We start from the raw sequence: 57671 nt of genomic DNA, 5'->3' as shown, positions 1-57671 counted from the left end.
CGGATGTTTCTGGTTACTATTTTGGAATCGAAGATTTCCCTAAACTCATTAATGGTGGTAATGTAGGTTATGGTTATGATTACAGTGTTTTTGAAGATTTCAGACGTGGTTACCTCATCATTCAAACCGAAAAATATGGCAAAGTGGCCATGATTCCGGTAGGATTAAACACCATTGCTTCTGTAATTTTTAAAGAGAAATTCAGAGCAATAACTGCAGAAAACCCAGTACCAATAACTAAAGGTGAAGAAGTGGGTTATTTTCAATATGGAGGTTCACTAAATATCTTATTATTTGAAAAAGGCTGCTTCCCTGCGGTTAGGATTCCGCAAGGGCAAATCATTGGAACACTAGACGCTAAAGAAGCGCCTAAAGCACAATTCTCGTTCTAATTTTAATGACTAACTAGTGACTGAGAATGGAACCCAATGGCATTGCTATTGGGTTTTTGTCTTGAACTAATTATATGGATTACTATAGCCCCAACAACAAATTAGGATCCCAACAATTCTCACTATAAAATTCCAAATCCAACATAGCGCATACACCAGGATAATCGCCTTTATAATCTTGAAGGTCATTAATGATTTGAAAATGTAAATGCGGCGGATAATCACCATTAACACTAGCGTCTCCTAAAGTAGCAATTTGTTGGCCTTGTTCAATGCTTTGTCCTACCCTCAAATTTTGAATAGATGCTATGCTTAAATGCCCATACAATGTATAAAACACTATATCATCTACATAATGCTTTAAAAGTATTGTAGGGCCATAATCTCCAAAATTGGTGTTATTCTTAAAGCTATGTACTTCACCATCTAAAGGCGCATAAATTGGTGTCTCGGCAGCTATCCAAAGATCAAGCCCTAAATGAATATTGCGTTCGGCTTCAGGGTTTGTGTCATTAAAATAAGTACTGCGTTTATAAATGTTTCGAGTTTCTAGATAGCCACCATAAGCCACTTTGGCATTATGAGTTTTAATATGATTATTTACATAAGTTCCTAGGGTTTCCGAAGTGGATACATCAACCTGTTCTAAAGTCTTGTTATGAATTGACAAGTCTAATTTTACGTAGTCCGATTTCGATAACGATGGGTCTAAAACGTAAAGAGATTGCTGATTTAAATGTGCTAGAATTTGAGAAAACGCTTTGGAAGACATGCGCATGATTTTTTCTCAAAAATACATAAATGAAGACGATTTCCGACAGTTAATTTTTACTGTTCCCACTGTCCCGGAACCATTTGTTATAATTACTGCTTCAAAACAATATCGCTAAATTTTGCATTTAACACAATCTGCTTTCCGCCACGATTCCCACTTGGATAATTCTCTATGGTTTTTTGAGTCGTCATTTCATTATTTAATCGCGAGCGATTACCTTTAAAATAGACGCTATAATCTGATTTTGGTAATTTGATAGTAGCATCACTATTTTCTAAAACAACATTAAGATTCGTAAATGTATCTGTAATATTTGATATAGACAAATCTCCAAAACTTCCATCAATAATAGCATTTCCAGTTAAGTCATTAATATACATATCAGACGAATTACTATTAAGTCTTAAAATCCCAACGGTATTTAAGTGTGCATCTTCAACATAATTTAAGTTAAGTTCACCATTGCTCCAAGTCGACACTTGTACAGGAGAATAAGACACACTGATGGAAGTCTCGCTTCCATCAATGTGATTTGCTACTAATGTAGCGTGTGATATATCTGCTTTTAGGTTGTAAATTACTGAAGACATTTTTAATTCACCATGTCTTACATTCATATTCAACTTAGCACCTTTAGGCATTTTAATTTTAATCGTTCTTTTTACCTTATGGCTTCTTAACTCCAAACGTCTTTCTAAATTTTCGCGACGTTTTTCATGAGCTTCTCTTCGCTTTTCATGAGCCTCTTCACGTTTTTCTCGAGCTTCTTCGCGCACTTCCATACGCTTTTCTAAACGTTCTTCAAGTTGCTCTCTGCGCTTATCCATTTCCTTTTCTCTCTTCGCCATACGCTTTTCTAATTCTTTACCGCGCTTCTCCATTTCCTTGCCATACTTCTCTCCCCAAACTTCCATTTCTTTAGCCCATTTTTCGTCAAATTTCTTTTCAAATTCTTCTCCCCATTTTTCCATCTTTTTAGCGTAATCCTCTCCAAACTTTTTTCCAAATTTCTCTCCCCATTCTTCCATACGCATTTCAAACTTAGAAAAGTCAACTTTAGCCATTTCTCTTCCCCAAGCCTTCATTTTCTCACGATCTTTTGCAGGATAATCTTTGCTCCATTTTTCTAAATACGCTTCACCATCTTTTTTATAAGCCTCAGAATCAAAACTTATATTACTGATGCCTTCTGGTAACTCTGGTAATTCTGGCATCTCTGGCATTTCAAGGATTTCTACACGAGCAATCTCTGGCATCTCTGGTAAATCTGGCATAACTGGCATTTCTGGTAAATCACCTAAGTTTAAATCTCCCAAAACTTCCAGAACCTCAAGTGCTTTTAAAGACTCTAGCCCAATTTCTAAATCGCCAAGCCCTTCCCATGAACCATGAGACCCATCTGATGAAATTTTTACTCGGTCTCCAGAGCCTTCTACTTTAAGATTCCAATCTTTTAATGCTTCTTGTAATTCTTCTTTAGACAGTTTTTCACCTTCAATATAGGCTTCTACTTCTAAGGTGTTTTTATTCCATGTATCAATTTCTATTTGTACATAGCTAGTGTTTAAATCGATTGTTACGTCCTTAGCAACATCAATTTTCTTTGACACTTTTGATAACTTTTGCTGCGCTGAAACACTTATTGTGAAACAGAAAAGCAGGAGTCCTAGTATTTTAAATTTTGTTTTCATCGTTTTGTTTTTTATTCTGAAATACGACGTCCATGTACATCTGTGATTGGTATTTCAGCGTATTTGATTTATCCGTGATTTACCACTTCTTCTGAAGTATTTAAATCATTTAATTGTTCTTTTAATCGATACAATAAATTAAGACGTAACTTTAAATTATCTATTAAAGCACTTACCGTTAATTCGTTTGGACCGTTTTCGGTAAGCTCTACCGACAAACGTTTATATTCCTGATTTAACTCGGCAAGTCTCACTACATAACCATCAAACAGTTCCTTGTTTTCTGGCGTTTGCTTTACTTTAGATAATTCTAAACTAATGTTAGCCAAATAATAATCTTCAACCTTTTTTAAATCTGGTGAAATATCACCTAAAGATTTAAGTTGTTCATCGGATGAATCGTCATTGTTTTGTACGACTTCATTATTTACCGATTTTGGCTGTTCGACAAACTTATAAGCAGCAAAGGCTAATCCAATTAGAACTACAATACTCGCTGCAATTTGCAGCATACTGAAACGTTTTTTGATCGATGTTTCTACTGGTAATGCTTCATCTAATTTTTTAAGAAAACGTGCTTCGTGACCTTCGCTCATTTTTAATTGCGATTGTTTTTGCTCTTCTTCAAATAAGTTTCTAAGATCTTGTGCCATTTTTAATAGGTGTTAAAAGTTCTTTTAATTTCGATTTTCCCCTAGATAGTTGTGTTCTTGAGGCTATTTCTGAGATGTTTAATATTTCAGAAATCTCCTGATGATCATAGCCTTCCACCAAATACAACATCACAACATAGCGATATTTATCTGGTAACTTTTGGATGGCTCCTTTGATCTCATCTAAAGTCATTGTATCATCTACTAACCATTCGTTTTCATAACTCGAGTCTACTACTTTTAGGTGCACCTCATCCAATTCTTGCAAATGTTGCTTCTTGGATTTCAAACAGTCAATACTCTTGTTAACAACGATACGTTTTAACCAAGCTCCAAAAGTCACTTCAGCTTTATACTGATTCAATTTTGCAAATGCTTTAATAAAGGCTTCTTGTACGATATCTTCAGCTTCCATAGAATCCTTTACAAATCGCATGGCAACAGTATACATGCCATCACAATACTGATTGTATAGTTTTAATTGCGCAGCTCTATTGTTCTGCTTGCATTGCTCAATGATGTCAACTTGAAATGTATTCAAATCTCTTTTGGTTTGGTTGAGTTCACTTTAAAGACGATACAAAAAAGTGAGTGTTGCAAAATTTATAGCTTTTTTTAAAATTAATAAGAAATTTATACAATTTTACGTTAACTAGTTATATAACACTTCAATTTCAATTATCTTTGAAACCGAAAAGTTTCAATCCAGTTTTGCTATGAATACGTTTTTAAAACGCCTCCTTGTTATACTGTCTATTATTGCAGTTGCTCTTTTTTTATACTCTTATTTTGTAGGAGATATTTTTTCAAAGCGTTTGAGCCCAAAGGATACAGTCGAATTTAGACTAAATGACTTAAAACTAGAAGTGTTCTACAATAGACCTTCTAAAAAAGGTCGAGATGTTTTTGGAGCTCTAGTTCCTTATAATCGCGTATGGCGAACAGGGGCTAACGAAGCCACTACCTTTGAAACAAATAAGGATCTAATGATAAAAGGTATTTATTTACCAAAAGGAAAATATACACTTTGGACGGTTCCAAAAGATTCTGCATGGAATGTGATTTTTAATACCAAACAATATCCTTGGGGTGTTGACGAAGAAATGCAACCTATGTGGGATCCTAATTACGATCGCCTCGAAATTGACGTTCCTGTTGAAAAAATAAATACAACTGTTGAGCAATTTACGATTGCATTTGACAATTCAACAGACAACCTCAAACTCACAATGGCTTGGGATAATACAAAAATAGCAGTACCTTTAAGAGTATTAAACGACAAAAAATAAAGCGTTGTCAAAAAAATCTAAATCGTCTGCGTTACATGAAAAAGAAGGTGTTTCTCAATCTGACATCACTAATACATCTTCTATTAAAACCATTCAAAAGAAAAGACGTTCCCAACCCAGTACTAAAGACTTAGTTTCTGAAATATTAAACGGAAATATTACAGCCTTAAGCAGAGCTATTACCTTAATAGAAAGTTCTAATCCTAAACATTTAGAAAAGGCAAATGCCATTATAAAACTATGCTTACCTCATGCAAATAACTCTGTTCGTGTTGGAATTACAGGAGTTCCAGGTGTTGGAAAAAGCACCTTTATTGAAGCCCTAGGTATGCACCTTACCTCTGTTGGAAAAAAAGTAGCAGTTCTTGCCGTAGATCCAAGTAGCAGTTTAAGTAAAGGGAGCATTTTAGGGGACAAAACTCGTATGGAAGATTTGGTAAAGAATGATAATGCTTTTATTAGACCTTCACCTTCTGGAACATCATTGGGAGGTGTAGCCCGTAAAACACGTGAAACTATAATATTATGTGAAGCTGCTGGATTTGATAGTGTCATTATTGAAACGGTTGGAGTTGGTCAAAGTGAAACTGCCGTTCATAGTATGGTAGACTTTTTTTTATTATTGAAAATTGCTGGAGCTGGAGATGAGTTGCAAGGTATTAAACGTGGTATCATAGAAATGGCAGATGCGATTGCGATAAACAAAGCAGATGGAGAAAATTTAAAAGCAGCCAAATTAGCCAAGGTAGAGTTTGCAAGAGCTCTACATTTGTACCCACAAAAATCTTCAGAATGGCAACCCAAAGTGACACTTTGTAGCGCTTTAAAACGTGAAGGGATTGCAGACTTATGGTCCTTAATATCGCGCTATATTGCACATACAAAATCGAATCACTTTTTTGAAAATAATAGAACAGAGCAGAATAAGTTTTGGTTATTGCAAACCATAGAAGAACGGCTTAAATCTGATTTTTTCAACCAGCCAAAAATTAAAGAAGCCCTTCAGTCTCAGTTGCAACTTATCGAAGATGGAAAAACAACACCATTTGTAGCTGCCGATTTTTTATTACAACTAAAAAAAGACTAAGAGTTTATAACAAAGAAAACAGCAAGATTTCTCTCGCCGTTTTCCCGATTAATAGCATTTAAAACTATTCCAGATATTAAAAACTAATCTTTAATACGCTAATTTTATTCTTTTTCTGATTAGCAACATATAATAAGTTCGCATACGGATTATAGGCTAACCCATCTACACGTCTTGGAGCTGTTCCTGGTACAATAAAGGAATCTACAAATGATAGATTACTTAATTTAAGTATAGTTACTTTTCCGTTGTTTGTATTTCCGAAGAATAAAAACCCATCACCATAAGCTATAGAGTGACATGCGCCTCCAGGAGCAGGAAATGAATGTACAACTTGCCCATTAGACTTTCTAATTTTATATATTCTGCTAATCGTAGAATAGTAAAAATATGATCCAACGGCAACAAGACCTTCTCCTCTACCTGCTGGTACATTTATACTTCCAGCAGCGCTACCACTAAATGATGTGAACTTATTTATTTTTCCTGCACCCGTTGTTACATTGGCTCCATAAATAAATGACCCATCCCAAGTTAATGATCCTAAGGTGTCATTAGCAGGAGGATCAACAGCTTTCATAACACTTCCAGTTATTGGGTTTAAATAGTAAATTTTTTCACTACCCGCTTTTTGTGTTACGAACAATAATGCCGATCGCTTTGGAAACCAAGGAATTGGATGTGTTTGGATTCTTCTTGCATAAGTTAATCCTGTGCTTGAACCTCTATTGTTTTGAGGAAAACTAAATGTCTTTATTAGCTTTCTCGTTACATTATACGGTGTTGCTCTTAAGGCTTTGAATGCGTTTATTCTACCTGTACCTAATTTCCCAACAAATCCAGGGTTTTTAGCATCGATATTATCGGTTGTTTTTTCAATAATTTTACGCACCTGATTATCTGTAAGAGTCATATTTTTAGACCAGATAAGCGCTGCTAATCCCGCTACATGAGGCGCAGCCATAGATGTTCCATTTTTAAATGAATAGTTGCTTCCAGGAACTGTTGAATAAATATTTACACCTGGTGCACTAACATCTACTTTCTTCCCATAGTTTGAAAAACTAGCTTTTCTGTCTTTTTGATCTGTTGCTGCTACAGCAATAACTTCTGTATATACTGCAGGATATTGTGGTGTTACATTGATATCATTTCCTGCGTTTCCAGCAGCAAATACAACAACAACATTATTTCTTACGGCTCTTCTAATCGCCATATATACACCAGAGTGGTGTCCACTCATTCTCCAACTACAATTAATAACGTATCTATTCTTGCTATTTGCTCTGGCTTGATCTGTAACATAATTGATAGCATCGGCTCTATTACTGTTCATACCAGATGTAAGATTAACCCTTAGTGGCATTATAGAACATTTTGGAGCTACACCAATAATACCAATTTGATTGTCTACTCCTGCAGCAGTTCCTGCAACATGTGTTCCATGTGTTCCTCCATCAAAAGGGTCTTTAGATGTAGATGAGGCAAAATTCCAATCTTCTGAGCCTTGAGCTAATATATTATTCTTTAAATCTGGGTGATTGTAGTCTACACCTGTATCAATAACTGCTACAATAACATTTCGTCTTCCTCGTTCGTAATTCCATGCCAATGTTGCGTCAATATCTGCATCATTTGTTCCTGTAACCCCGTCAACAGTCTGACCAATATTTCTAAGTCCCCATAGTTTTGAGAAATCGGTGTCATTTGGAACATACAGCTCATCATTGAGTCCTATTTCAGAGGCTTCAGAAAACAAAACATCTTTATGTTTGTTAAAGGCCGAAATGGTTTCAAATAAGCCCTTATCCTTTGGAACACTTAAGGTATAATACCCTTTAGTTCTTTGTTTCTTAATAATCTCGCATTTAAAGCTTTTAATGATACTTTTTGCTTTAGTTTCAGAAACGTCTTCATCAAACTGAACTGTAAATTCATCTGGCATAAAATAGTGCAGATTACCTTCTTCATCAATCATTGAAGGTAGAGAGTTCGCAGCATAATCACTTTCTAACAAACTATCTCTGTCCATTGCATCACTATCAGCATCAGAATCTCCAGCTTCAACGATAGCGAAACCCATTTCCATATTAACTGATTTACTAGACCTTAATAAGTTTTCTGTTTTGTCGTCCAGAACATCAAGGCTATCCATTTCACTTGCATTAAGACTAACGACCATTTGGTCTCTGTTGGCCTTAAAACTTCTTTTTTTCTTAGTCAGTTTATCGTAAAACTCAAACTCTGACTCATTTTTTACTCGTTTTTTCATAATATTTGGATGTTTAAAATTACGTCACAAATATCATATAAGAGCACGAGTTATCATCAATGCAAAATACTGATTTACATACAGTTACTACACTAAAATTTAAAAAGTATTAATCTGAAATTCAAAGGGGTTTTTCCTGTTACGAATAGAAAAACCACTTATTTAGTTCTAATGAATTAGTAAAAATTTTCTTTATACCACTGCACTTGTTGTTGTACAGACTCTAATAAAGTTGTTTGAGGATTATAATTTAAAAGACGTTTAGCCTTGTCTATATTAGCTTTTGTTCTCGATTGGTCACCCGGTCGTTTAGGTTTTATATCGAGCTTTATAGGTTTTCCCAGAACAGACTCTACTGCTTCTATACCTTCTTGGGTTGTATGTTCAATCTCGGTTCCAAGATTAATAACTTCCCCTTCTACTTTAGCCTCGTTGCCTATAACACTTATAACGCCATCGACAATATCATCGACGTAGGTAAAACTTCTTAAGTGCTTATCACTTCCTTCAAATAATGGAAATGCTTCGTTCTGTAATCCTGAGGCTATCAATTTGGCATACATCTTTTCTGGGCGTTCACGAGGTCCAATAACAGAATATAAACGTAATGAACACGCTAGTAGTTTTTGTTCTCTACTTTTTTGAAGTACTAATTGTTCGGCCGCAAGCTTTGTAACACCGTAATGCGAAGCTGGTTTAGGAGCATGATCTTCGCTACATATCGCTTCTAAACCATAAATGGATGAAGTACCAATATTTACAAATAACTTTAAATTAGAGCAGGTTTCGGCAAAATCAATCAATTGTTTTGTTGCCAAAATATTATTACTAAAATAATCTTGAAAGCTCGATGATTGTGAAATCCCTGGTTGTGCAGCAAAATGAAAAATGTAGTCGATATCTTTTGGCAAAACATCTTGTAAATTATCATCACGTAAATCCTTTTTTAAAATAGTAACACCTTTTGCAGTTAGGGCTTTAGCATTTAAATGCTTTAACTCCAAACTATAGTAATCACTAAAATTATCTAGGCCAATGACATCATGTCCAAGACTTTGTAAACGTTCCGCCGCATGCGAACCAATAAAACCAACAGCTCCTGTAACGAGTATTTTCATGTATACGCTTTGAAGTCACAAAATAACAATTTTTAAATCAAACCAAATCAACCATAAGCAGATTAAAAAGAATATTTTTGTAGGACTAACTTTTCACGCATGGAAGATACTCTTACCATATTAGTCCCTGTTTATAATGAAGAAGACAATATTGCCCGTCTAGAAATTGAACTCTTAGAGTTTTTAAAACAGAGCATTGTAGACGCAAAGGTTCTTTTTATAAACGATTGCTCTACAGATACTAGTCAAGAACTGATTGAAAGCATATGTCTAAAACATACGGCATTTAATTATATACTTTTCTCGGAGAACAAAGGTTTAAGTGCTGCTTTAAAAGCAGGATTTGATAACGTAAACAGTTCTCTGGTTGGATATATTGATGCCGATCTTCAAACCTCGCCTAAGGACTTTAATTTGCTTCTAGAGCATGTTAAAAATCATGAATTGGTTACGGGTATTAGAGTAAATAGAAAAGATGGTATCATTAAAAGATGGTCGTCCAAAATAGCTAATAGAATTAGACGATTGTTTACCAATGACGGCATGCTAGACACAGGTTGTCCCCTAAAAATTATTAAAACTTCCTACGCTAAGAATATTCCTATGTTTAAAGGATTACATCGTTTTCTTCCTGCCCTTATTTTACTTCAAAATGGCACTATAAAACAAGTCCCCGTTAATCATTTCCCAAGGACAGCTGGATACTCAAAGTTTGGCTTACGACAACGACTAGTATCTCCTTTAATAGATTGTTTTGCCTATCTATGGATGAAAAGAAGAGCAATACATTACACTATTGAAAAGAAAAACTTTTAAGATGGCTTAGAATTAAATCGTGCTTGAATAAAATGATTTAGTTTATAAAACAAGAATCCTGAAATAGCGCCAAATAGCATTCCGCAAACTATATCTAAAGGATAGTGTACACCAACGTAAATGCGACTATAGGCTACAATAAAACTCCAAAAAACAAGAATAAAAATAAGGTTTTTATAGTAAGGTCTTAATACTAGACCTCCAAATACTGCCGCAGCCATTGAATTAGATGAATGACCTGAAAAGAATCCATATTTCCCGCAACGTTCTGCTATAAAACGAATATATTCCATAACACCTTCAGCTCTACATGGTCGGGCTCTCATAAAACCATCTTTAAAAACATTTGTTATTTGATCTGTAAACGTAATCATAGCTGCTATAATAAATAGCATCGGCAATACGTACTTTAAGCCAAATTTCTTATAAATTAAAAATAATAGTAAGGCATATAAAGGAATAAATGTAAGTTTATTAGTAATCACCAACCATAGCCCATCCCAAGTTTGAGACCCAAGGTTGTTTAGGTATATTAAGAGTTCTCTATCTAATTCTAATAACTCTTCAATCATTACTCGTCGTATCGTGCTACTTCCCTATCATAAAAATCTGTTGCAGCTTGGATTAAATTTTCAGCTTCACTTTCAATTTCTCGTTGGTCTTGTTCATCAAACTCTTCAAACCATTCCACATCATCATCTTCTAGATTGATAATAAATCGAGGAAACTCTGTATGAATCACGTATATGGCATTTGGGTAGTCTGTATTATCGCCTAATATGAATTTTGGTAATTCCATGCTGTACTTTAATCGTTTGTATTTGACAAAATTAAGGTTTTCGTAAGATAATTAAATCTAATAAATAATAATATTGCAGCCGTTGTTAAACCAGCCAGTAAACCTAACCAAATTCCAAAGCTGCCATAGGCTTCTTCTTTCCCTAGAAAATAGCTAATTGGGAAACCTACCATCCAATATGAAATGAACGTAATAATTGTTGGTATTTTCACATCTTGTAATCCTCTTAAAGCTCCTAAAACAACCACTTGAATACTATCGCTTATCTGAAATATTGCTGCCGCAATCATTAATTTGGCTGCAATTGATACCACCTCTGTATTATCCACTAAATTCTTACCATCATCAAAATCAACATATAATTTTGGTAGTTGGTCATGGAATAAAAAGAATATTGCCCCAAAACACACTGCTAATAAGATAGCGAGTAAGAAAATAGAGAAGGCTATTCGTCGTAATTCAAAATACTTATGTAGCCCTTTCTGATTTCCAACTCTAATCATTGAAGCTACACTCAATCCCATTGCAACCATAAAGGTCATAGAAGATAAGTTAAGTGCAATTTGATTAGCCGCTTGCGGGTTTTTACCTAAAAGTCCGCTTAACCAAATTGCAGCGGTAAAAATTGCCACTTCAAAAAACATCTGCATGGCACTTGGCAACCCTAAATTTATTAATTTCCGAAGCATTAATTTATCGAGAACAAAAAACTTAATTTGAGTGACAAAGGCTTTAGATTTTTCTTTTTTAGTTAGTAGCCACCAAAGATAAACCACCATAATAAATCTAGACGCCAAAGTACCGTATGCCGCTCCAACTATTCCTAATTCTGGGAAACCAAATTTTCCAAAAATGAGTAGGTAATTTAGAATAACGTTTACAATGTTAGCTATGATAGTGGCATACATGGGATATCTAGTCATTGACAATCCATCGCTAAATTGCTTAAACGCTTGAAAAATGATTAAAGGAATTAACGAAAACGCCACTAAATTCAAATAAGGAAGTGCCAATTCTACAACCTCAACGGGTTGTTTCATAAAATACAACAATGGTTTGGCAACAAATACTGATAAAAAAAGGGCAATACCGAGAACTGTACACAGAAACAGACCATGCTTAAATGAAGATTTTCCTTCTGAAAAGTTATTGGCAGCATCGGCTTCTGCCACTAATGGCGTTATAGCTGTTGAAAAACCAATTCCAATAGACATTGCAATGAACATAAAACTGTTTCCAAGCGAAACAGCCGCTAATTCAGCGGTTCCCAGTTGCCCAACCATTATGTTGTCAATAAAACTAACAAATGTATGTCCCAACATCCCTAAAATAACAGGTGCAGCTAACTTGAAGTTGTAATTAAATTCTTTTGTGTATTGAGATAAAACCAAGTAAATATGTTTTGAAACGCCAAAGTTAATGTATTTGCTTTGTGTAAACTCTAAGCAACAATGTTTTTAGGTCCACAAAAATTCAATTGTTTGATTTTTAAAAAGTTATAAACTTAAATTGTTAATAAGTTGACTAGAAAATAGCATTGATAATTAGCATAAACACCTATTTTTATTCCTGACAAATATCTTATTGTAGTAGGTTAGGTATTTGGGGTAGAAACTTTTTTAGCTATTATTTTAGAGGGATTTAAAAATTTATTTGTTAAAAAACGTTTCATGCAAAAAGAGGATTCGTCCTCTTTTTGTTATTTAAAGACTTATCTAGAATTGTCTTCCCAACCATTCTCTAAATTTGTACATTGTAGGTAACGGATCTTTTAAAAATGATTTTGTCTCTGTTTGTTCTAGAAGAAATTTTCTCTTAAACAGAAACAAAGGGTTACGCTTTAAATATTTCAGTACACCTTTTAGGCGCATATAGGGCAAATTATTAAAGGCATGAACCATCACAGGTTGCTTTAAGGCACATTGAATTGCGAGATGAGGAAAGTTTACGCCTGCATGTCGAGAGCCGTCTATACTTCCCCAAAAACGTGCGTTAATTTCAATAAGACAATAACTATTGGTCGCCTTATCGAATCTCATATCTAGATGTGCAACTCCAAACCAATTAAGTAATGACATTACCTCCTTAGCAATATTAACCACTTCCTCATTTTGTAAAAAATCAAAGCCCAACTGAGGAGCAAACTCATTATGTCCTGGCAAATTTCCTTTTTGAACAGTATAGGTTAAAACCTCCCCATCTTGACATAACACACTGCAATCTATATCGTATCCCTCAATGTACTCTTGCACAAAAGCTGGTGATTTAATGTGTTCTAATCGTTCTGGAATTTCAGAAATCGTTTGCACTTTCTCGATACCATCGCCTCCTTTCTGGCTCAAGGGCTTTATTAAAATTGGAAAATGGATCTTAGATAATACATCTTGCTTTTCTTTTTCAGAAGCAATTAAAAACGACCTAGGATGCGAAATGTTATGCGCTTTGCAAAATTCGCTTAATTTGTACTTATTAATAGCTGTCTCAAAATCTCTGAGTTTTGGCAAGGGTATTACTTTTGCCGTCCTAGATATCTTACTTCTATTAGATATAAAAAATAGAACTTCTGCCTCAGCAATCGGTAGTATTACGGAAATTGAATTGGTTTCAACCTCCGAATTAATAATATCTAACCACGACGCTTCATTAGATCTCTCATAAAATTTATAATAAGCTGTGTATTTCGAGTATTTTGTAGCCGTTCGTTTTTCATTAGACAACACGAACAATTTATAGTCCTCAATATGAGATAAGCACTGCAATACAGATAGAGCCCATGTACTGTCTCCATCTGGTATTAAAACGTTTAATCTGGAACTCATTAATTAATAAGGGTCATTATTAATAGTATGTCAAAGATACTATTTTTTTATAGTGCTAAGTTAGACACGGCACTTCTCGCCTTTTCAAATTCGGCCACCATATCGGCAACAATCTGAGCCGTTGGCTTTACATCATGTATCAATCCAGCAATTTGGCCAATTTCCAATTCGCCATCTTCTAAATCACCTTCAAACATACCACGTTTCGCTCGTGCCCGACCTAAAAGAGATTTTAATTCTTCAATGCTTGGGCCTTTTTTGTACAGTTCCTGTACTTCATTGAAAAATTTATTTTTTATGAGTCTAACAGGAGCCAATTCTTTTAAAGTTAATTGAGTATCGCCTTCTTTGGCATTAACAACGACATCCTTAAACGCCTGGTGTGCAGATGATTCAGTACTAGCCACAAATCGACTTCCAACTTGAACAGCATCTGCCCCAAGTATCATAACGGCCAACATAGTTTCTCCATTAGCAATACCGCCAGCAGCAATTAAAGGAATTTTTAATTGTTCTTTCACCATAGGAATTAAAGTTAAGGTCGTCGTTTCTTCTCGCCCATTATGTCCACCAGCTTCAAATCCTTCTGCTACCACAGCATCTACACCAGCCTCTTGTGCCTTTAATGCAAATTTTACACTACTCACCACATGAACTACAGTGATGCCTTTTTCTTTAAGCCAACTGGTCCATGTTTTGGGGTTTCCAGCAGATGTAAATACAATCTTTACGCCTTCTTCAACTATAATATTCATAATTTCCTCAATGTTAGGATATAACATTGGAACATTTACGCCAAAAGGTTTATTAGTAGCATCTTGGCACTTTTTAATATGTTCACGTAACACATCTGGATACATAGAGCCAGCGCCAATTAAACCTAAAGCACCAGCATTGCTTGCAGCAGAAGCCAATCTCCAACCACTATTCCAAATCATTCCTGCTTGAATAATTGGGTATTTAATATTGAAGAGTTCAGTAATTTTATTTGCCATTTAAGATTTTATAAGTTTTACAGTTTTCGATGCGTTTCCAGACTCGAACAGCATCATATATACGCCAGAGGACATTGATGATACATCCAATGGGCTTGATGATTCTGACATTTGTTTCTCTAGTACCTGTTTTCCAAGGATATCATATATCCGAAGTATTGTATTTTCATTTCCAGAAGGAATTTGAATTGTTAAAACATCTGACGCCGGATTTGGAAATACCTTAAATTCAAAAAAATCTTCTTCTTGCAACGACAAGCCTATATCTAATGCTAACTGAAGGTCTGGGATTCCGAAACCTAATAAATAATCTGGCATATCAAATTGAGATGCAGACATTCGTACATACTGTTTAATATCTTCATGAGAAGCATCTGGTAAAGCTTGCCATAATGATGCAATGCCTCCCGCTGTTAATGGCGAACTAAATGAAGTACCATTATTATTTATAATTGTATTGGCATCATTAATCACAAAGGTTCCTGCTCCTTGAGCCGCAACATCTGGTTTTTGTGTTGGTTGAATAGCACTGCCTTGCGAGCTAAAAGCGGCATAGTTTCCATCGGCATCGACAGCTCCAATACTTAAAGCTCCTATGGCATCTGCCGGAGCTCCAACACCGCTCGCACCAGAATTCCCTGAAGATGTTACCACTAATATTCCTTTTTCATTGGCAATATTAGCACCTCTTGTTACATAAGTTGTATTGCCATCTAAATCTTCATTGGCATGCGAATAGTTAGCATTTTGATAGGTTTTATAACCTAAAGAACTATTTATAATATGAACACCTAAACTATCAGAACGTTCTGCAGCCTCAATCCAGTATGCTTCTTCAACAGGAGTTTCGCTTGCTACATCTTCAGTTCTAAATAAATAGTATGACGCATCTGGTCCTGTTCCAACAAACTGATCTTCAACAAAACCAGTCATCACGCTTAAAACCCTTACGCCATGGTCATTACCTGCAAATGCAAAAACATCATCATTTCGATCTACAAAATCATAACCTCCCAGTAAATCACCATTATCTCTCATGCGTTGAAAAGCGCTCATCGTATTTACATTAGGAAAACCAGAATCTAACACCGCTACAATTATACCTTCTCCTGTATAATCATCAAGATGAAGTTCATTCGCATGAATCATTTCCACCTGATTTTGAGTATCTCCATAATTAAAAACCACTGTTTCGTTCTCAATTAAAAATTTATTCGACGTTGCACCAACTCTAGACAAGCTATTTAAACTTTCATCTGCAAAATCAACAGACGATACAAAATCAAAATTAGCAACTAAAGCATTAATATCATTTTCTGTACCGCGAACATAGACAGCATTAAACCATTTTGACTTTGCAAAAACTGTAACACCTGTTTCTGGCGCCTTTAGCATGGTAATATAAGATTCATTAACAGGAACGTCGCGTTCGTCAATAGCAATACCATGTGCACTTTTTCGATTTATGGCCTGTTGAGACAATATGGAGATAGGGTTGTCTATTGACGCCTGAACGTTCTGTTTAGCATTAAAAAACACCCATGCATCCTGAATATCATCTTGTGCAATTGCGTTATATTGAAATAGGAGTATGCAAATAAGTAGGATTCTTTTCATAGCACTAGATATTTCGATTTAAAAACATAGTCGTTTTTAAACAGTAATTATTAAGATTTCTTTATTGCAATTTAAGAAATTACTCCCGAACCTACTAATTCGTCCTCAAGATACCATGCAACGAATTGCCCTTCTGTGATTGCAGATTGTGCATTTTCAAACTCTACAAAAAGTCCGTTATCCACTTTATGTAGCGTTGCTTTCTCTAAGGCTTGGCGATATCTAATTCGCGCCCTGACTTCCATGCTTTGATCTACACCTAAGGCTAAATCCTCTCTAACCCAATGCAGTTCATCATTACTTACAAACAAGGCTCTTTTATATAACCCAGGATGATGTTTCCCTTGACCAGTATAGATCACATTTTCCTCAACATCTGTTTCTATAACAAACAAAGGTTCTACAGTACCACCAACAGCTAAGCCTTTACGCTGACCTTTTGTAAAATAATGCGCGCCTTGATGCTTGCCAACAACTGTTCCGTCTGTTATGGCATAATCTATCTTTTTTGTCAGATAAAGAAGTTCTTTTTCTTTCGAATCAAAAACAGGGTTTACAGATGTATAGATTTCTTTTTCCTTCGGAATTTCAACAATAACACCTTCTTTAGGCTTTAATTTTTGCTGAAGAAACTCTGGCAATCTCACTTTTCCTATGAAACACAACCCTTGTGAATCCTTCTTATTTGCTGTTACTAAATCAAGTTTTGTAGCAATATCTCTAACCTGAGGTTTTGTTAATTCACCAATAGGGAATAAGGCTTTTGACAGTTGTTCTTGTGATAACTGACACAAAAAATAAGACTGATCTTTATTATTGTCAACACCTGCTAATAACTGATAGATGTCTTCACCATCCTCTTTTATAGTTCCCTTACGACAATAGTGGCCTGTTGCTACATAATCTGCTCCAAGTTCTAGTGCAATTTTCATGAAGACGTCAAACTTAATCTCTCGATTACAAAGTACATCAGGGTTTGGGGTTCTACCTTTTTGATATTCATCAAACATATAATCAACGATGCGTTCTTTATATTGCTCGCTCAAATCTATCGTTTGAAAGGGTATACCAAGTTTATCAGCCACCAACATAGCGTCATTACTATCATCTAACCAAGGGCATTCATCTGAAATAGTCACGGAATCATCGTGCCAATTTTTCATAAACAGACCAATAACCTCATAACCTTGCTCCTTTAACAAATACGCCGCAACGCTAGAATCTACACCACCTGAAAGTCCTACTATTACTCTTTTCATTTTGCAAAATTAAGAAATAAAAATAGCAACATGTTATCTGTTGCTATTATAATTAACTATGTTATGTATTGGGTTTAGCTATTGTCTATTAGGGTTCTTACTGCGTTTGGTATGGTCTTTACTTTTTACAAGTTTTCCAGCTTCGTAATACTTCCAAACTCCATGTTTCAATCCATCTTTATAAACACCTTCTGCTTTAATATTACCGTCATTATCGTAATATTTAGACAAACCATTAAGTTCATCATTTTTGTATTCAAATACTTTGAGCACATTTCCTTTTTCTGTATACCATGTTGATTTCCCGTTAAGTTTACCATCAGCATAATTAGAGCGTTCGGCGACCTTTCCGTTAGGGTAATAAACAAGTTTTTCACCATGAAGTTCACCTTTATCATTGTAAAGTTCTGTTGACATAACTCCATTGGATTTATTATGGTAAAAAGTCCATTGACCAATATAAAGTTTTCCATCCATTTGACCTTCGCTAATGAGTTTGCCCTTGGAGGACATAAATTTAACAACAGATGTATTATTGGCATCATTAAATTCTTTAGTAGCACTCAACACACTTTTTCCTTTGTTTAGTGTATAAAATTTAAAAAGGCCTACCTCTTTGCCATGATTAAACTGTCCTTCATAACGCAGCTCTTTGGTCTTATCAAAGTACTTTTTCCAAACCCCATGCCTCTTTCCGTTATTATCGTATTGATTTATAATTTGAGCAAAAAGTGAGGTCGTAAAAACTAAAAAAAGTACAGAAATATATGTCTTCATTTGAATATTTAATTTAAATAATGCTTCAACAGCTATTAAACAAAATTATAACGTCTATAATTTCAAAATGTTATCTTACAAAAAAGCTGCCAAAATATGATGACAGCCTTTTTTCTATTAAAACTCCAAAGAAATTATTTCTTTTTTCTTTTTTGTTGAACTTGTTTTTGCTGCTCAGCCTGCTCCATCATTTCAGCCATTTTTTTCTGAAATTTATTTTGTTTTTTAGGCTTTGACTTGTTGACTTGGATTTGAGCATGAATTTTATTTTCATCAAGGATGTAGTTTTTAATCACTAACATAATTCCGATACTAATTAAATTAGAAATGAAATAATACAAACTTAAACCAGAGGCATACTGATTAAAGAATACCAACATTAATATTGGCGAGAAATATATCATATACTTCATCATTTTACTCATATCTGGCATACCTTCTTGCGTTGGTTGAGATGCCATTTGTTGACCAGTTGTCATCTTCATATAAAAGAAAATAGCAATGGCCGCCAAAATAGGAAACAAACTCACGTGATCTCCATAAAATGGAATATTGAAAGGTAATTTAGCAATGACATCATAAGATGATAAATCATCTGCCCAAAGGAAACTCTTCTGACGTAAATCAAAAGCTGTAGGGAAAAACATGAACAAGGCATAGAACACAGGCAACTGTATTAAACCAGGCAAACATCCTGCTAATGGGCTCGCTCCTGCTTTATTTTGAAGTGCCATTGTTTCTTGCTGAGCTTTCATTTTATTATCCTTATACTTCGCTCTAATAGCATCTAACTCTGGTTTTAAAACCTTCATTTTTGCTTGAGACAAGAACTGCTTGTATTGTACAAATGACATCATCAATTTAATTAATACAGTCATTACAATGATAGCAATACCATAAGGCAAGAAGCCACTTAAGAATGCAAATAATGGTATAAAAATCCCTTTATTAATCCATCCAAAAATCCCCCATCCAAACGGGATACTCTCATCTAGATCATAATCATATTGCTTAAGCACCTTGCTATCTGTAGGTCCAAAGTATAATTGAAAGTTATTATCGGCATCACCATTAGTAAATGTCAACGGTAATTTAGAAGAAAACGCTTTTGTAAACACAGTGTCTACCTCTTCTTCTTGTACCAAATCTTTGGTTTCGAGGGTAGCGCTTTTGAAAGGCTTATCGGCAACAAGAATTGAACTAAAGAAGTGTTGTCTGTACGACAACCATCTAACATCGTTTACCAACTCCTCGTCATCACCTACTTGTCCTAACTTATCAATTTTGTCACCATCATACATGTATGTAAGACGTGTGTAACGATTTTCATAAGTGATACTCTGGTCATGGCGAAATGCTTTCAACGACCAGTCTAAATCGATTTCTTCAGAACTATTAATAACTGTACTCAATCCTTCAGATAGAATTGAAAAATCAATCATATAGTTATCTGGTTTCATTTCATAACGATACTCTAAATACTGTGTTGGAGATGCCTTAAATTTCATTGAGACTACCGTGTTTTCACCATTTTTGGTCACAGTAGGTTCGAAATATTGTTCTTTAGTATTTAAAATTCTGTTATCTGATGTAGGGAATGTGATATTAAATGCAGAATTTCCGTCTTGAATCAACGCAATTGGGACAGAATCATAATCGACAAATTTCTTTAGAACGACTTCAGAAAGGAAACCTCCTTTATTACTAAACTTTAAATCGAGTACATCTGTATTTACAGTAGTGTAAGAGTCTTTTGCCGTTGGTAAGGTTGATGCATAAGCGAAAGCGCCTAACTTATTTTTTAAATCTGCCAATCTAGTAGAATCACCTGGTGTTATTGCCGAAAAATCTTCAGCTTTAGTAACCTTAGTAGTATCATCTACTTTTTCTGTTTCGGCCTTTTTATCAGCTTCAATTTGTGCTTGCTTTTCTTGCTCTGCTATTTCTTCTGGTGTGGGTTTTTGTTGCCACATCATGTAGAGTAATATTCCGAAGATAAGAACAAATCCTACAATTGAATTGAGATCAAATTTTTTTTCTTCCATGAGTATAATTTAGTTTCTCCGATTGGTTAAGGAGAGGACGCTTTTTCAATATCAAAAAGCTATCCAATATTAGTTTTGTGCCATACTGACACTATTATTGTTTGTTTTGAAATTTAAAGCTGCTTTTACAAAAGCCACAAACAGTGGGTGAGGATTGGCAACTGTACTTTTATATTCTGGGTGGTATTGTACTCCAACAAACCAGTTATGGTCAGGGATTTCTATAATTTCCACCAAACCTGTTTCTGGGTTTAAACCTGTGGCTTTCATTCCTGCTGTCTCAATTTGCTGTTTATAATCATTGTTAAATTCATAACGATGTCTATGTCGCTCCTTAATGGCATTCGTTTGATATACTTCTTTTGAAATACTTCCATCAAGTAATTCACAATCCCAAGCACCTAAACGCATTGTCCCCCCTTTATCTGTAATTGTTTTTTGTGATTCCATCAAATCAATTACAGGATTTGCTGTAGATGCATTCATCTCCGTAGAATTGGCGTCTTTTAACCCAAGTACATTTCTTGAGTATTCAATTACTGCCATTTGCATTCCTAGACAAATTCCCAAAAATGGAATATTATTTTCACGTACATAGCGTACGGCATCTATCTTTCCCTCAATACCTCGTTCTCCAAAACCTGGGGCAACGAGAACTCCGTGTAAATGTTTGAGTTGTTGAGCAGCATTGTCTGAAGTTAAATATTCTGAATGTATAGATTCGATCTTGACTTTTACTTCATTTTCGGCTCCAGCATGAATAAAGGCTTCTAATATAGACTTATATGAATCTTGGAGCTCTACATACTTACCTATGAGCCCAATGGTAACTTCTCCTTTGGGGTTTTTGTGACGCGTTAAAAATTGGTTCCATTGCGTCAAATCTGCGTGCGAGTTATCGAGTGCTAATTTCTTAAGCACAACTTTATCCAAACCTTCATCCAACATCAAATTTGGCACATCATAAATAGTTGATGCATCAATAGATTGAATGACAGCTTCAGGACGTACATTACAAAATTTTGCTAATTTCTGACGTAAATCTTCAGGTAATTCATGCTCTGTACGACATACAAGTACATCTGCCATGACACCACTTTCCATTAACGTTTTGACACTGTGTTGCGTTGGCTTTGTTTTTAATTCTCCTGCGGCAGATAAATAAGGTATTAGAGTTAAATGAATTACAATTGCGTTGTTTTCTCCAAGTTCCCATTTCAACTGACGTACAGCTTCAACATAAGGCAAAGACTCAATATCACCAACGGTTCCTCCTATTTCTGTAATCACAATGTCGTAATCACCTGACTTTCCAAGAATTTGGACACGGTGTTTAATCTCATCTGTAATATGTGGAATAACCTGTACTGTTTTTCCTAAAAATTCACCACGACGTTCCTTTTCAATAACACTTTGATAAATACGACCTGTGGTGACATTATTAGACTGACTCGTTGGTACGTTTAAAAAACGTTCATAGTGCCCAAGATCCAAATCGGTTTCGGCACCATCATCAGTAACATAGCATTCACCATGCTCGTAAGGATTCAATGTTCCTGGATCTACGTTAATGTAAGGATCTAGTTTTTGTATCGTGGTTCTATACCCTTGGGCTTGTAGAAGCTTTGCCAAGGATGCGGCGATAATACCTTTCCCTAAAGAAGAGGTTACGCCTCCCGTTACAAAGATGTATTTTGTAGTAGTTGTCATGTTGCGCTGTTAAACGCAGGCAAATTTACGAAATTTAAATAGTTATTGCCGCATAGTTATTGGGTTTAATTATTAACAGCGAAAATCACTGATTATGAATCACATATGTGTCATTTAGGAAGTTGCATTTCTAAAAAAATTAAACGATCTTAAGCCATAACTAAACTTGAGTCTATGCAACCAATGAAATCATTTATCACTATCCTTTTGATTATTACTTCAAGTTTTCAAATTAAACAAGATCCTAATCTCGATACTTGGATTCAAAGTATTGTCGACGATATGATTGCCTTTAACGACCTAGACAAGTACAGTCTAAAGAGCTTTCCTTCAGATGTTAAAACAAACGCATTTCTTGTTGAATCTGTAAAAGACATCGCCGTAAAAGATGATGTCATTTCTATGCTTCTAAACCACGGTAAAGGCACGTACTGCACACAAATAAAATTTAGATATATCAAAAAGCAAGGTTCCTTTTACTTGGTGTTTCCAGAGCCGAAAAAGGCAAAAATGAATACTAAAGAATACCTTATTGTCGACCCTTGGATTGAACACACTAAAATTTGTGATTAATATTTAGATTATTAAACCTTTCTTTTTCTAAATTTCTTTCTAAACACAACAACTAGTACTATACCAATAAGGGTTAATGGCCATATATAGATTAAACCTAAAATAAGGGTCTCTATAATATTCCAACCGCTACTTAAACCTTCTTTTCCTTTTGCCAAAAACGTTTTTGAATAACTCTCAGGTTCCTCTTTGTATGTCACAGTTTCATACAAATCAATTTGAATTGTACTATAAGACACTTTATTAGTTAGGTACTTTAAGCGTCCTTGTGCCGATTCTATTTCTTCTTGGATAATACGAAGTTTATCCTCTGTAGCAAGAATATCTTCAATTGTTATGGCATTTTCGCGAAGTATTGATTCATATCGTGTTTTAACTTCCATTTTAGTTTTGAGTCGGGTTTGAATGTCTATGTACTCTTCAGTAACATCTTTTGTGGTAATATTTTCATATTCTACAAAATCAACCATAAGACCAATAGAATCCATCATAACATCGAAATGTTGCTGTGGGATTTTAATTGTAAATCTATTTTCTTTTTGATATAGGTTATTTTCAAAACGTAAATCGGAAATATAAGCACCATATTTTTGAGCAATACGCTTAATTTTTCGCGTTGTAGTTTTGACACTTTTAACTTTATATCGTGCGCTTGCGGATTTAATAATTTTTAGATCTTCAGGTACCTGATTCATGCCTACTTCAGATTTCAAAGCGTAGTCATCAGTTTGTCTTACACCTTCATAACTCTCATCAATGTCTGCTGCTGGAATGGCTAAACTTTCTTTATAAGTCCTATTTTCAGAACAGGCCATTAGTGATATCAGTAATACCATAATAACCAAAAATTTAATTGTCGTTTTCTCTAAGATTGCATTCATAATTTTATATTTTTAATGATTATGAAACAAATCTAGATTACCAAAATATCTAACTTTTGTAAAGCCCTTGTAAACCTATTGTAAATTAAAAATTAATTTACAATTACCTTAAAAACAGATAATTACAATAATTTGAATTCTAATGACACATATCATTTTGATGCTCTAAAGAAGGCTGTGATTTCTAAATTTTTAGAAAACCATAGTGCTTCGTCTAATGTTAAAGATTGGAATGGTGATGACATTGCATTGTTTCAAGAGGATCTGTTTTCTGAAGTCAATGCGAAAGTCAGTGAAAAATGGTTTTACTCCTATTTCAAACACGACGCGCAAAAGCTTCCAAGAATTGACATGCTTAATCTATTAAGCGGTTATATTGGTTTTGAACATTGGAATGCTTTTAAATCTGCTCCTATTTCAGAAGAACCAATTAAAAAAAAATCATTCCTATGGCTTATAATTTTTATTCCAATAGCTATAGTGTTTTTGGTAACAATGAACTCTAAGAACACCTTTACTTTTTGTTTTCTTGATAATATGACAAGTAAAATACTTAAAGACGTACCTATAGATATTAAAGTACTACAAGACAACGAATCACCTTTGTACTTTAAAACGGATAGTCTTGGCTGTTTTACATATAAAACGAATGACGATAAAATACGCTTTGTAGTATCGTCTCCGTATCACAAAACAGATACTATTGTGCGATCTATTAATACTCATAAAAACTCATTTGTAAGATTAGATAGTGATGATTATGCTCTTATTCTGAAATACTATACCGACGGAAACATAAAAGACTGGACTACGCACAAGCAAAAATTATCAAAATTATTTCATAATGATGCTCAAATTTATAGGCTTTATGATAATAACGCTGGTGTAGAAATCTTGAACAAAGAGGACTTTGTGAGACTACTAACTATACCTACCCAAACACTTAAAAAAATTAGAGTTTTAGATCAAAGCTATCAAGACAATCAAATTATAACGCTTAAATTTACTGTGCAATGAAGAACTTTTTTTACATAGTACTCATCATAAGTTTGGTGTCTTGCAGACATAATCAGGAGATGAAAAGTGACAATTTTAACACTGAATCTATGTCTGTTTTGGAAGAAGACTTTGAAAAGACAACAACTTCTGAGTCGTTTAGCATCAAAAAATTTGAAGAGTTTATAGATCTTATGGAGTTAAAACAAGCGCATCCTGAGTTTAAAGACGATATTGATGCGCAATTAAAAAGCTATACTACAGATAGTTTAACCTACCCTTTAGGATTTGGGATATCTAATATCAAACAACTTGGAGACCCAAAACCAATTTCCGATTCTGTTACGCATGTTGTTTTGGGTTATACAATTAATGTTTATTCTGAAACGTATAAAGATTCTATTTTAGCCGAAATCACACGTAAGGATGTAAACTTAAATGAAGAGACCTTCACTTCCAAAAAAATTAAATTTTTAAAGTTCAAATAAGGCATTTACTCGTTGAAACATTGGGTTTACTCATTTAGTACCATATCATTCGTGTTTTATATTTAGTTTTATACAAAACGGTACGTCATGAAAAACGTTTTGATTTCAATTTTAATATTAGTACCGCAAGTAACTTGTAAATTAAGTCTAAACACGTTAAATTGAACATTATGAAAACCTATTTGAAATTCGCATTGCATCTTACATCACTATTGATGTTGTTTGGTTGTTTTGGACAAAATTCGTCACAAATTTACAATCAAAAAAAGAAGGCCTTCACTGCAGATGTTTTAAGACAGAAATGGAGCGAACCAGATAAGATTAAAAGTATGATTGAGCCCATAATTGTTATGAATTATGGTAGGACTCAAAACTTGGGGTCTTCCAAATTAGGAGGTACTCCAGATTTACCCTCAACTATAGAATGGCCAAAATTTGAAGGGCATTCTATGGTGTTTTATGGGCAACTTAACCTAAGTGATATTGCCAATTTACATCAAGACAGTTTGCTGCCCAAAACAGGTATCTTGTACTTTTTTAGTTACTTCCCTGCTCCCGAAAGTGAATTTGGAGCAGCATATGATTTTATAAAAGATAAGGCCGAATATAAAGTCATTTATGTTGAAAATGTAGCAGCTTTGGAACCAACCAAATTTCCAAAAGACCTTACTGCCGATTATCATTTTAAACAGCGATCGCTAAATTTTGAATTAAAATTTCAACTGCCTCCAACCATAGAATGTTCAGCATATGATGCTGCTAATTTAGGCACGAAAGATGCCGATATTTATGACCAACTTCTAACTAACAATGATCATTGTGAAGAAAGTACGGTTTTAGGAACACCATGCCCTATACAATACGGTGTAGATTTTGATTGGGCCTATTCGTATTTGGATATTACCAACTTTAGCGACCCTAAACAAAAAGAAAGCATAGACAAATTAAGACCTGAATTTATCAATCTATTCTCTTTTCCTATGTACGATATCTTTGAAAAGATTGGGTATTCAAATTGTTATTTTGGGATTACTAAAGAAGACTTAAAAAACAAAAACTTTAAAAAGGCTGTTTTTGTAATGCAGGATACTTAAAATCAACTTCTTATTGCTAATTCGAAAAAATAAACGAACTTCGTTTTTCTTCTGAAAATGAAGCCTTCATCTAATGTCGTCATATAAAACCTTAAATTTCATCTCAATTGAATGCGTCACGAAAATACTGTAGGAGCCTGCATGCTCAAATAAGTCTGGGTACAACATCAGATGACAGATTCATGCCTAAAGGTTATGTCGCTTCATTTGCTCAAAAAAAAGACTTAGTGCTTACCGAAAAATTGGACGGACAAAATAATTGTTTTAATAAACGAGGTGTTTTTGCAAGATCGCATGCCGCTCCAACCCAGCATCCTTGGGACAAACCAATGCGTGAGCGTTGGAACCTTATAAAAAATGATCTCAACGATCTGGAAATTTTTGGTGAGAATATGTACGGTATTCATTCTATTGCTTATGAGCAACTCGAATCCTATTTCTACGTGTTTGCCGTAAGAGAAGGTGACAATTGGTTGTCTTGGGAAGAAGTGAAATTTTATGCCGAAATGCTAGATTTTCCAGTTGTCCCCGAAATCAAAATAACAACACCTCTAAAAGATCTCTTTGACCCAAACGCTGATGAAAATATTGTTCTTGAAAACTGGTTGAAGGTCAATTTAGGCATGTCATGGGAAGACAGTGTTGAAACTTCAGGAATGCTAGCAGGTTATGATCCAAAAACAAACACACCCTGTTCTGAAGGTTTCGTAATTAGAAATAGAGACACTTTTAAAACGAATAATGGTGATTTGCCTGTAGAAAATAACGAATTTGACAATCTATTTAAACTCGTTCGTGCTTCACATGTTAAGACGGATGTACATTGGACAAAAACATGGAAACCAGCCAAGCTCATTAACTATGAAAAGTACAAATGGTATGGCTACGATTTTTTACATAAGTCATGATCTGGAAATTCCCACATTACGAAATAGACAAACCAATTGATTGGGATTTAATCGAATCGTCATACGATTGGTTTAGAGACATGAAAGGTGTTGAACAAGACAAAGAATGGCATGCCGAAGGTGATGTGTTTACGCATACAAAAATGGTTGTTGAATCTTTGATCTCTTTGCCAGAGTACAAGATTCTTACAGAGCAAGAAAAGCATATTCTTTTTACTAGTGCTTTGCTTCATGATGTTGAAAAAAGGTCTACTACCACTACCGAAAAAATTGATGGAAAACTAAGAGTTGTCTCTCCTAGACATGCTAAAAAAGGAGAGTTCACTACACGTACAATTTTGTACAAAGATATTCCTACACCATTTTTTATAAGAGAACATATAGCAAAACTTGTTAGGCTTCATGGTCTACCCCTTTGGGCAATTCAAAAACCTAATCCCAATAAAGAAGTTATATATGCCAGTTTGGTTGTAAATACAAAACTGCTTTCTCTTTTAGCAAAAGCCGATATTTTGGGAAGAATTTGTTTAGACCAAGACGAAATTCTTCTAAGAATAGAATTGTTTAATGAGCTTTGTAGAGACAATAAATGCTTTGGGAATCAACGCAATTTCCCATCTAATTATGGGCGTTATATCTATTTCAATAAACTTGAAAGCTCACCAGATTATGTGCCTTTCAATGATTTAAAGTTTGACGTTTATGTTATGTGTGCACTGCCTGGAAGTGGTAAGGACACTTATGTAAATAAAAACTTAAATCTCCCTATTCTTTCGTTGGATAATATAAGGAGAGAACATAAAATTAATCCATCAGATAAAAAGAAAAATGGACAAGTCATACAACTCGGAAAAGAAAAGGCAAAAGAATTTATGAGAGCTAAAACATCTTTTGTTTTTAACGCTACTAATATCACTTCTGACATGAGAAGTAAATGGATTTCATTATTTATGGATTATGGAGGTAGAGTAAAAATAATCTACATTGAAGTGCCTTATAAACAACTGCTATCACAAAATCACAACAGAGCACATAAAGTCCCAGAAAAGGTTATTGAATCAATGATAACTAAACTAGAAATCCCTACACCAAAAGAAGCTCATGACGTTATGTATATAATAGATTAAAATTAAGGTGTCGAATTAGAAACCTGCAATACTTTTCCATTATAGTACTTATTTCCTGAAAGCGCAAAATCTTGTATATATTCGGCCATTTCCAAAGCTGTCGTTGGTGCTTGATAGTCTGGAAATGCCTCTTTTAACATTTCTGTTTGTACAGCCCCTAAAGCTAACACATTAAATTGCGGTCCACTTTCTTTATATTCTTCGGCCAGCAATTCGGTTAAGGTAATAACTGCTCCTTTGCTAGAACTATAAGCCGCTAGACCAGGAAACTTCATACTTCCTTGAATACCTCCCATGCTGCTAATGGTTACAACATGCCCATCATTCTTCATATATGGCAGCACAGTTCTTGTCATTTCTGAAACTCCAAATACATTCGTTTCATATACTTTAGAGAAATCTTTAAATGTGGTTTGAGCAAATGGTTTATTAAGTAACATACCAGCATTATTAATTAAAATATCTACCTGTTTAAACTCGTTAATTATAAATTGCTCAACTTTTTGATAATCCCCTTCCTCGCATAAATCAAAAGCAAACGACGAGATATTATCGAAATGTAAATTATTTACAGGCTGTGCATTTCTTGATAATGCCAATACATTATGACCTTGATTCGCAAACAAATGCACGAGTTCAAAGCCAATACCTCTGCTGGTTCCTGTAATGATAATATTTTTACTCATCGGTTAATGCTACTTCTTTTGTTGGTGCATTCATCATGCCCTCTAAAGCAGGAATCATTTTATTGATAAAATTTGCCATGTGCTCATAATTCATTTTATCGGCCTCATCATCTACATGATGGTAATAATTAAAATTGGTGAAATCAAACGTAGAAATAGCATGTGCAGGTATATTCAACTCTCTGAAAAACGGAAAATTATCCGATCTCATAAATAAGTTAAAATCTTTGGCTTTAGGAAAAAAACCAACAATCTCTTCTCCTGCATATTTATTTAGAGTTGGGGCAAAATTAGAGCGATTGAAACCACTCATATATGACATAGATTTACCATCCGCTCTTGGTACGCCAATCATTTCAAAGTTTATCATAGTATAAGCATTAATACCCTTTTTCTTAAGTTCTTTTGCTAAATGCGCAGACCCTTTTAAACCCTTTTCCTCAGCGTCGTACAATGTTATTAAAATACTACGTTTATTAGATTTAGATTTCGAAAAATAACGACCAAACTCCATTGCGGCAATTGTTCCAGACGCGTCATCATTAGCTCCATTAGCGATGCTATCGCCATTAACGGCTTTTCCATAACCTATATGGTCATAGTGTCCTCCAAGAATAACAAACTCATTTTTTAATTTTTCATCATTTCCTTCTATCATTCCAATGACATTGTATCCTGTAAGATCCCCAAGCTGAAACGAATCACGATACGTTTCAAAATATGGTTTTATGCCATTCTTCTTAAAGAAATTCTCAATAAAAACAGCAGCTTTCTCAATCCCTTCACTTCCTGTTTCTCTACCTCCTAATTCATCAGAAGCTAGGTATTCCATACTTGTTTTAACATCGTTTGCAGTGATTGTTATCTTTTCAGGCTCAGAAGATGAAACATCTTTACTTTTCTTTTTCGCACTACACGAAACAATAAACAGGCATAATACGAAAGAAACTATAATCTTATTCATTTGATATGTTTTAAGTAAGGTTTAAAGATAAAAAAAACCTGATTCAAAAAAATGAAACAGGCTGTAATATTATGAAATGTTAGTTTAATATTAAACTAGCATAGTTATTGGATTTTCTATATAGCCTTTTAACGTTTGAAGAAACTGCGCTCCGGTCGCACCGTCTACTGTTCTATGATCACAGGCCATTGTTAATTTCATTGTGTTCCCAGCAACTACTTGTCCATTTTTAACTACTGGTTTTGACACAATAGCACCTACAGATAAAATAGCAGAATTAGGCTGATTGATAATAGACGTAAAACTTTCAATACCAAACATTCCTAAGTTCGAAATGGTAAACGTACTACCTTCCATCTCATCTAAGGTTAATTTTTTATTTCTTGCTCGACCTGCATAATCTTTTACAGCAGCTCCAATTTGTGGAAGGCTTTGCTCATTCGCAAAACGAACTACAGGCACTACAAGTCCGTCTGGAACGGCAACAGCAACACCAATATGTACATGATTATTTAACTGCATTCTATCATCAAACCACTGCGAATTAACTTGAGGGTGCTGTTTTAAAGCTAAAGCACAGGCTTTAACGATCATATCATTATAGGATATTTTAGTATCTGGTAAAGAATTATATTGTTCTCTAAACGCAATCGCGTTTTCCATATCAAATTCTACGTTCAAATAGTAATGAGGTGCGCTAAATTTAGATTTAGCCAGATTTTTAGCAATAGCCTTACGCATATTAGAATTAGGAACCTCATCAAAATCTTCCTGACCAGTTGGTACAAATTTGCCAACCGAAGCACCTTGCGTTGCTGGCGTAAAATTCTCTATATCACGTTTAACGATTCTTCCATTTTCACCAGTACCACTAATTTGTGATAAATTAAAGCCTTTTTCTTCAGCCATTTTCTTAGCCAAAGGTGACGCAAACACTCTTCCGTTTGGTGTGTTAGTCTTTGAAACAGTTGCTTTTTCCTTTTTTGGTTCTGCCTTGGGAGTTTCCATGGCTTTAGTTTCCTTTTTAGGAGCTTCTGTTTGTTTTACTTCGGAAGTTGGGCTTTCGGCCTTATAATTTTTGGCAATTCCAGAAACATCAGTCCCGGCAGGACCAATAATTGCAAGAAGTGCATCTACTTTTGCAGACTCACCTTCTTCTAATCCGATATGTAATAAGGTACCAGACTGAAACGATTCGAATTCCATTGTTGCCTTATCCGTTTCTATTTCAGCAAGAATATCTCCTTCTTCAACTTCTTCTCCAACTTTCTTCAACCATGTAGATACTGTACCTTCTTCCATAGTATCACTTAAACGTGGCATCGGAACAACGGTTACACCTTCTGGTATGTCTTGAGCTTCTGATACTTCTTCTTTCACTTCTGGCAATTCTGTTACTTCGGCTTTCGCTTCAGGTTCTGATGTTTCAGAAGTACTTCCATTTAACAATCCTGAAATATCTTCTCCTTCATCTCCAATAATCGCTAATAGTGTATCTACTTTAGCGGTTTCTCCTTCTTGGATACCAATATGAAGTAAGGTTCCTTCATTGAAGGATTCAAATTCCATAGTTGCTTTATCGGTTTCTATTTCGGCTAAAATATCACCTTCTTCAACTTTATCCCCTACTTTTTTGAGCCAAGCAGCGACCGTCCCTTCTTCCATGGTATCGCTCAAACGAGGCATATTAATTACTTCTGCCATAGCTTATAATTTGTGTTGTATAAATGGGTAATCGTTTTGCTCATATACAGCATCGTACATAACGTTCTTTTCAGGATATGGTGACTCTTCGGCAAACTTTTCACATTCTTTCACTAAATCTTTAACACGTTTATCAATAGCTTTTATATCATCTTCGGTTGCGTATTTCTCTTCTAAAATAATATCCTTTACTTGCGTAATAGGGTCTATTTTTTTGTATTCCTCTACTTCCTCTTTCGTTCTATAGTGCTGTGCATCTGACATAGAATGACCTCTGTATCGGTAAGTTTTTACTTCTAAAAATGTTGGTCCACCTCCCGATCTTGCTCTTGAAATAGCTTCATCAAAGGCCTCTGCTACTTTTATTGGATTCATTCCATCTACAGGACCGCAAGGCATTTCATAACCCAAGCCTAATTTCCATATATCTGTATGATTTGCAGTACGCTCTACAGATGTCCCCATGGCATAACCATTGTTTTCACAAACAAATACAACAGGTAAATTCCATAACATCGCTAAATTAAATGTTTCGTGAAGAGAACCTTGTCTCGCTGCTCCATCACCAAAACAACAAATAGTGACTGCATCAACATCGTGGTATTTATCACCAAACGCAATTCCGGCACCTAAAGGAATTTGTCCTCCAACAATACCATGACCTCCATAAAATCTGTGTTCTTTAGAAAAAATATGCATAGACCCTCCAAGACCATTTGAGGTCCCTGTTGCTTTACCATAGAGTTCTGCCATAACGCGTTTAGGATCAACTCCCATTCCAATTGGTTGTACGTGATTTCTATACGCTGTAATCATTTTGTCTTTAGTCAAATCCATAGCATGCAAGGCTCCTGCCAATACAGCTTCTTGACCATTATATAAGTGAAGAAATCCTCTTACTTTTTGTTGAATATATACTGCAGCAAGTTTGTCTTCAAACTTTCTCCAGAACAACATATCTTCGTACCATTTGAGGTAAACCTCTTTAGTTATTTTTTGCATTTAGTTCAGTATTGATATCAAAAATAATACTTCAGATAAATTATCTCAAGTGTTCGCTATGACATTCCAATGTTAAATTGAAATAAGCGAATAACAAAAGTAACACTTTAGTTAGTAATGAAAAAACCGAAAATCGTAAAATTTATTACGAAAACGTTATAGGAAACTTCTATCGAATCCCAGTGGTAACAAATTAGCTAGTGATGTTGATTTTACAATCTTTCCTGTTTCACCCATGAAGTAGATTTCAATTGGGGAGTCTTGTTTCACTTCGTACTCTGCAATGGCTTGCCTACAAGCTCCACATGGAGGAATAGGAGACATTGTTTTTTGTATTTTTGAGCCTGCAGTTAATGCCATTTTCACAATTTTGGCTTTTGGGAATTGAGCTCCTGCGTAATAAATAGCAGTGCGCTCAGCACATAAACCTGAAGGATAAGATGCATTCTCTTGATTATTCCCTGTAATTATCTCTCCATTGTCTAAAAGAATAGCTGCGCCTACCAAAAATTTTGAATACGGCGCATAGGCCTTAAGTCTAGCCTCTGACGCTTTATTCATTAAACCAACTACATCTTCTGGAAGCTCATCAAAACTTTCAAAAACTGTCAACGTAGATTCTATTTTTACTTCTTTCATTACAAACAGTATTAGACAAAAAAACTATTGCTTTTTGAGAAACAATAGTTTTAAATTTGAATTATATCATCGACTAATATTCGTCATATGTTCCATCTCCAAAATTAAACGTTAGAGAAAAACGTAGTGTATTCTCTAGTGGACTCTGTACTTTCGACGCCGAGAACAAATATGATAAATCAATATTTATGGTTGTATATTTAAATCCTGCACCTAATGCAAAGAATTTTCTTGCTCCTTTTTCGTCACTTTCGTTAAAGTAACCTGCTCTAAAGGCAAAGGACTCTTGGTACAAGTATTCTGCACCTAACGCCCAAGTAAACTCCTTTAATTCTTCACTAAACCCTCCTGGTGCATCTCCAAAAGATTGAAGAGCTCCAGACAAGAAACTTACATCATTTGTTTGACCTCCAGTAATAATTGTTGGTTCGCTTTCATCTATATCTGGTGTTGAAGCATCGTCAGATGTTTGTTCGCCATCACCATTAGTATCTACAAATCCAAATAAAGGAGGTGTTGGAACCAAAAGTTTAGTTATTTCTGCTGTTACACCTAATTTATTGTATTCATCAAAAATAAAATCAAACCCAGCACCAAGTCTCATATTTGTTGGAAGAAAGTTCTCTCTTCCTCCATCGTCATATTTAATTTTCGGACCTAAGTTTTGAATAGCAAAACCAAAACGTGTTCTACCGTTAAAGCTATTATATGCTTCTTCTTCACTTTGGTAGAATCCTGAAATATCTACACCAAAAGAACCTGCAGCACTTGCATTTGCGTCTACAGCTTGAATTCTTAAGTCTGAACGCAGATAACGTAATGCTACAGCCATAGAAAATTGATCTGCAAGTCGTAGTGTAAATGATGCATCAACAGTAAATTCGTTTGGCTTCTCTATTAATGGTTCAGAAAATTCATCTGGACGAATTTCTATTTCACCTAAACCGAAATATTTAAAACTAAAACCAAACGCACTTCTATCATCTATTCTATTAAAATATGTTAGATAAGCAATTGAAATGTCATTAACTAGCTTACTAAGGTAAGGTGTATAACTCACTGCAATTCCTGATTTTGCTTCAGAAAACGCGTACTTGGCGGCATTCCATTGCTGAGAATAAGCATCTACCGAGGTTGCTACTCCAATATCTCCCATACCCGCTGAACGCGCATCTGGCGCAATTAGCATAAAGGGTACACCAGTTGTAATTACTGTAGACTGGTTTGGAAATGTAATGGTTTCTTGGGCATTTGAAATGTTAAACACCGACAATGTAATAAGGGCTAAAATGTATTTTTTCATCTGTAAATTCATGTTCATATCAAGGCATTTCTACATTGAATATATTAGGCAAATATAAATCTTTATTATAGTATGACAAGTTTTTCGATTTTTTCAACTTGTTTATTTAAACGATTAGATCTCACTTTTAGTTTATAAATATAGACTCCTTTTCCTATTTTGTCACCAAAATCGTCTCTACCGTCCCAAACAATATCTTTAGAAAGAGAGCTCGTTACCTTGCTTCCTCCTGCGGTTTGACCATTTAAAGTCCTTACCAATTTTCCCGACACTGTAAATATCTGTACTGAAACGTCTAAAACGTCCGAACTATTGTGATTAAACCAAAATTCGGTGTAATCAATAAATGGATTAGGGTAATTTAAAACATTACTAATCACGAGTTCTTCGTCTTTATCACGAACAACAAACTCTATTTCGGCAGTAGATGAATTATTATAAACATCCCATGCTTTTAACGAAAGCGTATGTAATCCTGGCTCTAAATCTCTAAATGGGTAACTTAATTGCCCACGTTGGAAATCATCAATATCGGCCTGATAATAATCATTAAGTACAAATGGGTTGGTTTCATCACCATCTATAATAGCTATAATATCATGCCCAATACCGCTAGCTGTATTAATTCCATTGTCATCTTGAAGTTTAGCAAGCAGTGTTGGTTGCTCATTAGTTATGCCTCCTGAGACAAAATTTTCATCATTCATAAAGAGGTTAATAACTGGTCCGACGTTATCTTCAGTTGCATTTTCATTTATACCACCAATATCAAAGTCGAAGTTATAGCCAGACTTATCATCCAAGATATTATCCTGTTTAGAATAAAAACTTACTTTTCCAGGACCAACAGGAATACCAATATCTCTAGGCACGACAAACTCAAAATCAAATCGGCCTTCTGTGACAGTTGCTTGGCCTTTAAAAACCGTTTCGCCAAGGGTTTTGAAATCTAGGACAATAACTTGACCATTATCTGTTGTTCCATCATTAGCTAAGGTTTGTCTATCGATTTCTTTATCAAAAACTGTTGCTGTTAAAACACCATTGTAATTTGATAAAAAATTCCCAGATGTGTCATAAACTTCTCCAGACATTTTTACACGATCTAATGCTTTCAAAGGTTCGTTAAATTGATCTAAAGGCGTATCGTTAATTTGTGTTAATCGAACTTCTGGTCTTGCAAAAGCTAACTTCATAGCAGGGTCGCCAATATAAAACACCAATGTTTTTTGTGGATTCCCAGATAAAGCTGGATCATTTTTTGTTAGTCTTAAAGCCTCAGCCATTGTTGGATAATCGTTTGACCCATAACTAAATAAGTATTGTTCTAGAATAACATTATATCCTACTCCTGCCGTAACAAAAATTTGTCTGGTGGTTGTAATTAATCCTATGGCTCCACCATCTTTATTCCAATAGGTAAATTCACCAGCAGTAAATCGTTGAGGGTTATCAAATTTAGTATACTCGCAAGTTACAGTAACAAAAAGATTGAACTTACACACATTTCTAATATCCTGGGCGTCAACTTTTGTAAAGATGCGCTCTCCAGCCAACCCGTCTTCTCCACCATGTCCAAAATAATTGACCACTAATGCTCCAACCTCTAAAGCGTCCTTGATTGCCTTATTCACTTCTGGATAACGCTCTCCACTTGCTGTTGCTTCTTGCTGAAACGCATCTGTATGTATTTTCACAACATTTATAAATGGTTTCTCTTGAACGACTTCATCTCCAATTTCGTCTGTGGTATTCTGTAAAATTTTCTCCCAAGACAAGTTAACATCGTCAGATATTGTAATAAAGTTATTTCTCCAACTTCCAAAAGCTTCTTCTCCATAATAACCTTCTACCTTGTCTACTAACTCCTTGGCGCGTTGGGGTGTATCTGCTAACATTCTACCAACGGCAATATCCAATCGGTCAGAATCGTTCATATCGCCTTCATTTTCATCCATCATACCATAAAAATCGTCGGAAATAAAGGAGGAGGTTAAACTGAAACTCTGATACGAGCTCCAAATAGGTATAATATTTGTGTTATTTGAGATTCTATTCTTAGGATCGTACGATGCATCTCCAAATAGGCACAAATACTTTAATCGTCGACTTGGACTACTCGCATTATCATAGACATACTTCACCATATTTCGAATGGCTGCTATATCTTGATTTCCTGAACTAAACTCATTAAAAATAGCTTCAAGCTCAACGACTTTTACATTGAGATTATATTGTTCTCTATTGATTTGTGCTAAACGTTCGGCTTGGGTAACATAGCCTCCTCTAGCAACAATAATATAATCTATATCTTGAAATTCGCCTTGAGCATTCTGAAAAATGGTCCCTTTAATGTTTTGATTATTTACCGTTGTATTTGCATCTCTTAGTGGGTCGAAGTAATCCAAATTTGTAAGCGTTACATATCTTTTATTTGAACCAGCTACATCTTTAAAAATTAAATTCTGGCTTTGATCCGCATTAATAATGGCTTGAACATTATATTTGTCAGTGATATCCCAAACTTCCTGAACATTACTCGCATTATCCAAAGTATACTGCGCAATTCCTGGATTCAACGCAACTTCATTATTTTTAAAAATAAGTTGAGTCCCGTCAAAAGTTAATCCTCTTGTTGCTTCAATTGAAATATAATCTAAGTACCCTAATGCTGCAGGGTTTCCATTATTATTGAAAATCAAATCTATGACTACATCCTCAGACGTTAAATTTATATTACTTTGAAAAGTATTACCTGAAGCTAGTACTGGATTATCTATTACGCTAAAACCTAAAGTACTTACTAAATTTCCATTCAAAACAATTTGCATATTAGAAGCAATAGGACCTTCACTAACGCCAGCAGCTAATACTCTAACTTTAGCAGGCTCTGTTGTAATTAGGTTAGGAAATGAAAAGTTAAAGGTTCTCTCGTTTTCGACGTCAAAACGTTCTCCAAACCAACGACGTCCAATTTTCGCAATATTGGCTTCATCTTCTTCATGAAACTGGTAATCCTGAAATGTATTCACTTCAATAGTAGCATCACCTTCAGGCTGATTTAAAGTTTGAATTCGCTTTCCTGCCCCGCCATCTGTATTAATAAAATAATAAGATTTATCTGTGAATAAATTTATGTTCGTGTCACTGTCTTCATTATATTCTCTTGGACCTTCAGCGTAAAATAAAATATAGTCATCATTATTAAACACACCATCTTCTTCTCCAATAAATCGAACTGCATTTTCGGTAAGATCTAATGGATAAAAATCACTATTTAAAGCGGGCAACATGGCACCACCATTACCATAAACTTTAATAGTCCTGGGATCAACATTAGTATTAACACCTATAGAATTTAAAAACCCTTTTGTTAATCTAAAAACACCAGATTTATCAACATAAAATTTATGCCATGTCCCAGAACTCAAAACAGAATTAGTAATTTCTTGATTAGTTAAACCTGATCTATTCAAGTTACCATATTGATAATTTACGGTAAACGACATTACTTTTTTATAAACACCTCTATCCTTTATAATTGGAGAAACCTCCAAATAAGCAGACACTTGATCTCTATCAATGGCATTTTTCAGAGACACCTTCATGCTAGTCGGTATTGTAGAAAGTGCTAATCCTTTAAGTTCGGATTCACTTATGTTCTGATAAGTAACCTGGCTTAATGTTACTGAATTTTCATTTATATATGATGTTTCTTCCCATTGCGCATAGAACGTAAGTCCTTCTTCCCGTAGGAAACTAAAGTGCTTTTTATCAAAACTTGGGACTTCAATGCTTGAAGTTCCAGTTTCTAAACGTATTGGTTCACTCCAAGCAACATCAAACTGCTTTTGCTGAGAATACCCAAAAAACGAAGCCACTATTAATGGAAATAGTAAATATTTTTTCATAGTCAAATAACGTCTATAAACCCTCTATAGTATAGAGTCTCAATTTTTTATTCAAAATTACAACAATAATTGATTTATTCAACCGTTATTAAAGACAAAATACATCGATAAACTGACCAAAAATCCGTTATTGTGTATAAAAAAGAGGATGAAATGCAACTTTTTTTGCAGGATTTTCGTAAAAAATGTTGTTAGTTTACCTTTAATTACTATATTGCGTCTCTAAAAATTAAATTAGCTTACTTAAAAAGTATGGATATGAAAAACGTCTTAAATCTAAGGATACTATTAGCCCTAGTAATATCTTTAACAATTGTTAGCTGTAGCAGAAACTCATCTAATAATTCATCTAGAGCTACAGGATGGAAAATCAACGATAAAAATGGTGGTTTTCAATACAATGACAAATTCCAAGAGCAAGAAACTGGTCCAGGACTGGTTTTTATAGAAGGTGGTACGTTTACCATGGGAAAAGTTCAAGATGATGTTATGCACGATTGGAATAATTCTCCAAATCAGCAACACGTTCAATCATTTTACATGGATGAAACTGAAGTTACGAACAAGATGTATACAGAATATCTTGATTGGATAAAAAGAACATACCCACCAGAAGAAGAAAATTATAGATTAATATATGAAGGAGCACTTCCAGACACCCTAGTATGGAGAAATCGTTTGGGTTATGCCGAAACAATGACAGAGTACTACTTACGTCACCCTGCATATGGTGAGTACCCTGTTGTAGGTGTTAGTTGGATTCAAGCAGTTGAATTTGCCAGCTGGAGAACAGATAGAGTTGCTGAAATGGATTTACAAAATGCTGGATATCTAGAAAGAGATTCTCATTTAACGTCATCTGCAGATAGCAACTTTAACGTAGACACCTATATTAACGCTCCAACTAAAACATATGGCGGAAATGATTCTATTATTAATCCTGAAAAATCTAGACGTCGTGTGCAAACTACAGCAGCTGGAGATACGATTAATGTGTATGCAAGAAGAGAATCAGGTATCTTCTCTCCTGACTACAGACTTCCAACTGAAGCAGAATGGGAATATGCTGCACTTGGTTTAAGTGAATTAAGAAGTTATAATGTTTATAGAGGTCGTAAAAAATATCCTTGGGATGGACAATATACACGTTCTGGTAGAAGAAAAACTAGAGGTGACCAATTGGCCAACTTCAAACAAGGAAAAGGTGATTATGGTGGAATTGCAGGATGGTCTGATGATGGTGCCGATATTACCGCACAAGTAATGTCTTATGAGCCTAATGATTATGGTTTATATGATATGGCTGGAAACGTTGCCGAATGGGTAGCTGATGTTTACAGACCAATTGTAGATGATGAATTCAACGATTTTAACTACACCAGAGGTAATGTTTATTATAAGAATGCTATAAACGAAGATGGTACTGTAAAAGTTATCACTCCTGATGAAATTGTATATGATACATTAAGTAATGGTAGAATAGTTGCAAGAAACCTTCCTGGTGAAATTGCATTAGTACCAGTTGATGAAAACGAAACGTATTTAAGAACAAATTTTGATAAGAGTGACAACAGAAACTTTAGAGATGGTGATGTAAGGTCTTCACGTCAATACGCAGATAACTTTGAAGAAGAAGGTGAAGAAGCAGACGTAAATAATACACGTAAAATGTACAACTCACCAAAGCATAATGTTGAAAGAGATTCTTTAGGAGCTATTATCAAAGAGTATGATACTTCTAATGACAGGACTTCATTAATTAATGATGAAGTGCGAGTTTACAAAGGAGGTTCTTGGAGAGACAGAGCTTACTGGATTGATCCTGCTCAGCGTAGATACTTCCCTCAGGATATGGCTACAGACTACATTGGATTTAGATGTGCTATGTCTAGAGTTGGTTCTAAATCTCAAGGAAAGAAGAAAAGAAACTAAATAATTTTAGATTATAAAAAGGAAAGTCCTAATCGTTACGATTAGGACTTTTTTTATTACATTTATTTTATGACAATAGACCTCATTTACAAGCACTTTTTAAAGTGTAAAACTGTAAGTACAGATACCAGAAAAATAACTGACAAGTGTATGTTCTTTGCCCTAAAAGGTGAAAATTTCAATGGTAACACTTTTGCTAAAAAAGCCATCGAAAATGGTGCTTCATATGTTGTTATCGATGAAAAAGAATTTCAATTAAATGACCAATATATCTTAGTAGACGATGTTTTAAAAACATTACAAGATTTAGCTACACTCCACAGGAAAACACTAAATATTCCTATTATTGCTCTTACCGGAAGTAACGGAAAAACGACTACTAAAGAGCTTATTAATAGTGTGCTTTCAAAAAAGTACCACACCAACGCTACCGTTGGTAATTTAAACAATCATATTGGGGTTCCATTAACGTTGTTGTCCATGACAAACACAACTGAAATAGGTATTGTAGAAATGGGAGCTAATCATCAAAAAGAGATTGAGTTCCTAACAAGTATAGCATTACCTGATTACGGGCTAATAACAAACTTTGGAAAAGCACATCTTGAGGGCTTTGGCGGTATTGAAGGTGTTATTAAAGGAAAATCTGAATTATATGCTCATTTAAAAACTCATCACAAAATCATATTTGTTAATCTAAATGATGCATTACAAGTTAAACAAGCTGGCAGTTATGAAAAGCTAATCTCGTTTGGATTAGAAACCAAATTAGAGACATCTCAGCCGTATGTCAATTTAAAATTTAACAACCATATAATTAAAACACACCTTACAGGAGCTTATAATTATAACAATGTGTGCATTGCTATTGCAATAGGGCAATATTTTAAAGTTTCAGAAGAATCCATTGTATCAGCTATAGAAGGCTATATACCTAACAATAATAGATCTCAAATTATTAAAAAAAATGCACATCACATCATATTAGATGCCTATAATGCAAATCCGAGCAGTATGCAAGCTGCTCTAAAAAACTTTGACCAGCTTAATGGTAGTAACAAAGTGGCCATTTTAGGAGATATGTTCGAATTAGGTAGAGATGCTAAACTTGAACATCAGGCAATTGCTGATTTTGCAAATCAACTCGATTTGAAACATGTAATTTTAGTTGGTGAAAATTTCTATAATGTGGATTCAAAATCCAAGAATGCCTCATATTTCAAATCTTTTGAGGCCTTAAAAAATGCTTTTGAAACATTTCAATTTAACAACCATATGTTTTTAATAAAAGGATCTAGAGGAATGGCGTTGGAGCGTGTGCTAGATTTATTGTGATTGCCAACATTGAACGTTAAAGTATAGCGCATAAAAAATCCACACAATTGTGTGGATTTTTTTTGTTGTGGGCGCGAAGGGATTCGAACCCCTGACCCCTTGGGTGTAAACCAAGTGCTCTGAACCAACTGAGCTACGCGCCCTAAATATTGGACTGCAAATATAGTCTAGATTTTTAATTACCAAAAGGTTTTTTGAAAAAAAATTAAATAATTTTTTTAAGAGATTAATTACCAAAAAAATAGCATTGATATTATGGTTCTAATTTATTTTGATATTTTTAAGTTTTATAAAATTATACTTTGAAATACATCTCATTTATTGACCAATTAGGCATCGATATTAATCAATTAGCAGATATTGACGCTAACGGTATTATTAAGCTTCAAAAACAGCTCAAAGCTAAGGCTATGCTGGGTGACGCTAATAATTTGGGAGAAGTTGCCAATTTAATCGAAAAGTTAAAAGATGAGACCACCAGACGGCATCATATTTTTGTAGAAAAGCATGTTTGGTTAAAACAGCTCATTTCTGGTGATTATAAATCTATTAAGCAAGGGAAAGTTACTATTGATAATTCACAAATAGAGGACCTCGACGATTTAAAATACTTTCTTGCTCCATTTCTTAAAGAGAATTTAAAGGTGTTCTTATCAGAATCATTGAGTAAAGGCAAATATGTACTGATATTAAAAGTTCTTATTCAAAATCGGCTTTTTTCAGAAGAGAACAATCAATTGGTTATTAATTTCTTTAAAGCCAGACTTAATTATGCTACAGTGTATTTAAGAGAAAACCGATTAAAAGGAAAGGAATACCCAATAGCCTTTATTACTAACAAGGTCTTTATAAATTGTCTTAATGAGTATCCAAATTGTTTTAACGACGACATACAAGAGCTCAATTCTGAAGTTATTGATGTTTATAATTCAAAACGTAAAAATATAGATAATAAAGAGTTTAGATTTGCGGCTAAGGCGATGGTAGCCTTTTCTATACTTGACACTTCTAATGTTTTTCTAGAAGAAACCTTAAGATCCAATGCAAGTATTGCTAGAGAATATACTTACCCTTCTAGATCGAGTAGAAAAACGGGTTCTGGATATGGAGCTTGGACTGTTTTTGTTATTATAATGATTGTGCTAAGAATTATCTTTTGGGCCGCAAAAAGCAACAATAGTACTCCAAATTTCAGTAATTTTCCATCTTCAAACGGAGGCATTAACTGGATGGGAGATCTTGGTAAAAATAACATTATTGAATTAAACAATATTCGGTCGGTCTATCCAAAACTAAGTGAAAGTAAGCCTGTTGTCCCTATAAGTCATAACTTATATGATAATCCATACCATCCTAAGTTTCACAAATTTTATCCCCCTAAATCCAAGTCGGATATTTCAAAATTTGACACTTACGTTACCAACAAAACTGGGAAAGACCTCATTATGTTTATGCTTTATAAAAACAATGACAAATCTGTTTACATTCCAGATGGAGAACAAGCTCCACTGCAAATAAGTGCTAAAGACACCATTATATTCTATTCTGGTAATGACTTTGTGAGCTTTTCAAAATCGTCTCGATTTTTCAAAAAAGAAGCACACATGAGCTCACTCTATATCATTGATAGTATCAGCTTCACAAAAGAGCATTTCATAGATGTTTACCCAGCAAGGACACGAGAAATTCCGGCAGGAACAGCAACGATTAAGCAAAAAATGGACTCTATAGTTTTAAAGAATGTATTTTATAAAAATATTGGACTAAATGCGGCACGAAACAAAGCATTTATTGATGCGATGCGCTCTAACTAAGACCGGTTCGGCTATCATCTTTAAAGTTCTTCTGTTTTTCCTTTTCATTGTCTGGTAATAACGCAGATAAGCCGTAAACAATATAGCGTAACGATTTATAATCTTGTTTTTCCATGGCCTGATCTCCCTGTTTAAATAAACGATCTGCTTTTCTTTGATTAGAAAAATTCTCACAAAATTTTAGGTTCAAGAAATAAGAAATAAAGTTCTCATCGCTAGACTGGATTATAGAATCATACAACTCATCCAACTCCTTAATCTTTGAACGAATTAGATACTTATTACCAGAGTTAACTACTTCGCGTTCATTTTTAATGATACGTTTATATTTGTCTTGGAAACGTTCATTCTCTTCCTTATTTAAATGATATTCCAAACTTAATTTTGTGTCACTATACTCTTCAATTTCTCTGGCAATCACTTTATTACGTGTTAAATCATCAAAGTCTTGAATTAACTTTCGTTTCTTATCATCCAGCTGAAATTTAGCATCCGAGACATCATTGTTATCTATAAGGGAAGCCGCTATTTGGGTTTCTATAAGCCCTACTCTAATGGTTTCTAATTGTTGAGAATATTCAAAATTCTCTTCTGAGTTATTTGATTTTATAAGATCTTCTACATCACCTAAAACCGTATTAATTTCCATATTAATCTTACTAATACTAATGGCGCGTTCTGATTCGCTAAAGACATTTTTAAACTCTTGATCACAAGATTGTAAAAAGATATTAATTTTTAAATCACGAGATTCTGTAACTTCAATTTCAATTTCGATATCTGTTCCTTTTATTAAATCTTCATTAAGATCTTTTCCTGAAAGCTCGATATAGCCAATACTTAGTCCAGAACTTGGCAAACCTTTAGACTTTCCTTCAATAATATTGATAATCAAATTTGATTTTGATTGTTGCAATATCGTTTTTGAAGCGGTCTTGTATATTTTTTTCTTTAGGGGTAAAATACTTCCTTTGGCAAAAACCTTTTCAAGTCGTGTGGCAGATGCATCTAAGTCATCAACTTCCATACAAATATCGTTAGGTAATGGCTGCCCTTGAACATTATAGCTGCCCTGATTTATAGAAACAGAATCCAACGTTTTAACGACATCTAACGCCTCGTTTAATAACTGAATTTTAAATTGATTTAGTCGTCCTTCTAACAGTGGTACAAACTCAGAAAACCCTCTGTCTTCTAAAGTTTTTACGCCTGAATCATAACCTCCATCTTTTCTCATAATTCTGAAACTATTAACCGCTTTAGAATTAATTTTTCCGGAAAGAAGTTCTTCTAAATCCCTTGTGTTTTGCTCATAGAACAATTTAACATCAAGTAACTCTTTACCAGAATCTTCCTTTTCTTCTTTACCATCAACCTCATTTAAAATGGATGCTGGTTTGGAACCAGCATAATAGGCAGCACCATGAACAACAGCCGATGTTGGATCAATACTAGAATTAACTTCAACCCCAATAGCCTCGGCTATACGCTTTTTAATCAAAGGCACATAAGTACTTCCTCCAATTAAAATGACACGATCTATTTGAGAGTTAAGTAATTGATTATTTTTTATAACATCCTGGATAAACACAATTGTCTGCTCAACTTTTGGCGAAATCAACCCTTCAAATTGCTCGCGTTTAATACTAAATTGTTCATAAAAATTGGTGTTATTGATATCAATATCTAATTCTATTTCGGTTTCCTCATAATGAGAAAGCTCTTTTTTCGCTTCTTCTGCGATTTTTAGAAGTTCAAAGTAAAGCCCTTTAAACTGACTTTCTTTTGACTTCAAATCTTTCCATAGATTCGTTAACTTAAGTTTTTCTTCAATGAACGGAACAATTAAGTGCTCAACTATGAGGTTATCAAAATCTGCTCCTCCTAGATAATTATCACCTAAATTGTCGGTAACTTTAAGTTCTCTATCATTCACCTCAACCAGAGCGACATCGAAGGTTCCTCCTCCAAAATCATAAACTATCCAATTTTGCTTTTCATCAACTTCAATATGAGATGTATTAGCAAAAGCCAAACATGCAGCGATAGGTTCTTGCAACAAAACAACCTCCTTAAAACCAGCCATATAACCAGCTTTTTTTGTGGCATTAGATTGTATGGTATCGAAAGAAGCCGGAATTGTAATAACGACTGACCCCAAAGATTCTTCATCGTTAACAAAGTTTTTTAGTTCTTTTAGGATAAGTGAAGACAACTCTATTGGAGACATTTCTTTATCGATAGATGGCACAAAATAAGTGTCTTGTGTTCCCATTTTTCGTTTGAAGAGCATACAAATATTTTCAGCATCTTTTTCTAAATAGTCAAGTGCCTTATCACCAATAACGGTTCTATTTCCGCGAAAAGCGATACAAGATGGCAGTGTTTGTTTTAATCCTAACGGATTATTATAAATTTTGATATTACCATCATCATATTTCGCAATGAGGCTATTAGTTGTACCTAAATCTATAGCAAAGTTTATGGTTTTCATTTGAGGTTATTCTACAATTACAATTCCTTTTTGAAGGAGTCTGGTTTCATTATTTTCAATTCTATAAACAACTGGTTTCAAAACTTTAGTGATTTTAGAATTCTTGTTTAAGTTGCCTAAAATATTTGCTTCTACATCTGTCATTTCATTTCGATAGGATTGTCCAATTGGGTTTACAATTTGAAATCCCATAGATTCAAATTCATGGTAAATTCGATCTACATATCGCTTCACACTATCATTATTCTCCTTTTTCATTTTCAAATCGAGTGCAAAAACTTGGTTAATAATTTCTGTCATTTTAAAAAATTAAATTGAATTTGAAAGATACAATTTTTTGCAGTTTATATTATCTCTGCAACAACAAATGTGCTACCACCAATGTAAATTAAATCTGTCGAAGTAGCACTTGCAACTGCCGCATCTACTGCCGCTTTTACACTTGGGTAAGTTAAACCTTTAAACCCATTTGAAATAAAATGAGATTGTAAACTAGAAGCGTCTAAGCCTCGTGGTATATTGGGTTTACAAAAATAATAAACAGCATCTTTAGGCAGTAATGGCAAAATTGTGGTTAAATCTTTATCGCTCACAACTCCAAAAACTATATGCAACGTTTCAAAGATTTCTTCGTTAAGTTGACTCACAATATATAAAAGTCCTTCCTTGTTATGAGCGGTATCACATACTATTTTGGGTTGCTGTTGTAGCACTTGCCATCTTCCCTTTAAACCTGTATTATTTACAACATTTAGCAATCCATTTTTAATATGTACTTCGGAAACAGGAAATTGCAGTTCATTGAGGACTTTTAAAGTCTGTACTGCAGTTTTAACATTGTGTTTCTGGTAGCTCCCTTTGAGATCTGTATGATAATTTTTATTCTCGTTTTGATCTGCAAATTGAATCTTTGATGCATTCTTATGAGCGATATTGTTAAACAGTTTTTTGATTTCAACCTGAGTTTCACCAATAACAACAGGGATATTGGGTTTAATAATACCTGCCTTTTCATTAGCAATAGCCTGTAAGGTTTCTCCTAAAAACTGTGTATGATCAAGACCAATATTGGTAATAACAGAAATTTCTGGTGTTATGATATTCGTGGAATCTAATCGACCTCCTAGTCCAACTTCTATAATTGCTATGTCTACCTTTTTTTTTGCAAAATAATCGAAAGCCATTCCAACGGTCATTTCAAAAAACGAGAGTTTATTCAATTTAAAAAAAGACGAGTGCTTTCTAATAAATCCAATAACAAATTGTTTACTTATCTCTTTACCATTGATTTTTATGCGCTCTCTAAAATCTTTGAGATGAGGCGATGTATACAAACCAACGTTATATCCTGCTTCTTGTAATACGGAAGCCAACATATGGCTTGTTGATCCTTTGCCATTGGTTCCTGCCACATGTATGCTTTTAAACTTATCATGCGGGTTTCCTAAATAGTTAGCTAAACAAATGGTATTAGACAAGTCTTTTTTAAACGCAGTCTTACCTTGGTTTTGATACATAGGTAACTGCTTAAACATCCAGTTGACTGTATCTTGGTAGTTCATTAATTCCCTAAAGTAAAGTCTATTTTAACCCAACCTATTTGCGTTGTAGGTGCTTTAGAATCGGCTGGCCATTTGTGTGTCATAGCTGTTTTTCTAGCAGCTTCATATAGGCAAGAGCCCCCTGTAGTTCCTCTTTTGCCAGGAATAGCTTTCACCACTTTTCCTGAGCGATTCACATGAATTTCTACAACAACACGGCCTTCTTCTTGACAGTCTGGTAGCACTTTAGAGTAGGTTGCACTTCCTCTACCATTAAGGCCATAGCCTGTACCTCCAGAACCATCTCCTGGTTTACCAAAATAACTAGGAGCATAAGGATCTCCATTCAATTGACCTTTATCGCCTGGTCCGTCACCTGGGCCTTCGCCTCCAGTTTCTGAGCCATCAGCATTTTTAACGCCTCCAATTAAGGCATCTAATTTGTCTTTTTTGGCTTGTTCTTCTTTTCTTTTTTGTTCCTCTTTAGCCTTTCTTATTTGTTCCTGACGTTCAGCTTCGGCTTTCGCTTTAGCTTCTGCTTCTTTTGCTTTTTTTATTGCAATGGCCTCAGGAGACTCATTAGTCATAACATCTTCTGCTTTACTATTTGCTTCAGAAGGTTTTTCTGGCTGTGTTTCTTCTGCCTGAGTTTCCTTTTTAACAACTTCCTCTACAGGTTGTGATTTTATAGGTTTTGTAGGTTGGATATTCCCAGTACCTACTGGCGAATTTCCAAAATTAACAGCAACTCCATATTCTATTGGTGGATCTTGATATGCACAACCTCTAACCACAAATAAAAGCAATAGCAAAATGACCACAATCAAAGCTGTGACTTTTGCAGAATTTCGTTCATGTATGGTTTCAAAGTATTTCATGAGGTTATTTCAATTTATACAATCTATTTAGTTAGTTTACAAGATTCATTCCAAACTTTTGTTTATAACAGCTACATTTCAGGTTTAACAGCCAATATGGTTTTAAATTTATGCTTATTAGCCACAGTCATAACATCAATGATATTTGATACTGGCACTGATTTTTCTGCTCCTAAAACTATAGTTAAACTGTCATTTACAGCCCTGTTAATCAAAATTCCTTCAAGGTCTTTAATATCCCGTTTAATACTGTCAACATAAATGCTTAAATCTTCCTTTATAAAAACATTAACGACATTATCGTTTTGTATCGTATCGTTAGGTGTTGTTATTGGTAATTCAAGGTCAACACTATTATCGTACTGTATTTTATCTGTTAAGGATTTAAAATAAAACAACGTTACTAATAAAACGACACCTAATCCTATATATATAAACGGTTTTAGGTTTCGTTTCACCTTAGTTATTTGGTTTAACTGCCAAAATTACTTTGAACTTATTTCTATTAGCAATATCCATCACTTTCACGACATTCTCTACTGGCACTGATTTTTCAGCTCTTAACACTACAGTTGGTTCGTCCTGACTTGATAGTGCTGCCACTAATTCATTTTCTAGAACACTTTCACCAACTCGTTTTTGGTCTATATAATAGGTTAAATCTTTTTTGATGCTTACGGCTACAGATCTTTTGTTTTCTGTTTTACCACTTGCTTTTGGTAATAGAATATCAATTGCATTTGTCGTGACCAAAGTAGACGCTAACATAAAAAAGATCAATAACAAGAATACAATATCTGTCATTGACGACATATTGAATTCTGGTGTTACTTTATTTCTTCCTCTTAAATTCATTAAATAGGCTCGTTTAAGTGATCTAAAAATTCTAATGAATTGGCTTCCATTTGATAGACTACTTTATCTGTCTTCACTACCAAATGGTTATAAAACATATAAGCTACAATACCAACAATAAGTCCGGCAACGGTTGTTGTCATTGCTGTATATAACCCATCTGAAAGTTGTTTTATATCGATTTGACCACCAGAATTGGCAATTTCAAAAATGGACAATATCATACCAATTACTGTACCTAAGAATCCAATCATTGGTGCAACTCCAGAAATCGTAGCTAAAACACTAACATTTTTTTCAAGGTTATAAATTTCTAAGCGACCAGCATTTTCAATTGCAGTGTTAATATCTTCTAAGGGTTTTCCAATACGAGTAATTCCTTTGTTTATTAGTCGAGATACTGGAGAATTTACCTGTGCACATAACATCTGGGCAGAATCTATTTTCCCATTACTTACATGATCTTTAATTTGATTCATGAAATTTGAATCTACTTTAGATGCGGATTTAATTGCAAAAAGGCGTTCAAAATAAATATAAATAGCAACAATTAGTAAAATAAACAACAGAGCAATGATGACTTGTCCTGCCGTACCTCCACTACTTATAAGTTCTATAATGGATAATGTTTTTTCGGTTGATTCTGCATCAGTAATTACTTCTGCTCCATCTTGAATTATCATATTAATAAAATTGAAAATTAATTTTAAACTATTGTAATAACGATTGTTTTCTTCCTAAAGTATACTCTTAGAATAATGTTCGCGTAAATAAAAATACAACTGCCCCAGCTAAAAACCCTAATAATGCTAGCCAAGAGATTTTTTTAAGATACCAGAAAAAATCTATTTTTTCCATTCCCATGGCAACAACACCAGCGGCTGAACCAATAATTAACATACTTCCACCTGTTCCTGCGGAATAAGCAATAAAATGCCATAATTGATTATCCATTGCTTCAGAGAACATTCCTAAACTTGCGGCAACTAAAGGAACATTATCTATAACGGCCGAACCAATACCAAGTAATATCACTACTAAATCGGAAACTCTTGTGCCGTCCATTTCTGTTCCTAATAAACTTACATTGTCCTGCAAAGAATCGGCAAAATTGAATAAGATTCCTAAAGATTCTAATGCAGCAACGGCCATTAATATCCCAAGGAAAAATAGAATACTCGGTAGTTCAATTTTAGATAAAGAGTGATGAACTGGACTATGGTGAGCATGCGCTTCACTTTCTTCATTATTAATTTCAGTAATACTAAATTTAGAGTTACTGTAAATTTCTGCAAAAATAGCTACAACCCCTAAAGAGAGCATCATACCCACATAAGGTGGTAGATGTGTAATCACTTTAAACACAGGAACAAATACAATGGCACCCAATCCTAAATATAGCATTGTAGAGCTAAATCGACTTTTAGGCTTATCATTTGAATCTTCCTCGATATCTAAATCACCTTTAAATGCTGGTAAAAACGATGCTATAAATGTTGGCACGATCATACATATGAGCGATGGTAAAAACAAATATCCAAACAAATGTCCAACAGATACTTTGTTCCCAATCCACAACATTGTGGTTGTCACGTCTCCTATTGGAGACCAAGCCCCTCCTGCATTAGCAGCAATAATAATTAAACCAGCATACCATATTCTAACACTTCTATCTTTTACAATTTTTTGCAAAATAGAAATTAGCACTATCGTGGCAGTTAGGTTATCTATTATTGCAGAAAGGATAAACGCTAATATCGCAAAAATCCAGAGTATTCTCTTTTTACTTTTTGTTTTAATGAACCCTTTTATTGTTGAAAATCCGTCGAAATAATCAATAATTTCTACAATAGTCATCGCACCAAGCAAAAAGACCAAAATTTCGGCTGTCTTACCCAAATGATGAAGGAGTGTTTCCTCCATGAGATGCATCTTATTCTCGTGTTCTAATCCTGAAAACCCATCCACTAATCCATGATTAGCAGAATCAAACCATTGCGAGAACGAATCTATTCCGAGCGAGATTAATGCCCAACTTATAGCCATCATTACCAATGCCGGTATAAGTTTATCGATTTTAATACTATGTTCTAATGTAATGGCTAAATAACCAAATACAAATACTAAAATTATTACTGTTTCCATACTGGTTGTGTATTATATAAGTTGCGTAAGGGCAATTTCGAATGCAGATGCACTAATTCCCGTTTTTCCTTGATTTTTCTCGTAAACTTTTTCTATTGCTCTTCTAATAATTTCAGAAGTATCATTAAAAATTGCTTCATCAGTCATTTGCACTCTACGTTCCATAAAGTAGGCGAAAACTCTTGCCATACCACAATTAGAAATAAAATCTGGAATTAAACTTACCTTGTTATCGGTATGCTCCATTATACTTCCGAAGAAAATTTCTTTATCAGCAAAGGGCACATTAGCACCACATGAAATGACTTCTAAGCCTGTATTAATCATTTGATCTATTTGATTTTGAGTAATCAATCTAGAAGCTGCACATGGGGCGAATATTTCGGTTTTAAGAGACCATATTTTTTCATTTATTTCTGAAAATGGAATGAGATTATCACTTACCAAAGTATTACCCGATTTTGCGAGATAAAGGTTTGTAATTTCCTCAAATGAAAATCCTTCTTCATTTATTAAACCTCCAACAATATCAATGATACCTACTACTTTAGCACCCATTTGTGCCAAGTAAAAAGCGGCAGCAGCACCTACATTACCAAAACCTTGTACAATGGCGCGTTTACCAACAATTGTATCACCTTGAACATCATAAAAGTGTCTTGCTGCTTCGGCGACACCAAAACCGGTTATCATATCTGCCACTGTATATTTTCTGGCAACACTTGGCGAATATTTAGGGTTTTCAATAACTTTAATTACGCCATGACGTAATTGTCCTATTCTATTAATTTTATCGGCTTGAGTTGGTCTAAAGTGCCCTTCAAAAACACCCTCTTGAGGATGCCAAACACCACTCTCTTCTGTGATTGGTATAACTTCATGTATTTCATCAACATTGAGGTCTCCACCAGTACCGTAATAACTTTTTAATAAAGGAGATACGGCTTTATACCAACGTTCTAAAACGCCTTTTTTACGAGGGTCTTTAGGGTCGAAATTTATACCAGATTTTGCGCCTCCAATGGCAGGACCAGAAACCGTAAATTTAACTTCCATAGTTTTAGCTAACGATAAAACTTCATTCATATCTAAGCCCTTACGCATTCTTGTTCCACCGCCAGCTGCACCTCCACGAAGTGAGTTTATTACAGTCCAGCCTTCGGCTTCTGTTTCGGGGTCTTTCCAATTAAAAATGATTTCAGGGTCTTTGTCTTCGTACTTTTGGAGTAATTCTTTCATCTAAGAGTTCTTACTTTATCAGTTGATTTAGATGTCGCTCAAACATTCAAAAAAGATCTAAAAACCAATTTTGAATCTGCTGGCTTCATTAGTTAGTTATTCTTTAACAAATATAAAAAACTAAAAATCGCTAGATTAGAATTTTACAATAATTTTAAACATTATAAATTTCTCCTGAACTATGATCGTAATCTGCACCCGTAACGCTAGACAAACAATTAGTTTCTCCTCTTAGTTTTAATACTCCTAATAGTCCAAATATCAGGGCTTCCTTATATTCTATTATGGTATTAGATGGTTTTACTAGATTAAACTCTTTTAAGGTTCTAATTCGATCTAAGAGAAAACTATTATAAACTCCACCTCCAGTAAAAAGCACTTCAGAATGTACTTTTATAACATTACTTATTTGAATGGCTATATGTTCGATCATTGTTCTTAGAATATCTCTTTCAGACAATTGACTAGTTTCTAATAGTGGGAATAGATGTTTATCGACCCATTCTACCCCTAACGACTTTGGTGCTTTTTGTTTGTAAAAATCCAAGCTGTTTAGCTGTTGTAATAGAGATTGATTAAGTATTCCTGATTTTGCGATTTTTCCACCGTCGTCATAATCAAAACCTAAAAGATTAGCATATCGGTTCAAGACTATGTTAACCGGACAAATATCGTAAGCTATTCTTTCGGAGTTAATTTCAGAGGATATATTTGCAAATCCTCCCAAGTTAATACAACTATCATACGCTGAGAATAACAGTTTATCTCCTATTGGAACTAAAGGAGCTCCTTGACCATTTAAACTAACGTCTTGAGTTCTAAAATCACAAACTACCAGATGATTCGTTAATGATGATATGCTAGGTAAATTTCCTATTTGATAAGTAAATAGCTGTTCGGGCTGATGTAATGCTGTATGTCCATGTGAACAAATGGCATCAATATCACTAAGTTGATATTTCCGAATAAAATCCCTAATTACATGAGATAAGTGAATTGTATAAAACTTGTCGATTAATTTAAGGTCTTCTAAGTTATAAGTAACAAGATTAGACAATTTTTGTTTCCAAGAATCGGTATATGGAATGGTTTCAGAAGCATGAATTTCAAATGTCCAGTTTGAATTGTTCTCAAATTTAATATAGGCTAGATCAATTCCATCCAAAGATGTTCCAGACATAACGCCAATAACATTGTACTTAGATTTTATCATATTGAGTAAAAATAGCAATCCTTATTGAAAATATACTAATAAAGACTTATCTTTGCACTCACTTTTTATCAATTCAATAATTTATACATACTATGGATTTTAGTTTAACCGAAGAACATCTTATGATTCGCGATGCCGCTCGTGATTTTGCACAAACCGAATTATTACCCGGAGTTATAGAGAGAGATAATACACAAACTTTCCCGGACGATATTGTTCGTAAAATGGGAGAGCTTGGTTTTATGGGGATCATGGTAGATCCAAAATATGGTGGAAGCGGAATGGATGCAATTTCATATGTTTTGATTATGGAGGAACTTTCTAAAATTGATGCATCAGCATCTGTAATGGTTTCTGTCAATAATTCTTTAGTATGTTATGGATTAGAGGCTTTTGGTACAGAAGAACAGAAACAAAAATATTTAACTAAACTGGCCACAGGACAATGCATTGGAGCATTTTGTTTAAGTGAGCCGGAAGCAGGTAGTGATGCAACGTCTCAAGCCACAACAGCCATAGATAAAGGTGATCATTATGTGATTAATGGAACCAAAAACTGGATTACAAATGGTGGTCGTGCTGAAGTATATCTTGTTATTGCTCAAACAGACAGAGAAAAAGGTCACAGAGGTATCAATGCATTTATTGTTGAAAAAGGCATGGAAGGTTTTGATATTGGACCAAAAGAAGATAAATTAGGTATAAGAGGAAGTGATACACATACACTACAGTTTAATGATGTAAAGGTTCCTAAAGAGAATAGAATTGGTGAAGACGGATTTGGATTTAAGTTTGCAATGAAGACGTTGTCTGGAGGTCGCATCGGTATTGCAGCTCAGGCCTTGGGTATTGCTTCTGGAGCTTATGAATTAGCTCTTAAATATTCTAAAGAACGTAAAGCTTTTGGAACTGAAATATGCAATCATCAAGCTATAGCATTTAAATTAGCTGATATGTATACCGAAATAGAAGCGGCCCGTATGTTAGTCATGAGAGCAGCTTGGGATAAAGATCAAGGAAATAATTATGATATGTCTAGTGCTGTTGCGAAATTATATGCATCAAAAGTAGCCATGGAACAAACTGTTGAAGCCGTTCAAATTCATGGTGGAAACGGTTTCGTAAAAGAATATCATGTTGAACGTTTGATGCGCGATGCTAAGATTACTCAAATTTATGAAGGTACTTCTGAAATTCAGAAAATTGTAATTTCTAGAGGTGTTATAAGAGCATAGAAATTACTGTAATATATATTATAAGGCTTCATGATAATAAAATTTCATGAGGTCTTTTTATTTTGACAGTTCCTCTAATACCAACTTAAGTTCAGCATAGGAATATTTTTCATCAATTTGATGCTTCAGATCTGAGAGGTTTTCAAAGCTGTGCTTTGGTATAATTTCTTTTAATTCATTGTAGTGTTCTTCTGAAATTAAATCTGTAATCTTCACCTCTCCAGTTGACATAAAACTTGCTAAGTGCCCCAAAATTGTATTGCTATTTAATGCACGCTCATCTGCAATAGATTCTATAGATTTTCCTAGTTTAAATAATGCTAAAGATTCTTTTTTTGTATCTCCCTTTTTTCGTTTTGATTTAGGCTTTTCGAAAATCTCCAAATCAACTGATGTTTCAATATTATGATCTTCACAATATGCCCTTATAACTTTCAAAATATCATTTCCATATTTTTCAACCCTCACCTTCCCCATGCCATTTACAGCATTAAGCTCCATTTTATTAGTAGGCAAGTTTTCACACATTTCGTATAATGCTTTTTGAGTAAAAATTTGATAATGTATTAAATCCTCTCGTAAAGCGATTGTATTTCGTAGTTCACGAAGTAATTCAAAAAGCTCGATATTAGTCGTGCCTTCAATAACAGATTTCCTTGTTTTTTTAGGTTGTTCTTTTACAAGAAAGACAGATTTAGCCTTCAGTTCTAAAAAGCTAGACACATTAAACCCTTTCTTCAAACCTTCGAAATAAAGCAGCTTACTAGACAATAGTTCTTCAAAAGCATCAAATTGTTTATTCATGTCTTTTTCTAAGGCTTTATTATCTGTTGAAAACGTTAAGTTCTTATATGGTTCAGAAACATGATTGAGTGTTTGATTTTTAAAATAGTCAATAGCTTTTATAAATCGTTCTTGAAGTATATTATTCTCTTCAGGTACCAGATTATCAAGTGATAGTTTCGAAAGTTGTAATTTAAATCCGTTAGCCACTTTCAATAAATCCGTAATTGATTTCTTAATTATTTGCACTGGCGCTTCTAAATCACCTTCAATACTTCCTTTATTGTTATAATAAATATCTAGAATACGATTAACAGGATACAAAAAATTATAATAATCGAACAATTCTGAAATCAGATTGAGCTGAAATCCTATTTTAGATTTTTCCAAAGTGATATCATTTGGAGGATTATCTTCTACAGACTGTGTAAAAGATTTGATATTAGCATCATTGATTACTTGATTTTCACTTATTTTACTTTTAAGTACTAACCCTTCTAAACTTTTACATCTACTAAGTGCAACATAGGTTTGTCCATGAGCGAAGGCACCTTTTGCATCGATAATGGCCTTTTCAAATGTTAAACCTTGACTTTTATGAATTGTTATTGCCCATGCTAGCCTTAGAGGCATTTGTGTATATGTTCCTATTCTATTTTCGGTAATAACTTTGGTTTCCTTATTTACAGTATAATTAATATTTTCCCATTCTTCAGGTGTTGTAACAATATTAAAATCGTCGTCTGGGCATTTTACTATAATTTCATTATCATCCAAAAGAATAACTTTACCAATTTTACCATTAAAATAGCGTTTCTCAACTGAGCTGTCATTTTTCACAAACATTACTTGTGCCCCAACTTTGAGTACTAGTTCTTCTTTATTTGGATATGAAAATTCAGGAAATTTACCCTTAATAGTAGCTTTATAAACTCTTTGCTCACCATCAAGATTTTCAAGTTCCGAAATATTAGTATTTTCAGCTTTACTATTATGTGTAGTCAATGAGATATAACCTTCATCTTTATTAGGAGTAAAATCTGGTCTATAGCGTTTATTTAATTCACTTATTGAAGATTTGGATAGTGTGTTATTCCTTATTTCATTTAAGATTTTAATAAATTTTGGATTATCTTGTCTATATATATGCCTTAATTCAATGGTTACAGCATTGCATTGCTGATAGGCCAAACTGCTAAAAAAATAGGCGTTTTTATAATGAGTTTTTAGCAATTGCCATTCGTTTTCTTTTACAACGGGCGCCAATTGCTGTAAATCACCAATCATTAATAACTGTACGCCCCCAAATACTTTATTTCGGTTTCTAAAACGTCTTAGTGTTTTATCTATAGCATCGAGCAAATCTGCTCTTACCATACTAATCTCATCGATTATTAATAAATCAATAGATTTAATAATATTGATTTTTGTTTTATTGAATTTTCTATTAAAACCCGTTTTACTATTTAAATCATCATGTGGTAGAATTGGCCCGAAAGGAACCTGAAAAAATGAGTGAATTGTAATTCCTTTTGCATTAATGGCAGCAACTCCTGTTGGGGCAACAACGACCATTCTTTTCAAAGAGTTCATTTTCAACTTATGAAGGAACGTTGTTTTACCTGTTCCAGCTTTTCCAGTTAAAAAAACGTTTCTATCGGTATTATTAACAAAACTCCAAGCTAGTTCTAATTCGGCATTAATACTCATCTAATAATTGAAATAAATTTTACCCAATATAGTATATAAAAAACAAAAAACCCTTTTCATATATATATGAAAAGGGTTTCAAAAAAGGCGACGACCTACTCTCCCAC

General features: G+C 34.3%; 49 protein-coding genes and 1 tRNA gene (1 of these 50 running past the window's edge). 14 read left to right on the top strand and 36 right to left on the bottom strand.

The annotated features are described in order from the left end of the window. On the top strand, positions 1-392 hold the final stretch of the coding sequence (locus tag Q0787_RS12755; protein ID WP_298903160.1) for a phosphatidylserine decarboxylase. Its footprint begins 754 nt before the window's first position; 392 of the gene's 1146 nt are visible here — the last part of the coding sequence; the start codon falls outside the window, past its left edge; the stop codon is at positions 390-392. An 82-nt stretch (positions 393-474) separates the two neighbouring features. On the opposite strand, the gene Q0787_RS12750 is transcribed toward Q0787_RS12755, so the two are convergent. The 4 genes from Q0787_RS12750 to Q0787_RS12735 form a co-directional block, all read right to left on the bottom strand. Then, entirely contained in the window at positions 475-1164 is a 690-nt protein-coding gene (locus tag Q0787_RS12750) for a peptidoglycan DD-metalloendopeptidase family protein (RefSeq protein ID WP_298903158.1), read from the bottom strand. Between the two features lie 92 nt (positions 1165-1256). Further along, on the bottom strand, positions 1257-2858 hold the full coding sequence (locus Q0787_RS12745; protein ID WP_298903157.1) for a hypothetical protein: 1602 nt from the start codon (positions 2856-2858) through the stop codon (positions 1257-1259). A 68-nt stretch (positions 2859-2926) separates the two neighbouring features. Further along, a complete protein-coding gene (locus Q0787_RS12740) occupies positions 2927-3511 on the bottom strand; it encodes a hypothetical protein (protein ID WP_298903156.1) in 585 nt (194 codons plus the stop codon). Beyond that, positions 3495-4052 (bottom strand): RNA polymerase sigma factor, encoded by a 558-nt coding sequence (locus Q0787_RS12735; protein ID WP_298903155.1) that lies wholly within the window; start codon positions 4050-4052, stop codon positions 3495-3497. The genes Q0787_RS12740 and Q0787_RS12735 overlap by 17 nt, the downstream gene beginning before the upstream one ends. A gap of 175 nt (positions 4053-4227) precedes the next feature. Here Q0787_RS12735 and Q0787_RS12730 point away from each other — a divergent pair, with 175 nt between their 5' ends. Both Q0787_RS12730 and meaB read left to right on the top strand, forming a co-directional pair. Further along, a complete protein-coding gene (locus Q0787_RS12730) occupies positions 4228-4800 on the top strand; it encodes a DUF2911 domain-containing protein (protein WP_298903153.1) in 573 nt (190 codons plus the stop codon). Between the two features lie 4 nt (positions 4801-4804). Then, a complete protein-coding gene (gene meaB / locus Q0787_RS12725) occupies positions 4805-5887 on the top strand; it encodes a methylmalonyl Co-A mutase-associated GTPase MeaB (protein WP_298903152.1) in 1083 nt (360 codons plus the stop codon). A gap of 76 nt (positions 5888-5963) precedes the next feature. Here the strand turns inward: meaB and Q0787_RS12720 are convergent, their stop codons facing one another. Beyond that, the gene (locus Q0787_RS12720; protein WP_298903151.1) at positions 5964-8159 is read right to left on the bottom strand and encodes a S8 family serine peptidase; all 2196 of its coding nucleotides are present in this window, start codon (positions 8157-8159) and stop codon (positions 5964-5966) included. A gap of 176 nt (positions 8160-8335) precedes the next feature. After that, positions 8336-9277: an NAD(P)-dependent oxidoreductase gene (locus tag Q0787_RS12715; protein WP_298903150.1), complete on the bottom strand. Its 942-nt coding sequence runs from the start codon at positions 9275-9277 to the stop codon at positions 8336-8338. Positions 9278-9376: 99 nt separating this feature from the next. Here Q0787_RS12715 and Q0787_RS12710 point away from each other — a divergent pair, with 99 nt between their 5' ends. Further along, positions 9377-10093, top strand: coding sequence for a glycosyltransferase (locus Q0787_RS12710; RefSeq protein WP_298903148.1), 717 nt, complete (start codon positions 9377-9379; stop codon positions 10091-10093). On the opposite strand, the gene Q0787_RS12705 is transcribed toward Q0787_RS12710, so the two are convergent. The 10 genes from Q0787_RS12705 to Q0787_RS12660 form a co-directional block, all read right to left on the bottom strand. Beyond that, entirely contained in the window at positions 10090-10665 is a 576-nt protein-coding gene (locus tag Q0787_RS12705) for a phosphatase PAP2 family protein (protein ID WP_298903147.1), read from the bottom strand. The genes Q0787_RS12710 and Q0787_RS12705 overlap by 4 nt on opposite strands. Then, positions 10665-10892, bottom strand: coding sequence for a hypothetical protein (locus Q0787_RS12700; RefSeq protein WP_298903145.1), 228 nt, complete (start codon positions 10890-10892; stop codon positions 10665-10667). The genes Q0787_RS12705 and Q0787_RS12700 overlap by 1 nt, the downstream gene beginning before the upstream one ends. A gap of 8 nt (positions 10893-10900) precedes the next feature. Next, positions 10901-12283 carry an MATE family efflux transporter gene (locus Q0787_RS12695; RefSeq protein WP_298903144.1) on the bottom strand — a complete coding sequence of 461 codons (1383 nt, stop codon included), beginning with the start codon at positions 12281-12283 and terminating at the stop codon, positions 10901-10903. Positions 12284-12607: 324 nt separating this feature from the next. Continuing rightward, on the bottom strand, positions 12608-13711 hold the full coding sequence (locus Q0787_RS12690) for an ATP-grasp domain-containing protein (protein ID WP_298903142.1): 1104 nt from the start codon (positions 13709-13711) through the stop codon (positions 12608-12610). A gap of 47 nt (positions 13712-13758) precedes the next feature. Further along, complete coding sequence (locus tag Q0787_RS12685) at positions 13759-14706, bottom strand: nitronate monooxygenase (RefSeq protein ID WP_298903140.1); 948 nt, start codon at positions 14704-14706, stop codon at positions 13759-13761. Next, a complete protein-coding gene (locus tag Q0787_RS12680; protein ID WP_298903139.1) occupies positions 14707-16323 on the bottom strand; it encodes a S8/S53 family peptidase in 1617 nt (538 codons plus the stop codon). It abuts the gene before it with no gap. Between the two features lie 71 nt (positions 16324-16394). Next, positions 16395-17582, bottom strand: coding sequence for a tRNA 2-thiouridine(34) synthase MnmA (gene mnmA / locus Q0787_RS12675; protein ID WP_298903137.1), 1188 nt, complete (start codon positions 17580-17582; stop codon positions 16395-16397). 78 nt (positions 17583-17660) lie between these two features. After that, positions 17661-18359 carry a toxin-antitoxin system YwqK family antitoxin gene (locus Q0787_RS12670; RefSeq protein ID WP_298903135.1) on the bottom strand — a complete coding sequence of 233 codons (699 nt, stop codon included), beginning with the start codon at positions 18357-18359 and terminating at the stop codon, positions 17661-17663. Positions 18360-18493: 134 nt separating this feature from the next. Beyond that, positions 18494-20404: a membrane protein insertase YidC gene (yidC, locus tag Q0787_RS12665; RefSeq protein ID WP_298903134.1), complete on the bottom strand. Its 1911-nt coding sequence runs from the start codon at positions 20402-20404 to the stop codon at positions 18494-18496. A 69-nt stretch (positions 20405-20473) separates the two neighbouring features. Continuing rightward, complete coding sequence (locus Q0787_RS12660) at positions 20474-22114, bottom strand: CTP synthase (RefSeq protein ID WP_298903133.1); 1641 nt, start codon at positions 22112-22114, stop codon at positions 20474-20476. Positions 22115-22288: 174 nt separating this feature from the next. On the opposite strand from Q0787_RS12660, the gene Q0787_RS12655 reads away from it, so the two are divergent. Beyond that, entirely contained in the window at positions 22289-22687 is a 399-nt protein-coding gene (locus Q0787_RS12655) for a hypothetical protein (protein WP_298903132.1), read from the top strand. An 11-nt stretch (positions 22688-22698) separates the two neighbouring features. On the opposite strand, the gene Q0787_RS12650 is transcribed toward Q0787_RS12655, so the two are convergent. Continuing rightward, positions 22699-23568: a DUF4349 domain-containing protein gene (locus tag Q0787_RS12650; protein WP_298903131.1), complete on the bottom strand. Its 870-nt coding sequence runs from the start codon at positions 23566-23568 to the stop codon at positions 22699-22701. Positions 23569-23700: 132 nt separating this feature from the next. On the opposite strand from Q0787_RS12650, the gene Q0787_RS12645 reads away from it, so the two are divergent. The 5 genes from Q0787_RS12645 to Q0787_RS12625 all read left to right on the top strand — a co-directional run bounded on the left by Q0787_RS12645 (position 23701) and on the right by Q0787_RS12625 (position 28181). Next, positions 23701-24585, top strand: coding sequence for a hypothetical protein (locus Q0787_RS12645; protein WP_298903130.1), 885 nt, complete (start codon positions 23701-23703; stop codon positions 24583-24585). Further along, entirely contained in the window at positions 24582-25052 is a 471-nt protein-coding gene (locus Q0787_RS12640) for a hypothetical protein (RefSeq protein WP_298903128.1), read from the top strand. The genes Q0787_RS12645 and Q0787_RS12640 overlap by 4 nt, the downstream gene beginning before the upstream one ends. Before the next feature lie 170 nt (positions 25053-25222). Then, positions 25223-26146, top strand: coding sequence for a YwqG family protein (locus tag Q0787_RS12635; RefSeq protein ID WP_298903127.1), 924 nt, complete (start codon positions 25223-25225; stop codon positions 26144-26146). Positions 26147-26253: 107 nt separating this feature from the next. Continuing rightward, positions 26254-27054, top strand: a complete 801-nt coding sequence (locus tag Q0787_RS12630; RefSeq protein WP_298903126.1) for an RNA ligase family protein — start codon at positions 26254-26256, stop codon at positions 27052-27054. Then, the gene (locus Q0787_RS12625; protein WP_298903123.1) at positions 27051-28181 is read left to right on the top strand and encodes an AAA family ATPase; all 1131 of its coding nucleotides are present in this window, start codon (positions 27051-27053) and stop codon (positions 28179-28181) included. Before Q0787_RS12630 ends, Q0787_RS12625 begins: the two co-directional genes overlap by 4 nt. A gap of 2 nt (positions 28182-28183) precedes the next feature. Here the strand turns inward: Q0787_RS12625 and Q0787_RS12620 are convergent, their stop codons facing one another. The 7 genes from Q0787_RS12620 to porU form a co-directional block, all read right to left on the bottom strand. Continuing rightward, a complete protein-coding gene (locus Q0787_RS12620) occupies positions 28184-28867 on the bottom strand; it encodes an SDR family oxidoreductase (protein WP_298903122.1) in 684 nt (227 codons plus the stop codon). Continuing rightward, positions 28860-29831 carry a M28 family peptidase gene (locus Q0787_RS12615; protein ID WP_298903121.1) on the bottom strand — a complete coding sequence of 324 codons (972 nt, stop codon included), beginning with the start codon at positions 29829-29831 and terminating at the stop codon, positions 28860-28862. Before Q0787_RS12615 ends, Q0787_RS12620 begins: the two co-directional genes overlap by 8 nt. 90 nt (positions 29832-29921) lie before the next feature. Beyond that, positions 29922-31535, bottom strand: a complete 1614-nt coding sequence (locus tag Q0787_RS12610; protein ID WP_298903120.1) for a pyruvate dehydrogenase complex dihydrolipoamide acetyltransferase — start codon at positions 31533-31535, stop codon at positions 29922-29924. Between the two features lie 3 nt (positions 31536-31538). Then, positions 31539-32537 (bottom strand): pyruvate dehydrogenase (acetyl-transferring) E1 component subunit alpha, encoded by a 999-nt coding sequence (gene pdhA / locus Q0787_RS12605; RefSeq protein WP_298903119.1) that lies wholly within the window; start codon positions 32535-32537, stop codon positions 31539-31541. 156 nt (positions 32538-32693) lie between these two features. Next, on the bottom strand, positions 32694-33176 hold the full coding sequence (gene cdd / locus Q0787_RS12600) for a cytidine deaminase (protein WP_298903117.1): 483 nt from the start codon (positions 33174-33176) through the stop codon (positions 32694-32696). Positions 33177-33249: 73 nt separating this feature from the next. Then, entirely contained in the window at positions 33250-34479 is a 1230-nt protein-coding gene (porV, locus tag Q0787_RS12595; protein ID WP_298903116.1) for a type IX secretion system outer membrane channel protein PorV, read from the bottom strand. Between the two features lie 65 nt (positions 34480-34544). Beyond that, positions 34545-38390, bottom strand: coding sequence for a type IX secretion system sortase PorU (gene porU, locus Q0787_RS12590; protein ID WP_298903115.1), 3846 nt, complete (start codon positions 38388-38390; stop codon positions 34545-34547). 252 nt (positions 38391-38642) lie between these two features. Here porU and gldJ point away from each other — a divergent pair, with 252 nt between their 5' ends. Both gldJ and murF read left to right on the top strand, forming a co-directional pair. After that, the gene (gene gldJ, locus Q0787_RS12585; protein WP_298903114.1) at positions 38643-40322 is read left to right on the top strand and encodes a gliding motility lipoprotein GldJ; all 1680 of its coding nucleotides are present in this window, start codon (positions 38643-38645) and stop codon (positions 40320-40322) included. Between the two features lie 69 nt (positions 40323-40391). Continuing rightward, positions 40392-41657 (top strand): UDP-N-acetylmuramoyl-tripeptide--D-alanyl-D-alanine ligase, encoded by a 1266-nt coding sequence (gene murF / locus Q0787_RS12580; protein WP_298903113.1) that lies wholly within the window; start codon positions 40392-40394, stop codon positions 41655-41657. A gap of 68 nt (positions 41658-41725) precedes the next feature. Here murF and Q0787_RS12575 read toward each other — a convergent pair. Further along, positions 41726-41800, bottom strand: a tRNA-Val gene (locus tag Q0787_RS12575). 159 nt (positions 41801-41959) lie between these two features. On the opposite strand from Q0787_RS12575, the gene Q0787_RS12570 reads away from it, so the two are divergent. After that, complete coding sequence (locus Q0787_RS12570; protein WP_298903112.1) at positions 41960-43471, top strand: hypothetical protein; 1512 nt, start codon at positions 41960-41962, stop codon at positions 43469-43471. Here the strand turns inward: Q0787_RS12570 and Q0787_RS12565 are convergent. From Q0787_RS12565 to Q0787_RS12520, 10 genes are all read right to left on the bottom strand, one after another. Next, positions 43464-45965 (bottom strand): Hsp70 family protein, encoded by a 2502-nt coding sequence (locus tag Q0787_RS12565; RefSeq protein ID WP_298903110.1) that lies wholly within the window; start codon positions 45963-45965, stop codon positions 43464-43466. The genes Q0787_RS12570 and Q0787_RS12565 overlap by 8 nt on opposite strands. 6 nt (positions 45966-45971) lie before the next feature. Next, positions 45972-46265 (bottom strand): hypothetical protein, encoded by a 294-nt coding sequence (locus tag Q0787_RS12560; RefSeq protein ID WP_298903109.1) that lies wholly within the window; start codon positions 46263-46265, stop codon positions 45972-45974. A 44-nt stretch (positions 46266-46309) separates the two neighbouring features. Further along, on the bottom strand, positions 46310-47527 hold the full coding sequence (locus Q0787_RS12555) for a folylpolyglutamate synthase/dihydrofolate synthase family protein (RefSeq protein WP_298903108.1): 1218 nt from the start codon (positions 47525-47527) through the stop codon (positions 46310-46312). Beyond that, positions 47527-48384 (bottom strand): energy transducer TonB, encoded by an 858-nt coding sequence (locus Q0787_RS12550; RefSeq protein ID WP_298903107.1) that lies wholly within the window; start codon positions 48382-48384, stop codon positions 47527-47529. Before Q0787_RS12550 ends, Q0787_RS12555 begins: the two co-directional genes overlap by 1 nt. A gap of 71 nt (positions 48385-48455) precedes the next feature. Further along, positions 48456-48842: a biopolymer transporter ExbD gene (locus Q0787_RS12545; RefSeq protein ID WP_298903106.1), complete on the bottom strand. Its 387-nt coding sequence runs from the start codon at positions 48840-48842 to the stop codon at positions 48456-48458. Position 48843: 1 nt separating this feature from the next. Next, the gene (locus Q0787_RS12540; RefSeq protein WP_298903105.1) at positions 48844-49239 is read right to left on the bottom strand and encodes a biopolymer transporter ExbD; all 396 of its coding nucleotides are present in this window, start codon (positions 49237-49239) and stop codon (positions 48844-48846) included. Continuing rightward, positions 49239-49922, bottom strand: a complete 684-nt coding sequence (locus tag Q0787_RS12535; protein ID WP_298903104.1) for a MotA/TolQ/ExbB proton channel family protein — start codon at positions 49920-49922, stop codon at positions 49239-49241. Before Q0787_RS12535 ends, Q0787_RS12540 begins: the two co-directional genes overlap by 1 nt. A 67-nt stretch (positions 49923-49989) precedes the next feature. Then, positions 49990-51384, bottom strand: a complete 1395-nt coding sequence (nhaD, locus tag Q0787_RS12530) for a sodium:proton antiporter NhaD (protein ID WP_298903102.1) — start codon at positions 51382-51384, stop codon at positions 49990-49992. 12 nt (positions 51385-51396) lie between these two features. Next, positions 51397-52623 carry a Glu/Leu/Phe/Val dehydrogenase dimerization domain-containing protein gene (locus tag Q0787_RS12525; RefSeq protein ID WP_298903100.1) on the bottom strand — a complete coding sequence of 409 codons (1227 nt, stop codon included), beginning with the start codon at positions 52621-52623 and terminating at the stop codon, positions 51397-51399. Positions 52624-52777: 154 nt separating this feature from the next. Beyond that, the gene (locus tag Q0787_RS12520; RefSeq protein WP_298903099.1) at positions 52778-53836 is read right to left on the bottom strand and encodes an anhydro-N-acetylmuramic acid kinase; all 1059 of its coding nucleotides are present in this window, start codon (positions 53834-53836) and stop codon (positions 52778-52780) included. A gap of 92 nt (positions 53837-53928) precedes the next feature. On the opposite strand from Q0787_RS12520, the gene Q0787_RS12515 reads away from it, so the two are divergent. Then, on the top strand, positions 53929-55071 hold the full coding sequence (locus Q0787_RS12515) for an acyl-CoA dehydrogenase (RefSeq protein ID WP_298903097.1): 1143 nt from the start codon (positions 53929-53931) through the stop codon (positions 55069-55071). A gap of 57 nt (positions 55072-55128) precedes the next feature. Here the strand turns inward: Q0787_RS12515 and Q0787_RS12510 are convergent, their stop codons facing one another. Continuing rightward, positions 55129-57564, bottom strand: a complete 2436-nt coding sequence (locus tag Q0787_RS12510; protein ID WP_298903096.1) for a helix-turn-helix domain-containing protein — start codon at positions 57562-57564, stop codon at positions 55129-55131. Between the last annotated feature and the right edge of the window lie 107 nt (positions 57565-57671).

The organism is uncultured Psychroserpens sp., assembly GCF_947492715.1.
Lineage (GTDB): Bacteria > Bacteroidota > Bacteroidia > Flavobacteriales > Flavobacteriaceae > Psychroserpens.
The sequence above is the reverse complement of the archived record's forward strand: the minus strand, read 5'-3'. Positions and strand labels throughout refer to the sequence as shown.

Bases quoted from the DNA above. Each gene is read 5' to 3' on its own strand.
- Q0787_RS12520 (WP_298903099.1), bottom strand. From the start codon at position 53,836: ATGATAAAATCTAAGTACAATGTTATTGGCGTTATGTCTGGAACATCT.
- Q0787_RS12635 (WP_298903127.1), top strand. From the start codon at position 25,223: ATGAAAACCTATTTGAAATTCGCATTGCATCTTACATCACTATTGATG.
- pdhA (WP_298903119.1), bottom strand. From the start codon at position 32,537: ATGCAAAAAATAACTAAAGAGGTTTACCTCAAATGGTACGAAGATATG.
- Q0787_RS12565 (WP_298903110.1), bottom strand. From the start codon at position 45,965: ATGAAAACCATAAACTTTGCTATAGATTTAGGTACAACTAATAGCCTC.
- Q0787_RS12670 (WP_298903135.1), bottom strand. From the start codon at position 18,359: ATGAAGACATATATTTCTGTACTTTTTTTAGTTTTTACGACCTCACTT.
- Q0787_RS12540 (WP_298903105.1), bottom strand. From the start codon at position 49,239: ATGAATTTAAGAGGAAGAAATAAAGTAACACCAGAATTCAATATGTCG.
- Q0787_RS12615 (WP_298903121.1), bottom strand. From the start codon at position 29,831: ATGAATAAGATTATAGTTTCTTTCGTATTATGCCTGTTTATTGTTTCG.
- Q0787_RS12745 (WP_298903157.1), bottom strand. From the start codon at position 2,858: ATGAAAACAAAATTTAAAATACTAGGACTCCTGCTTTTCTGTTTCACA.
- Q0787_RS12515 (WP_298903097.1), top strand. From the start codon at position 53,929: ATGGATTTTAGTTTAACCGAAGAACATCTTATGATTCGCGATGCCGCT.
- Q0787_RS12690 (WP_298903142.1), bottom strand. From the start codon at position 13,711: ATGAGTTCCAGATTAAACGTTTTAATACCAGATGGAGACAGTACATGG.
- Q0787_RS12655 (WP_298903132.1), top strand. From the start codon at position 22,289: ATGCAACCAATGAAATCATTTATCACTATCCTTTTGATTATTACTTCA.
- Q0787_RS12750 (WP_298903158.1), bottom strand. From the start codon at position 1,164: ATGTCTTCCAAAGCGTTTTCTCAAATTCTAGCACATTTAAATCAGCAA.
- mnmA (WP_298903137.1), bottom strand. From the start codon at position 17,582: ATGAAAAGAGTAATAGTAGGACTTTCAGGTGGTGTAGATTCTAGCGTT.
- porU (WP_298903115.1), bottom strand. From the start codon at position 38,390: ATGAAAAAATATTTACTATTTCCATTAATAGTGGCTTCGTTTTTTGGG.
- Q0787_RS12730 (WP_298903153.1), top strand. From the start codon at position 4,228: ATGAATACGTTTTTAAAACGCCTCCTTGTTATACTGTCTATTATTGCA.
- Q0787_RS12560 (WP_298903109.1), bottom strand. From the start codon at position 46,265: ATGACAGAAATTATTAACCAAGTTTTTGCACTCGATTTGAAAATGAAA.
- Q0787_RS12705 (WP_298903147.1), bottom strand. From the start codon at position 10,665: ATGATTGAAGAGTTATTAGAATTAGATAGAGAACTCTTAATATACCTA.
- Q0787_RS12625 (WP_298903123.1), top strand. From the start codon at position 27,051: ATGATCTGGAAATTCCCACATTACGAAATAGACAAACCAATTGATTGG.
- Q0787_RS12525 (WP_298903100.1), bottom strand. From the start codon at position 52,623: ATGAAAGAATTACTCCAAAAGTACGAAGACAAAGACCCTGAAATCATT.
- Q0787_RS12535 (WP_298903104.1), bottom strand. From the start codon at position 49,922: ATGATAATTCAAGATGGAGCAGAAGTAATTACTGATGCAGAATCAACC.
- Q0787_RS12720 (WP_298903151.1), bottom strand. From the start codon at position 8,159: ATGAAAAAACGAGTAAAAAATGAGTCAGAGTTTGAGTTTTACGATAAA.
- Q0787_RS12555 (WP_298903108.1), bottom strand. From the start codon at position 47,527: ATGAACTACCAAGATACAGTCAACTGGATGTTTAAGCAGTTACCTATG.
- Q0787_RS12660 (WP_298903133.1), bottom strand. From the start codon at position 22,114: ATGACAACTACTACAAAATACATCTTTGTAACGGGAGGCGTAACCTCT.
- Q0787_RS12610 (WP_298903120.1), bottom strand. From the start codon at position 31,535: ATGGCAGAAGTAATTAATATGCCTCGTTTGAGCGATACCATGGAAGAA.
- murF (WP_298903113.1), top strand. From the start codon at position 40,392: ATGACAATAGACCTCATTTACAAGCACTTTTTAAAGTGTAAAACTGTA.
- porV (WP_298903116.1), bottom strand. From the start codon at position 34,479: ATGAAAAAATACATTTTAGCCCTTATTACATTGTCGGTGTTTAACATT.
- Q0787_RS12700 (WP_298903145.1), bottom strand. From the start codon at position 10,892: ATGGAATTACCAAAATTCATATTAGGCGATAATACAGACTACCCAAAT.
- gldJ (WP_298903114.1), top strand. From the start codon at position 38,643: ATGGATATGAAAAACGTCTTAAATCTAAGGATACTATTAGCCCTAGTA.
- Q0787_RS12740 (WP_298903156.1), bottom strand. From the start codon at position 3,511: ATGGCACAAGATCTTAGAAACTTATTTGAAGAAGAGCAAAAACAATCG.
- Q0787_RS12715 (WP_298903150.1), bottom strand. From the start codon at position 9,277: ATGAAAATACTCGTTACAGGAGCTGTTGGTTTTATTGGTTCGCATGCG.
- Q0787_RS12650 (WP_298903131.1), bottom strand. From the start codon at position 23,568: ATGAATGCAATCTTAGAGAAAACGACAATTAAATTTTTGGTTATTATG.
- Q0787_RS12680 (WP_298903139.1), bottom strand. From the start codon at position 16,323: ATGAAAAGAATCCTACTTATTTGCATACTCCTATTTCAATATAACGCA.
- Q0787_RS12710 (WP_298903148.1), top strand. From the start codon at position 9,377: ATGGAAGATACTCTTACCATATTAGTCCCTGTTTATAATGAAGAAGAC.
- Q0787_RS12550 (WP_298903107.1), bottom strand. From the start codon at position 48,384: ATGAAATACTTTGAAACCATACATGAACGAAATTCTGCAAAAGTCACA.
- yidC (WP_298903134.1), bottom strand. From the start codon at position 20,404: ATGGAAGAAAAAAAATTTGATCTCAATTCAATTGTAGGATTTGTTCTT.
- Q0787_RS12640 (WP_298903128.1), top strand. From the start codon at position 24,582: ATGAAGAACTTTTTTTACATAGTACTCATCATAAGTTTGGTGTCTTGC.
- Q0787_RS12685 (WP_298903140.1), bottom strand. From the start codon at position 14,706: ATGGCAAATAAAATTACTGAACTCTTCAATATTAAATACCCAATTATT.
- Q0787_RS12620 (WP_298903122.1), bottom strand. From the start codon at position 28,867: ATGAGTAAAAATATTATCATTACAGGAACCAGCAGAGGTATTGGCTTT.
- Q0787_RS12510 (WP_298903096.1), bottom strand. From the start codon at position 57,564: ATGAGTATTAATGCCGAATTAGAACTAGCTTGGAGTTTTGTTAATAAT.
- cdd (WP_298903117.1), bottom strand. From the start codon at position 33,176: ATGAAAGAAGTAAAAATAGAATCTACGTTGACAGTTTTTGAAAGTTTT.
- nhaD (WP_298903102.1), bottom strand. From the start codon at position 51,384: ATGGAAACAGTAATAATTTTAGTATTTGTATTTGGTTATTTAGCCATT.